Genomic DNA, 41023 nt, shown 5'->3' with positions numbered 1-41023 from the left:
TAGACCCACACGTATTTGATCCGGCTTCTGAATATATTCCGGCCTTTAGTCCTAAGGAATGAATATAGTCTGCCACAACCTTCATACCATTCGGGAAACGCTCAGGATGCGCATGCAGCATTCCAACGTCATCACGATAACCGAAAAAACCGTCATCAATATTTATATATGAATAACCTGCATCCTTAAAACCGAGTGACACCATGGCATCGGCCTGTTTTTTTATCAGAGTCTCGTTTATATTTACCCTATATGTATTCCATGAACTCCAACCCATAATAGGCGGATCAAAATTAGCAGACTGAGATGATGCTGCCATTGGTATAATAACCACAATACTTAATAAAAGAAATCGTTTAACTAAATAATAATTATTCATAAACTAAAGTTCGTTATTTAAAAGAAACTCAAAAACTAATATTATCCAACAATAACAAAAAGATAACACAGGAGATTCTATTTAATCTTAAACAGTACTGGAGAAGCTGGCAAGTTATTTTTATCATAAATATTTAAAACTGGGGTATTAGTCCATGCATATCGAATATATTTACAATCAATTCCTTCAGTATATACAATGACATGACCATTAGAAATTTGTGCCTTTACAGGTTTAAAGTTGAACCCCGAAGCACTAACCTCAAAACCATTCACTAAAGATTTGTCTTGTACACAAGAAGTACTCAAGATGGGAATAACGATATTTCCATTTTTTAATTTTGGATTTCCCAATCTTGGACTTATAGGTAATTCTTTTTTCCCATAAAATGCATTAAGAATTTCATAACATAACCTTTTAGAGACTTCATTTTTTTTCTTTGGGTGAATATTATTATTTTCACCTAAATCTGCGCTGACAGCCATTACAGTATTACGCATTGAATCACAAACGTCTTTTTGTTGTTGCCTTAGAACTGCCCAGGAGTGTTCAGTAGATGACATAGACTCTTTATAATTATAATTTGGTAATTGAACAACACCAAAAATCATTCTTTCATCACTCCACGTTTCCCTCCAATTTTCAATAAGAGAAGACAGTAGACATCCATAATCTTTGGCTATTCCACTTTTTGCATTTGCTTCTCCTTGATACCATATAATTCCTTTAATTGTATACCCAGACACCTTTGATAACATAGAATCATAAAGCCTATGAGCATTTTTATAATTAGACTGGATATTAACATCTTCTAGATCTTTCTGAAAATGACTTTTTATTTTATCAATTTTAGAATAATTTCTTCCTATCCATGATTCTATATTGGAACTACCTTGAGCTACACAAATTATTCCTATAGGCACCTTTAATTGTTTACGCATTTCCAAAGCAAAATTTACTGCAACAGCAGACCAATCAATACAATTACCGTTATACAATGAAGTCCAAGATATATCAGAAGATTTATTTATTTTTCCACCGCTTACAACATGTGCTACTTGATAATATCTTAATAAATTATCATTAGTAGATATAATTTTCTTCTTCTCTAAACTGTCAATATTAGCTATTTTCATCTGCATATTTGACTGACCGCTTGCCAACCATACATCTCCAATTAAAATATTGTTTAATATTATTTTCTCATTATTACACTCAATAATAAGATTACGAGGATTATCATCAGCTTCCTCTGGATTCAAATAAGCTACCCACCTACCATTTACATCAACATTAGCTATTGACTTATTAGTTCCCAAAGAAACATAAACAATCTCTCCCGAAGTAGCATTACCAAATATCCTTATATATTTTCCTCTTTGGAGTACCATATTATCAGTAAAAATACTTGCTATCTTCAGTGCTCCAGCATTTAATGATAAAAAGCATGTCATTATAGACAATAGGCTAATCAATAATCTATAGTTCAGAAAAAAATTACGCATACTAACTTAATATAATTATTTTTTATAAAAATATGGGGTTATCGCTTTAAACCAATTACAAGCCATTACATGTGCTCCCAATAAATTAGGATGTACTTTATCTGAAACAGTATGGATATGCCAGTCAAAACCATCACTAAGATCAACAAAAGCCACATTCTCATACCCTAAATCATCAATCATACTTTTGATTTCCTTATTTAAATCATCAATATAACTATACTTCGGAAGTTTTCCACTATTAATTACCCCTGCAACAAAGATTTGTACTTTAGGATTTATTTTTGATATTTTCATAATAATTGATTTATTGGCGGCAACAATCGTTTTAACAGGATGTTTTTCACTAAAATAATTATGTCCTGAATGTATCAATACAATATCGGCTTTATTATTCCGATATATCTCAGAAACATGTTCATCAATAAATTCTGCTGTTTTTCCACTATATCCTGAATGTCTATATTTATAATGACCGATACACACCTGTTTTTCTCCAATAAGTTCAAAATCCAAACCTGCCAAATGTAATAAATCAGAGAGAGGCCCCAAATATGAATAAAATTTTGATCCACCCTCAGTTATTGAGTCTCCAATTCCCATTATTGTTATACTTTTAGCTCTTAAATCAGCCAAGAAAAAGAAACTAGTTAAAAAAGATAATACTAAACAATATTTTCTCATATAACATTAATATTTATTACATCATTTTAGAATATTAATATCCATAAAATAATTCTAATCAAAAGATGACACGTTCCAATCATCAACCCACTCTATTTTTAACCTTCCATTTTCAATTTTTAATGGTAACCATATATATAAACTTTCAAAGGGGTGTTCAGGTTTATTTATATCAAACATCGCCACAAAACCTTCTTCTTTATCGGGTAACTTAAAAATAAAATTCGACTGTCCTCCATAACTTAATTCCGGTCCTAAATTATTATGAGGGTTTATACCTGATAGTGGATTACCAAGATTCTTCCACGGCCCAGACAATGTTTTTGAAGAATACGATCGTGCTGCGTTAGGCTTCCAGCCTGTTGATCCGGATGCTAACATATAATACATTCCTTGATGCTTGATTATGGCAGGAGCTTCAGTAGCCCTTACTATACCTTCACACTCAATGTAATTTCCTTCTGGCATTAAGTAATCGTCAGTCATTTTACAGAAAACCATTTTTTTTGTTGGTTTGTGTACAGCAAAATGATACAACTCTCCATCATCATCCTTATATATGGCAAAATCTCCTGTTCCATTTGCCGAATTTCCACCAAGAAACTTATGACTATAAACAAATGGACCAACAGGACTACGTGATGTCGCCACACCAACATAACCTACATCCGACCCCATTCCTCTCAAATATAATTTAAAAAACATAATAAACATATTGGTTTTCTCGTTATATACAACTTTAGGGCGATCAGAATTACATTCATGAGTCAAATCCTGATTTTCTGGTCTGTCCAATGAAATCATCATTCCTTGATCATACCATTTATTAAAATCATTTGACGCATAACAATGAACACCTCCATCAGCATGTGTCTTCTCTGATAAACCTTCTATTTTATGTTCACCATACCAATAATATACCCCTCCATAATAAAGAATATTTCCTCCATGAGCGTTTATGATGTTGTTTCTTGCATCAAACCACTTTACTCCAGATTTAATTTGTGACGAAGATATTATTGGGCACAAAACAGCTATAACTAAACTTATAAATAATCTCATAACAGAATTTTATTTTACAGGTAGTTCACCTAATGTTTTACCTTCATTATACTTTTGGTTGTTTTTTAAATTCTTTCTTCCGATCCCCTCTTTCATTAAAGTCTTCAATTCATCAAGATATTGCCAATATATACCACGGGGTAAGACATTATTTTTTTTACACAAATATGCAGCCATACCAACAACTTCCCCCAACATACCGGTAGTTCTCATTACACGTGTTGTTCCTAACGCCACATGGGTAACACTAATATTACGACCAGCCATAAATAAATTTTCGATATTACGAGAATATAAGCAACGGTATGGAACTGGATAATAATGAATTGCAATATGTTTAGCTATTGATTTAAACTCAGTATTTGGAAAATTCTTACTGTTAGCAGGATCTGGATAATGTAAATCAATAGACCAAGTGGTAGAAGCTGTTGCATCTTCATGAATTACACTTTTCCTTAAATCGCTTTCCTTAAGAATATAATCTCCTAGCAAACGTCTAGACTCACGTTTACCTGAAATATATGCAACCCAACCTAATTTTCTTTTCAAATATTTATCATTATCTTTTAATTCATTCTTTAAAAAACTCCAATTAGAAAAAACTACCATTAATCCATAATCTCTTATTCTCTCAAAATCATTAATCTGATTGTAATTCATTCCTGTCTCCCATGTCCACTCGCCCATAGTTACTTTTTCACAATTTTCATTATTGAAATTTATTCCATATTTAAACAATGGGAATTTCGTTCTTTTATCTGAAAGTTGTGAATACCATTGCACTGATGCCCCCATAGTCAAACTATCCGGTAACTCAGGAGCAGATTCTTCAAAATATTCATTATAGCCTTCTCTTCCCATGGCATAGTGAGCACCTGAAAGGTAACCAACAGTTCCATCTCCCGTACAATCAGAGAATAAAGGTGCGTAAAATTCTGTCTTTACTCCAGTTCTAATATGTTCCCCTATGACACTTACAATATGATTGCCTTGCTTTTTAACTTCTACAACACGAATATTAGCAAACATTGTTATATTTTTTTCATTATTTATTATAGAATCTTTCTTTTCATCCTCATAATAAAATCCAGGTTTAGCATTACCAAATCTTGTTGGTCCAAATTCTTTGATTAAGTTTCCTAAATTATTATAAGGACCGACCTCTATTCTACCTCCTAAATGCACTCTTACTTCAGAGCTATTGTTACCACCTAACACTGGACGATCATTGATCAGCGCTACTTTACAACCGAGTCTGGCGGCAGAGACTGCAGCACAAATCCCTGCAACGCCACCTCCTACAACCACAAAATCAAAATTATACTTTGCTGATTCTGAATTATTTGGTTGAACATTTTCTTTGAAAGCCTTCAATTCCTGCACATCTTCAGGCGGAACATCATTTTCATCTTTTGTAAAATAAATAGCATCACAACGCCCATTAAACCCCAATATATCTTCTAATGACAACTTAGTACGAATATTATTAATCTTTACTTTCCCAGCATATTGCCACTCCCATTTTTCTCCAATATTTCCTACAACTGAAAGCCTTTTATCAGCTACTTTTAAACGATATCCACCTGGCCCCTTTCCTGAGAACCATGGAGATGTCCAATTGAACGTACGGATAAAAACATGATATAATCCTGTAGACGGGAAATCTACTATCGTATTGGCATCATTTACCTTTTCCCCCATTCCATGAGCCATCAAATAAGGAGATCCCATTATATCCATAAATTGTTGATCAACAACCCAACCACCATTATCATTAAAACTTTCTGCTTCTACGTATAATTTGTCCGCATAAATTATATTAGAAAAAACAAATAATGACACGATAAATATATAAAATCTTCTTTTCATAATTCAAATAGTAAATTTTATTTTTCTAGTTGTACATTTTCCCTTTCCACCTTTCCATTTTTTCTATGAATAACCATCTCAAAATCAATTTTATCCATTGATTGTTCTATCGGAAATGAAAATTCGTATGGAAAGTTATTATCTATTTCATTTAATTCTATATTATCTTTTTTCATATTCAGACATACCTTTTCAATCGTAGAATCATCATCTTGTAAATATATATACAGATTTTTAAGGTTCTTCCCAAAATCTAAAACCATTGCTCTGAGTCCACCTATTTTGCCTTCATAGTAGGTATTCCATTTCTTCTCGGATTTCTCAGAAAACACATTTTGAAACTCTAAATTCTTCTTAACGTTTTTAATTACATATGCTGTAAGTCCATGAGGTTCAACATTAATGTCAAGAAATCCATCTCTCAATATACCTGTACGGATATATTTACCATTTTTATATTCTTCGTATGTATAAGAGTTATTATTAAATATCTCAACTCTATTAGTATCAAAACTAATGCGAGATCCTATATTCTCATTGCTTTGGTTCGAAAAGGCAATATAAAAATTATTTTCATCCATTGCTGACAAATAATTCAGTTCTTTATCAGCTCCTTTAACCAATCCATTTGGAATCCAAAGAGAAACATTGTCATATTTATAAAAACTTCCCTTCTTTACACCATATATCTTTGTTTGCAAATAGGCATAACCTTCTGCATAAACACTAGGAAAAAAAATCTTTTCGTCTGATTTATGCCAAAAATCCGTAATTAAGAAATCATATAGCATAGAAACCATAGGCATTGGATGATTATAATGGAAAGAACTTACACTTAATTCATCCCATGGTCTCAATGGAAAATCCACTTTCTCATAGGCTGTTGTTCTTTTAGTGTTTATATGATAACCTGGGAAATTACAGTATCGTCCAACGACTGCAGACCTAGCTATATCCTTCAAAAAAGTATCACCGGTATAATGTGCTATACGATACATGTATGGAGCATGATGAGCCATAAAAACAGCACGATGCCCGATACTAGTTGTAGAGCTTTCAGCCAACAATCCAATTTCCGACAGACGCCAAGCATCAACATATTCTTCTTTAGCTTCTTGCTGTGGAATTCCTTTGGATTTTAGATACCAATAATGTGGTGCCTTACCATTTTCATTTACAAATACTTTAGACTTAGGTATTGCAGGACACATCCATATATACATTGCATATTCGCATGCTCCTTTATAAGCTGCATCAAGAAATATTTTATTCTTTGTTTCCTCATACAACTCCAATAAATTTATATATTTAGGTGTATATGAAGTCCAAAAAAATTGTTTATCAAGTTTTTTATTTTCTAAAGGGAGTTCCTCATTGATATACTTTATCGCCCCACTAACAGCTGATTCCAAATATTTCTTATCATTTGTATATCTAAATAAATCAAGGTCATCACTCCAAGATTTTGTTTGCATTTTTTCTCTCTTTTTTTTACATAAATCCAATAAAAAAGAATTCGTGTTTCCTGTCATATAACCAACCATAGACATTTCATTTATTGTAGCGCAAGGTCCTGTCATCTTTCTGGAAGGGTTCTGTATCTTTTGCTTTTTATCTAAACAGAACAAAGAATTTTCACGTGACAACATAAATTCAGTTATAGGTAAAGCTCTTGATTCATACATTTTTTTATCGTCAGATATTATAGCTATTTCAAAAGGATGTAAAGCACTCACATTTTTCACTGAACCAGGTACATCTGTCGAATACGAACAACCTCTAAGGCTATCAATAAAACAACTATAATCACTAAGGATGTATTTTGATATATTATCAATAGTATAATTTAAGTTACAAATTTCATTTCTCCTATAATCCTTAAAACCGTAAATCTTTTGAGCCACATTCTTATATGTTTTAGTTATACCTTCATTCTGCACATAAGTATAAAAACAAAATTTGTAAGTTTCTCCTTTTTCTCTAAAAGATTCAACACCGCCTAACACAGGAGCAGCTATCATAGGAGATAGTGTATTCTCCTTTAGACCTCTGAGCAGAACTCCAAAACGACTATTATATCTAGTCGGTAACGGTTCAAAAGGAAATTCATCAGGGCTAGCAACAACCCCCCATGTAGTACCGTCAGATTCTATAAAAGTTGCAGGTAAAGAACAGCTAAAAGCCAATGACAGATAAGAATCCTTCGGAAACCGCTGCTTTTGCCAAACCAACGGTTGATAAATATTAGCTATATCTTGGGTACCTTTTCCCGGTGCACCTGTATAAATCAAAGAATAATATCCTTCTTTTAGTGGAGTAAATTTTATATCAAAGCTAATTATTCCATTATCAATCGGATACGACTTTACTTTCAGGACTCCAATTGACTTCTGTGGATACTCCCAATATACAGTATCATTTATGCAATAAGATACTTTTGAAACATATTCAAACCTTTCCCCTGCAGAAAAATAATTAAATGTTTTTCCTTCCATCGAAGCAGACATAGATTCATCTATTCCATCTCCACCTTGACTCTTGTTTTGCTTTATTTTTACATTTTTTGTCTTAACTATAGATTTCCAAATTGGGGCATAATATCTGCACTCAGGTAAATTTCTCAATTCCAACTGTGGATTATCATGCCTGTATAATACTACAAAATCACCAGAAAAACTAAAATCGGACTTGTTAGCAAAAACAGTAGTTAGACACAAATTAAATAATATAAATATTTTCAAACATAAAGTATTCTTCATAAAATATATTTTTAATGTTACAAAGATTTTGTTTAGCAAATATTACTTTCAAAGTTCAAACAACTATAGAAATCTATCAATGTAGAAACAAATATCACCTTATTAATCATTTTAGAACAAACACAGCACCACCTTCGGGCGCCAATGTTAATGTAATTATAGATTTTAATTTGTTTATTCTTTTAAAAGGGACTGACGGTAAACGTGACATCTTAGATTTTCTATGACCGTTCATAGGTAATAACACCTTTTCAGCAGCTACATCATCAATAAGTGCATAACTTTCTGACAGATTTGTTATAAAATCATTTAAGTTCAGATTAATACATTTTGTTGTCTTTTCGCCATTCAAAATTCCAATATACCATTCTTTACCTTTCCGTTTTGCAATTATTGCTATTTTCTGAATTTCACTTGGCGGTAAAACCCTAACCTCATCCCAAACAGTAGGTACAGTACGAATAAAGTCAAGTGCCGGTGTCAAGTATTTATTTGTAAGCAATAATTCCGGATCCTCCGCTATTACCTGTAATGGTGAATCAAAACAAATAAGTGTAGCTAATTGATGGGCGAATGTTGTACTTCCAGGAACAGTAAAAGATAAAGGTGTATAATCACCATGACCAACAATAAATCTGGTAAAAGGTAATGCTGCATTATGATATGCAGGAATAAAACCTTCTTTCATTTTATTCAATTCCATTCCCCGAATTCCTTCTCTAGTTATTTCATTAGGATAAGTATAGGATTCCCCCGTCGGTTTATGACAACCGTGGAAGTTTACTAGTAAAGAACGTTTTGCACACTCTTCCAATAAACGAATTTCAAAATCAATAACAGATTTTGCCTCACTGTCCATAAAATCAACTTTAATACCTGCCGCACCAACATTTTTTACAGAATCTAAAAATAATCTCATATTTTTATAATCTTCTTTAGGATTCAACAATTGTTTTGAATGTTGCCACAGGAACAGTCTGACTCCTTTATTTTGAGCATAAGAGACCAAATCATGAATAGTTGCCCAATTATCATTCCATAATCTCCAGCCTTCATCTATTGTAGAATAATTGAAATTAAGTAAAGCTGCATCATCAATCATTTTTTTCTCCTCATCGGGTGTACCTACCCCTTTACTGAACCAACTCCAAACACTCTTACCTGGAATTATATAAGACTTTTCCGAAAATAAACGGTTATCTGGTTTCGGAGCTAAAGAACATGTCATGTTCTGATTAACTAATTCATTTAAATCTTTAGCAAAACCAATAACTCTCCATGGAGAATTATATTTTCCTTTAATTATAAAGCCAGAACCAGCCTCAGTAAAGTCAGCTTTTAAGATGTTATCAGAAGTAACTTTCAGGCGCATTCCACTATAATTAAACAAACCAACTTCTGTTATAAATCCGTATTCACCACGAGGCAAACGAAATACAATAGGAAGCCCGTGCGTATCTGAAAATGATTTGTCTATAAGATTCGATATATCACAACTCTCCCATACCCCTGCATAAGACTTCAATTTCCAAGCATTTTTACGTTCAAAATACCACACTGAAGTTGTTTTTGGTAACTTCCAAGAAGAAAATTCTCCTAATATTAATTTTTCACTGTCAGAAGCGTCTTCATATCTAAAAGCAAATGAATTATTAAAAAATCTTAATCTGATTTTTGTTGACAAATCTTTTTTATGTAATAAATATTCATTATACTCATTATTTAAATCAACAGTTGTAATACACAAATCATCATTAGAATTTATAGAAAAACAGAATCCTTTGCCAAAAGTTCCCATTTCAATTTGAACGGTATCTTTGAGACTAGTAAAAACTTTTATGTTCCATTCTCCATTAATTTTACTAAAAATTACATTTGAACTTTTCTTAGGTGATGATAACTCTATTGTCTCTTGGGAAAATACCCAAGAGACAATAAAAGTAAAGAAAAAAGATAAAATCAATTTCATATACCAATTTTATTTCTTTAACTGCAATTCTTTACTAGTAACTGCTGTACCATCATTTTTAATTTGTTTTACTTTAAAAGTAATATCATTATCTCCGTCATTAATTGGTACAGTAAATTCAAACGGATAATTGTTCTTAATCATTGTTTTCCATTCTTGACCATTAATACTATACTGCAAGTGTACCTTATCAACCCCTTTATCATCAGAATTAAGATATATAAATGCTGAATTTATATCTTTGGAAATACGTAAAGCAACTCCTGTGAGTCCTGAAACATTATCTTTAACATAGTCTTTACTCCATGGTTGGGATTTATACTGCATCTTTTCACGGAAACTTGATTTTACCTTAAGATTCTTAAAATATAATACTGTTATACCTCGTGGCAAAACTTCTACTTCTGTTATTCCATTATTCATTTTTATTGATGAAGATTTCCTATTCTGTTTCCATACTTCAACATCATAAGTTTTATCAAAAGAAGAGACAAACAAAGATTTATCAAAAGCCAATTTCTTATTCTGTTTCACTGCACTCTGATTCAACAGGACTAAAAAGAAACCTTCATTATTATATCCTGAAATATAGTTTAATTCACCTGTATCTTCTTTAAATAAGCGTTGAGGAATAAATAAGTTTACATCATCATTTTCATATACCTTTCCTGGTAAATAGCCATAAAAACGACTTTGTAAATACGCAAATCCTTCAATAAATTCAGCAGGAAAATCTATCTTACCTTCAGATTTGACAAAAGCATCCGTAACCAAATAATCTGATAGAATATTCATGTGAGGCCAAATATGATTAAAATGGAAAGAATTAACACTTAATTCATTATATTTATGATAAGGATAATCTTTCTTCTCATAAACTGTAGTTCTAGCTGTATTAATATGATAACCAGGGAAATTGGAATAACGTCCTATCACCGCAGAACGAGCTATATCCTGCAAAAACCCATCTCCAGTAAGATAACCTATACGTAACATCCACGGAGCGTAATTAGTCATAAAAATACCACGATGTCCAGTTGATGTTGTAGAACTTTCTGGAGTCAGTCCAATTTCAGAAAGACGCCATGCATCAACCTCTTCACAAGGAGCATCCATTCTTTTATACCCTTTTCCTTTTAAATAAGCATAATGAGGAGCCTTTCCCTCTGGATTTACAATAACTTTTTCATTTGGTATTTGAGGGCAAAGCCAAACAAACATAGCATACTGTCTAAGAGACTTATGAGCCGCCTCCAAATATTTTTTATTTCCTGTATGCTCATACAATAAAAACAAGCTTGACCAATCTGGAGTAAATCCTGTCCAAAAAAAACATTCTTCATCACCATACTTAAATTTAGTTTGAGGAGTATTTACACGTTCTTCTAAATACTTATCCGCACCAACACATGCTTTATCAAGCCATTCTTTTTCGTTTGTTGCTCTATAAATAGCCAAAGCATTTTGCCATCTATCTCCAAAATCGACCTTATCCAAATTACGAACTCTATCTCTACTGTATTCTTCTTTTGCAAGATCTATTAAAAACTTATTTGTTCTTCCAGTAATATTATACAAAGCGGTCAATTCACTAATTGGAGCACAAGGTCCATTCAAACGACGAGAAGGATATTGTATACGTTGCTTAGGATTTAAACAAAACAAAAATTTTTCACGCGACAATCCATACTCTATCATTGGATAAGCACGTTTCTTGAAAACATCCTCTTTTCCGGCCAAATAAGAAATCTGCAAAGGATTTAAAGCTGATACATTTTTTACAGCTCCAGGAGCGTCAGTTGAATAATTGCACCCTTTTAGACTATCTTCAAACAAACTAAATGCGCTCATGCCATAATCTATCATATTGTCTAATGTTTGATTCAATGAACCTAATACATTATGACGATAATCTTTAAAACCATATAAATTTCTTGCTATTTCCTCATAAGCATTTGAACAATCTCCCTCTTTAGCATAAAGACGTACTTTAAAAGTAAAAATATCACCACTATGCATTTTTGACTCAGCTCCACCTAAAACAGGTGCAAATATTTGAGGCTGCATTTCGCCATTTAAATTACATAGAGCTATTCCAAAGCGACTATTAGAAGCCGTAGGAAGTGGATTGAATGGAAATTCTTTACTATCTGCTACAACACCCAATGTTACACTATCATTAGTAACTAAAGTTGTTGGTAAAGGACATCTATATGCCAAGGTCATATATGGCTTTTCCGGGAATCTACGTTCTTGCCAAATAAGTGGTTGCCAGATTTCTTGTACACTATTTTTATTAAATGAAGGGCTACCTACATAACCAATCGAAAAATATCCTGAAACTTTAGGATTAAATGTGTATGATAAAATAGGATATTCTTGGTTTAACAATATATAGGCTGACAAATCCCCATATTCATTTGGAACAAAACTTATTTTAACAGTATCGTTATTTGATTTTACTTCCTTGACCTTAAAATCTTTTTGGATAGCAACAGAATAAAGATTTGCCGTTACAACATTTCCCTTTTTATTCAATATTGCATCATCAAAACCATCTCCATATTGTTCATCAGTACGCTCTGTATAATCTAAAATATCTTTATTTGAGGTTTTCCAAACCGGAATATTATAAGCAACATTTTCAATTCCGGAAGGATGTGCACTTAGTTCAGGGTCAGCAGAACTATAAAGTAACTTAAAATCAAGTTTATAGTTGTAAGCTTTTCCTTTTATATTACATATAATATTTGAATCATGCATCTGAAAATTACTTCCTTCATTACGTGCACATCCAACAACTCCCAAAAGAGAAAATAAAAAATATACTTTTAAAACATTTTTTATCATAACACATTTCTTTTAATTATTCAGACATGAAGATGATTCAACTATCTCCATGTCTGAATGTATAACAACATTTTATTTTAATAATTAGGATTCTGTACCAACTTATTATTAACATCCATTTCTTTTTGTGGTATTGGCCATAAATAATCACGATCCTTATTAAACAATCTAGTTTGTAATGGCTGAAATACCGTTTCTTGATTTGTATATCTACCTATACCATATTCATCGAACACTGGAATTCCAGGATTAAACCAATATTCTTTCTTTTTTCTTCCAGGTATTTTTCCAGGTAATACATACTCTGCTATTTTCCATCTACGAATATCGAAAAGTCTTAGACCTTCACCAGCCAATTCAATCTTTCTCTCATTACGGATCAATTCACGCAGTTTATCAACAGATGTCTCTGTTATTTCAGGCATACCAGCACGCAATCTTACTGCATTTAACGCATCGTATAAACTCTGATCAATCTCACCTTTTTCAAGCTTGGCTTCAGCATAAGTTAATAAAACTTCAGCGTAACGGAGTAATATAAAATTAAGAGTTGATTTTTTCACATCGTCAACTGTATAATCACAATATTTACGGAACAAAAAACCAGTATGGGAAGCATAAGCATTAGTTACTTCCTGATTCTGAATTCTTTCTTCTTTATCACCCACAATTTTTGAAGCTAACAAACTGTCTGGATGAGTTTCATATCTAACCCCCTTATGCCATGTCCCATCACAAATAATAGAAGCCTTTAAACGAGGATCTCTATTTTCGTATGGTTTAGCCTGATTGTAAAGAGGTGACTGATCTATTCTCAAACCATCAATACAATAGTATGAATCCAACAATGAGACTGTAGGCTGAATTAACGCCCAACCATTGTGATTTCTCGGACCTAATATTAATGGGTTAGAATTATATTGAATTGACGGATGAAAAGGAATATCTAGTATAACCTCGTTACATCTTATTCCATTTACATTAAACAAATCCTCATAATTAGGATATAAATCTATTCCACTTTCATTTTTATTAATTATTACTGATTGTGAAGCTGCTATGGCCTCATCATACAATCCGAAACGTAATGCCAAACGAGCGTGTAAGGCATAAGCTGCCCATCTTGTGGCACGTCCTTCGTTATCACTATCCCATTTTACAGGTAATTTTTTTTCAGCAAATTTCAAATCTTCCAATATATTACTCAATATTTCAGACTTATCAGTTCTAGGTAACATTCCATCATTTACAGAAGTTATTTCATTAACGACCCAAGGAACGTCTCCAAAAAGACTTATAAGTTCACCATAAGCATAAGCTCTTAAAAACAGAGCTTGACTTAATGCTACATCTCTTTCTGTATCAGTAGCACCTTGAACTTTTGTTATATTATTAACTATTCTATTGCATCTAGCAATATAAGTATAAAAATGATTCCAAGTACTACCAAATATACCTGTTGAAGGAGTGTGGTTTCCTATAGAGATGCTCTCAATATCCCCTCCATAATTTCCTCTTATGCGCACAGCATCTGTTGCTCCATCCAAAAATAAATATTCAGATACATTGTTACCTAAATAATACAAAACACGATATGCATTATTTATTGCCAAATCCAGTTCTGTCTTAGTCTGTAAAAAACTCTCACTTGAAGGTTTATCTGTAGGAAAACGATCCAAATAATCTGCACATGAAGTAAAAGTACAAATTATAAATAATAAAAAATATATCTTTTTCATATTCTCTTAATTAAAATGTTAAATTTACTCCAACAGCATAAGTTGTTGTCAATGGATAATTATTTATATCTCCAGTAGGTGACTCCGGATCTATACCTTTAGGCATTTTATGAAAAGTAAACAAATTATTACCAGTTACATAAATCCTTAAATTTTGAATATTAATCTTACTAATTATGTTTTTAGGTATAGTATAACCAATAGTAGCATTTTTCAAACGTAAATAAGAGGCATTATACATCCAAAAATCAGAAGTTTGGAAATTATTATGACTCGTATTTGCAATTAATCTTGGATAACTGGCATTAGGATTATCTTCTGTCCAACGATCCAACTGCCATGTTTGAATTTTTCCTCCACTATAAAATGCCCAAACAGAATTTTTATTCAAAAAGACATCTCTTTTTCCTACTCCCTGTAAGAAACAAGAAAAATCAAAGCCCTTATATTCCAAACCAAAATTTATACTATAATTATATCTTGGTATATTCGAACCCATAACGACACGATCATCAGCATTTATTACACCATCTGCTTTATCTGGGACACCATCTCCATCTGTATCTATTGTCAATTGGTCTTTATACTTGATATCACCTAATCCATAATTACCAATTTGTTTTGCATGATTCTCCAATTCTTCCTCAGTTCTAAACAATCCCTCTGATTCATAACCATAGTAAGCATCAATAGGATATCCTTCTTTCCTAATAGTATATGTACTAATAAATGGACCAGCATCTTTTAATGAAGTTATCTCATTCTTAACATCAGACAAAATAAAACCTATACTATAAGATACCGCACCAATCTTATCACGATAACTTAAGTTTAAGTCCCAACCTTGATTTCGTACAGTTCCCGCATTCTGATAATTGGCACTTAAACCTATATTTCCCGGTATTGGCAACTGTAAGAGGATGTCCTTCGTATTTCTAATATAATATTCAAAAGAGCCTGACAATCTATTATTGAAAAATCCAAAATCCAAGCCAAAATTCAATGATTCACTAGTTTCCCAAGTAATTGTAGAATTTGGCATAGTAGTAATAGCCGCTCCACTTACTATATTACCTCCAAAGACATAACCCATATTAGACAAATTTACGGTAGACAAATAAGGATAATTTCCACCAATATTTTGGTTTCCTAATTGTCCCCAAGATGCACGTAGTTTCAAATTTGACAAAAAGTCAAGTTTTTTCATAAAATTTTCCTCCGAAAGACGCCAACCCAAAGAAAATGATGGGAAAGCTCCCCAACGATTATTCCTCGCGAAACGGGAAGAGCCGTCATATCGTAAATTAGCTTCGAACAAATATTTTGAAGCAAAAGCATAATTGAAACGGCCAAAATAAGAACGTAATGCCCATGACCCGGAATTTCCATCATTTTTCATATTTTCTAATGAACCGGATGTCATCTCAGAATAATCAGGGAATGTGAAATTCTCTCTATAGGCACTCAACCAATTATTTGTATAATCTATTTGTTCAAAACCTAATAACAGACTCAAATCGTGTTTCTTTATAGTCTTTGAATATGAAGATGTTATTGTCAAGAAATTTTTCTTTGTTTTACTTTCTTTTTGGTCTAAAGTACTAGTAGGATTAACTACGTAAGTAGGTTCATCAAAACCTGGTGAATAATAATTAACTGGCTTAGTAAAATTTTTCGATGATGTTTGTGTAAACTCTGGTGAATAAGATAAATTAATATTCCAATCTTCAACAGGTGTAATAATAGCCGAAAAATTCCCAATAAAATGATTAGTTTCACTTTCACTATATCCTCTAAATAATGCTCCGTATGGAGAACTTGCCCCCAATGAATTTGCAGCAACTCTTCCATCAGATAATTTAGCAGCATATATAGGGGCAAGTCTGTTTACACCAATGAATATTCCACTTGCTGCATCTTCGCCCAAAGCAGGAGTATCACTTGTAGATCTTCTTAAACCCAAGTCAAAACGGAAACGTATATATTTATTTAATTTATAGTCATTATTAATTCTAAAATTATATTGCTTATAATTAAATCCATTAACAATACCATTCTGATCATTATACATAAACATGGCTCTAGACATCAGCTTTTCTGTTCCTCCACTGATACTTATAGAATGTTTTTGCTGAAAGCCTGATTCTGTATACATAAACTTTTGCCAATCAACATCTGGATATTTATCCGGATCAGAATTCTTATTCTGCAAATATTCTTTTAAATATTCTGGTGAATACAACTCCTGTTTATCTTCATTTCTCATAGCTTCATTGTGCATCTCCATATACGTGTAACCATCTGTAAACTCTGGTAGTTCAGTAAAAGACTGCCAACCGGTGTATAAACTATAATCTACCTGAAACTTCTGATTACTTTTACTTCTTTTGGTTGTTACAAGAATTACACCATTAGCCGCACGAGAACCATATATTGCTGATGAAGATGCATCCTTCAAAACAGATATATTTTCTATCATCGCAGGATCTATTGCATCTATATTACCTTCAACACCATCTATTAAAACCAATGGAGATGAATCTCCCAAAGTCCCTATACCTCTAATTCTTAATGTAGAACCGGCACCTGGTCTACCTGTTGAATTAGTGACTGTTAACCCAGAACTAACTCCTTGTAATGCTTGAGAAGTCATGCCAACAGGTTTATTCAATAAATCAGAAACATTTACACTCTCAACAGCTCCAGTAAGATTAACCTTTTTCTGCACAGCATACCCTACAGCTACAACTTCATCCAACATTTGTGTACTAGGTTTCATTTTGATAGAAAGAGATGAAAAACTCTTAATCTTAATTTCTTGAGTTTCATAGCCCATGAAACTAATCATGATAACCTCTCCTTGACTTACTTCAAGTTCAAAAGAACCTGTTAAATCAGTAATTGTACCTCTTGATGTTCCTTTTAAAGTTACATTTGCTCCTATTACAGGTTCACCATACTCATCATAGACAATACCTGTAATCTTTCCACTAGTTTGTTGAACTACAGTATTAGTACTCATATCAGTACCTACAGAATAAGATACCAACGGAGACAAGCTAAAGAAAACGACTCCCAAAGTCTTATAAACTTTAGCAAAGCGATTGGCTTTAATAAAACATTTTTTTTCTGTTTCCATAATATCAATATAAATTAACAACAATATATTCCTAACAATGAAATCAAATTATCTTCATCAGAAATGAATTCTATTCTCAAATAATCAGTTATGCAAACTCTTTTCAATATTACAGAACAAATGCCCTGATGATTATTATCATTCTGAAAAAGTAAATTATTGTATTTATCATATATCCTAAATCTTTTGACGCAATATGGCATTATATTGTCATAGTGGCCATATTGAACTGTTTCCATTGGATGATCATAATCTACATCAAAAAATAAATTTATCTTATTTATCTTTTGAGGAGTATTCCATTTCAAAATTACTGTTGGCGTTTTATCATTAAAATCAGCAACCCATGCATTTGTTCCTAAGAAAGGACGATAATATGAAGTTTTCAACTGTTCTATTCCATAAAGATAAATAGGTGAATAAAATTCCAAGGCTAAGTTCTTACCTTCAGGTCTTCGTTTTGGACACCAGAATTCAAAAGATTCTACACCAATACCTTCTGGAGGCATTTGTTTTCCATAATTTGAAACAGCAATATTAACTTGATTGAAAACAGTTAAAATACCAGTTAGAACAGTATTACTCTCAGCAAGTTTTACCAATGGATTTTTCATGAAACATAAAAAAACATAAGTTTCATCATTAAATTCAGTACTAAAATCCAATTTAATCTTCTGTTCACCTTTTTTTAATGATATTTCAATATTTTCTAATATCACTTCTGGGGTATAATTACCTTCTTTAATACTTTTCCTTAATTGAATCTGAAGTCGTGTTTCTTCATCTGCGAAAACTTTTAATGATACAGTTGGAAGCTTACCTCTAATAGGAAATAATTGAGCCATAGATTCCTTTAGAGTGATATAATTCCCATTAAAATCCAACTTCTTCAAATTGAATGTACTACTAACTTCAATATGTGCAATATTTATAAGATTATTTTTATCCTCAATTTTCAGCCAAGGAATATGCTGACCTATAGCTATAAGTTTTGTTTGTAAGGTTTTAATTAATTCAACATCCGTATAATCTATGGGATTGCGATGTTCTTTTACACATAATGCAGCAGCCATACCTATTGCTTGTCCCCCATGAGCAGAGGTACACATTACTCTAGTAGAACCATTGGCAACATGTGAAACACTTATTATTCTACCACCAAACATAAGATTCTCAACATCTGCAGTCACATAACATCTAAATGGAATCTGATAAATACCTTTCGAATGCCATTGGTTACAAGCCCTACCTGAAGCATAAACACCATCTGAAGGATGCAAATCAATAGACCACCCTCCATATGCAACAGCATCATAATGTTCATGTTGTTCGATTATATCTTGCTGAGTTAATGTATACAAACCTTTAAAACGTCGACTTTCACGCTTACCAGGAATCAATCCTACCCACTCTAAAGTATAATTTTTCATTTCTGGGAATTTCCCTGAATTTTTTATATATCCCCATATACCATAAACTACCTTCCATAGTTCATATTTTATTTTTTCAGTATCATGAATCGTATCAAGTCGTCCACCATATTCAATCCACCAATACTTACATCCATGATGATTGATGTTAAAATATTCTGGATTATATATTTTTGAAATACATTGTTCTACATTTTTAATTGCAAAATCAGGTGTTACATATTCTACCGGACTACCAGTATCTTTCATATAAAAGAAAATGGTATGCCCTAGAAGTTCTCCATATACTTCTTTATCAGGAGAGAATCCCTCATTATACACTTCTTTATCTTCTGCCCCCATACGATAAGAGGCACCTGACAAATAAGAGACTATTCCATCTCCTGAACAATCAGCAAATATTTCTCCTTTTATTTCATATTTGGTTTCCACCGATGGATTATATGCCAAGATTTCACTGATTCTGTTAGGAGAAGACTTCTTAATATCATATACTATTGTATTCAAGTATAAAGTTATATTAGGCTCTGATAAAACTTTATCCATTAAAACCATATCAAATAATACCGGATTTCCCTCTTTATTACGATATGTGTTTTCAACTAATATTTCATTTATTACTCCTCCTTCACGGGCCCAACGGTTATTATTTCCCATGTGAGAGGTTGCTCCCAATGCCCACAAACGGACTTCACTGGAAGCATTTCCTCCCAATACAGGACGATCCTGAATTAGTCCAACCTTTATACCTGAACGTGCTGCTGTAATAGCACAACAAACACCAGTCAATCCTCCGCCTACCACTACCAAATCGTAGTTCCTTTGAACTTTTTTAACGGTTCTATTATCTAAAAATCCTTGAAATTCCATAGTCTATAATTTAACAAATACAAAAACAATCTAATTATTTCTTACAAGACTTACTCAACAATAAAATACCGAATACTGCTATACATACACCGACAGAAACGGGAACAATAACCAAGTTTTCCGCTAATAACCCTAATAATAAAATAACAACTCCTGATACTAAAATACCAATACCTAGAATTTTACGTGTAAATCGATTTTCTTGTTCTTCATCATCGTTTACATTAATAGATGATTTATGTTCCTCAGATAAAATATATTCTTGAGTTGTCGTTTTCACATTTATCAACAACAATTCAGATATTAAAAGCAGAAGGACAGGAGTAATAGTTCCTAATAACATTTCCATCTCACGGTTTAATGATAAATTAAACAATACCGGCGAAATAAACTTAAAGAACAAATTAATACCCAAACTTATGAATGTTACACTTAAAATAGATTTTGCGGTTTGACGTTTTGAAAACAATGACCAAATAATAGGTAAATAAATAGGAACCCCTGTCAATGCTGCCACGCTAAGAACAACATTTACAATACCTCCCATTGACTGAATCAATAAAGCTATTATTACAGCTAATACTCCAAAACATAAAGTTGAAATACGGGCAACTTTCATAAGTGTCTTTTCTCCAGTTTTGGGATATATACGTTTAAAAATATCATTTGTGAAAACTCCAGCAGATATATTTAATGTAGCATTTAATGAACTTGCTGTAGCAAAAATCATTCCACCTAACATAAGTCCCAATAATCCATCAGGCATAGCTTCCTTACACATCAACAGATAGGCATTCTCATTTTGAAGACCCTCTAAACCTGGATTATATATACGATAAATCATAGGAGGCAGCATCCATAAGATAGGACTTATTAAATATAAAGAGCCAAATAACCAACCTACTTTTTTAGCTGATTTTTCAGTACTAACAGAAGTATAACGCTGAACATAAGCCCAATTACCTCCTAAGAAAAACATGTTGTAAATACAAAAGGCAAAGATAAACCCAGGTGTGTATTCACCTCTAAACACATCGAAAAAACCTTCAGGAGCTTTCTGAAACAAAGTATCTATACCACCAATCTTATCAAATGATAATGGAACAACTATAATAACAGCAGCTGTTAATATAACAAATTGTAATACATCTGTTACAACCACACCTCGTAAACCACCGATTGCAACATAAATCATACTAAACACACCTAATGCCAGAATTGAAGTCGTTAAAGGTATACCTGCAGATACTTCAACAATCTTTGCAACTGGATATAAAAATGAACCTGTAGTAAAAATAGATACAGCTAAAAATACATAAGTATAAAGCTTCTGAATATTAGCACCATATCGATTAGTTATATATTCCGCTGCTGTCAAACAATGAGTACGATGCCATCTTGGTGCAATCCAAGTACCTACAACAAACCCTGCTATTGCCATAGTTAATTGTATTACTATTGACACTAATCCCAATGAATAAGCAATTGAACCCCATACAACAAAAGTACCAGCAGAAAAAAATCCCATAAATAATGATAAGCCACTCATACCCCACGGAACATTACCGCCACCGGCAAAAAAACTTTTCATATCTTTTCCTGTTTTGGAAAAAGAAACACCTGTTATTAAAACTCCTATAGAAAATAGTAAAATGGTAATAAAATCTAAAGTATTCATATATGTTTTTTTAGTATTAAATCTATTATTTGCATTATTCTGTAATGCAATATTATTTTTTTAGTCACTGTAAAACAAGCATTTATAGAAATAAATCATCGGGAACGTTACCGGTAACGTTCCCGATGATTTACATATTCATCCAATCAATGAATATCACCTAGAAGATGAAGCTCTAATATTTAATGTGGCATCTAATCTAACTAAAGAGAGATTTGATTTTAAAGGCGATTTGATTTGTTCAATCAAAAGCTTTGCGGCAACTTTTCCCATTTCATAATTAGGTTGCACCACAGATGTCAATGGAGGATCAACAACTGATGCCAATTGATCTTCACTAAACCCGACCAAAGCAATATCATCAGGAATTCGTAAATTATTTTTTTTGATAACATTCATTGCACCTATAGCAACAGGATCATTAAAAGCAAAAATTGCATCTGGTATATTATATCCTGACGACAAAAACTTTTCCATTGCCATAACACCTTTTTCCATTAAAACTCCTGCCTCTACAATATAATTTTCATCAATTTTATATTCATACTTCTTAAGAGCATCAAGATATCCAGCCTTACGTTCTTCTGTCAACGGAAGATTCCTTGGTCCAGTCAAATGCATAATTCGTTTACATCCTGACTTGATTAAATGCTCTACAGCTTGGAAAGCCATTTTTCTATCATCTACAATAACTTTGGAAGCCTTTGTATGTGGACAAACCCTATTAAAAAAAACAATTGGTATGCCAGAATCTATGATACGACGATATTCTTCAGCATTACTTCCCTCTCTAGTAATTGACAATAATATTCCTTCAACCATATTACCTTCTAACAAACACAAGTTTTGTAATTCATTCTCTAATGATTCGTTTGACTGAGTAATCAACAACTGATAATTCTCTTCATACAAAACATCTTGTATTCCTAATATTATACGAGGAAAAAAACCGCTAGTAAATTCAGGTATAACCAATCCAATAACACCAGAACTTTTATGTTGAAGATTTTGAGCTATTAAATTAGGGCGATAATTTAATAATTTAGCAGTTTCAAGAACTTTGGCCTTTGTCTCGCTATTAATTTCCCAACTATCATTCAAGGCTCTAGAAACTGTTGATGTAGATAAACCTAAATATTTAGCAATATCTTTTATTGTAGTATATTTCTTCATTTTATGGTAAATATTTTATAAGTGACTATCAATAAAACAATCTATTAGTTTATATATAATCATGTATATATATAAGGCCAAATATTGTTGCAATTTAGTATATATTTAAAAGCTAATTATTTTATCATCTATAAAAATACAAAAAATAATAATTGGCAATTTATAAAAAAAATGTAATATACAAACAAATAATTTATATAAAAAAACAACATTAAATATTACCTATTAGTGGAATACGTAGGGATGAAGCTATTTTACGTCAGTCATTTTGTTTTCTACGAGAGATAAGATTAAAAAATTCTTTTCTATACTTCTGCAATTTAGCAAACAGTAAGGAATCACTCTTAATTCCTGCTGATTGTGAAATCATATTCAACACAATTACTTAAGAAAAGATAGTAGTATCACGAAATAACTCCTATTTTAAGAATATTCCCTAATTAATTTACCTAATTATCTACCACTCACTTGCATATATTCAGATATTTTGCGAATATTGCATATAAGTTGTAAATAGCTTAATTGTTTAAATGCGTATAATTTGCTAATAATCAATAATATATAAAACCTTTATACACATATTTGTTTTATCATTTTAATTCCACATAGATATTATTGTAATAAATATTTTCAACTTAAACTAAATTATCATGCAAAAAGTTAGTTTACTTATCAATGGAGCCTTATTGTTGTATCCTTTAATTGGGATTAAAGCAGAAAAAGCAATTGAAAATGAAGATAGGAAAAATGTATTGTTCATCGTTTGTGATGATTTAAGGCCTGAATTGAATTGCTATGGTCAGACACATATAAAATCACCATATATAGATTCATTAGCAAATGTAGGTACAGTTTTTGACAGGGCATATTGTAATATTGCCGTGTCTGGAGCATCACGTGCAAGCCTTTTAACTGGACTTCGACCTACTAAAAGATGTTTTGCTGCTTGGAATGCTCGTGTTGACGTTGATGCTCCAAATACGGTAACCCTGAACAGGTATTTTAAGGAAGCAGGATATATTACCATAGCCAATGGTAAAATTTATCACCATCAGGACGATTCTGAAATGAAATATTGGGACAATGTAATGACACCTGAACATGATACCCCAATGGGTTACCATACGGACGTAAACCTGAAACAAATGGAACTAAAGGAAGCAAACCCAAAACAAAAGAGAGGTTATTACTATGAATATTCCAATACCGACGAAAGCAATTTCCTTGATTGGAAAATTGCAGAAAAAAGTATCAATGACTTGTATGAACTAAGTAAAAGCAAAAAACCTTTCCTGTTGGCTGTTGGTTTTATAAGACCGCATCTTCCGTTCATTGTACCTCGCAAGTATTGGGATATGTATGAACATGATAAAATCAAGATACCTGAAAACTATGTGTTGACTAGCGACAGTAACATTCCGAGATTGGCACTGAACAATTGGTCAGAATTAAGACAGTATTCCGGTATCCCATCTTCAGGTCCAATGGATGAAGAAACCGCAAAAATGATGATTCATGGATATTACGCTTCTGTATCGTTCGTTGACCGTCAGATAGGCAGAGTTCTCGAAGCTTTGAAAAAGACCGGATTAGACAAAAATACTACTATAGTATTGATTGGTGATCATGGTTGGAGTCTTGGGGAACATGGCTTGTGGTGTAAGCATAGTATATTCAATACATGCCTTAACGCAACTATGATAATAAAATCACCTTCACAAGAAAAAAGCAGGAGATGTGGTGAGATTGTAGAATTCGTTGATCTATATCCAACTATGTGTGATGCAGCAGGACTGAAAAAGCCTGAACACCTTGAAGGTAAAAGTTTGTTACCTTTTGTAGAAAATGGAAAATCTTGTAGTAAAGGATATGCCGTATGTAGATGGGCGAACGGTTTTACACTCATAAAAGACAACTATTTCTATACTGAATGGAGAGACAAGAATGATAAAATCCTGGATAGAATGCTGTTTGACCATTCTATTGACAAATCTGAAAATCATAACATTTCAAATGTTGGATCAAATAAAATACTTATTGATAAATTAAGTAAATTCTTGGTAAAACATAGAGGAGAACATTATTTTGAGTAGAAAGCTTACAAAAATGGTGTATTGACTTACATGGCTCTTTCCCATACTTCGTGCTAAATTTAAAACTCGAAGAAGTATCATGATAACGATAAGTTAAATATCATGGAACAGGAAGAACTTATAGAAAATACACTCAGATGCAAGACACTGTAACCTTTAATAATAATGATTTTGGCAAATATCGTAGCTTTTGCTCATTTCTATTCATTTTGTGCATATTTTGTTGTATTTCGTTTTGTAGTATAAATGCTTTCATTAAATTTGCCGTCAGAAAATTACTAATACCAAAATATTTTATCTAATGAGTTTAAAAATTGTAGTATTGGCAAAACAAGTTCCTGATACTCGTTGTGTTGGGAAAGATGCCATGAATGCAGACGGAACAATTAACCGCTCTGCTCTTCCGGCAATTTTCAACCCGGAAGACTTGAATGCCTTGGAGCAGGCTCTCAGACTGAAAGACGCTCATCCTGGTTCTACTGTGACTATGCTTACTATGGGTCCGGGTCGTGCTGCAGAAATCATTCGTGAAGGTTTATATAGAGGTGCTGACAATGGATATCTGCTTACAGACCGTGCTTTTGCTGGTGCAGATACACTGGCTACTTCTTATGCTCTTGCAACTGCCATTCGTAAAATTGGCGAATATGACATCATAGTTGGTGGCCGTCAGGCTATCGATGGTGATACAGCTCAGGTTGGCCCTCAGGTAGCTGAAAAACTGGGATTGCCTCAGATTACATACGTAGAGGAAATTCAGGATGTGAAAGACGGACGTATCCGTGTGAAACGCCATATCGACGGTGGTGTGGAAACTGTAGAAGGTCCATTGCCTATAGTATTGACAGTAAACGGTAGTGCTGCTCCTTGCCGTCCGCGCAATGCGAAACTGGTTCAGAAATATAAACGTGCTCTTGGCGCACAGGAAAAGGCTGCCATTACAAAAGAAGGCGCTGAACTTCCATACGCTTCGCTTTACGAAAGCCGCCCGTATCTGAATATCACTGAATGGAGTGTAGCTGACGTAAACGGTGATACAAAGCAGTGCGGTCTGTCAGGCTCTCCTACAAAAGTTAAGAAGATTGAAAACATTATCTTCCAGGCTAAGGAAAGCAAGACTATCACAGGAAGTGATGCTGATGTAGAAAACCTTATTGTTGAACTTTTGGCTAACCACACTATAGGATAAGACTATGAATAATGTATTTGTATATTGTGAGATGGAAGGCAGCCATGTTGCCGATGTAAGTCTCGAACTTTTGACTAAAGGTCGTAAGTTAGCCAATGAGTTGGGATGCCAGCTTGAAGCTATTTGTGCCGGAAGCGACCTTACTGATTTAGAAAAACAAGTTTTGCCGTATGGAGTTGACCGTGTTCACGTGTTCGATGCTCCGGGGCTGTTCCCTTATACTTCTCTTCCTCATTCATCTATTCTCGTAAATCTTTTCAAGCAGGAAAAACCACAGATCTGCCTTATGGGTGCTACCGTTATCGGTCGTGACCTTGGTCCTCGTGTCTCTTCTGCATTGACAAGTGGTTTGACTGCCGATTGTACTCAGTTGGAAATAGGTAGTCATGAGGATAAGAAGGCAGGTATTACATACGAAAATCTGCTTTATCAGATTCGTCCTGCTTTCGGTGGTAACATTGTTGCTACTATCATTAATCCTGAACACCGTCCTCAGATGGCTACAGTACGTGAGGGTGTGATGAAGAAAGAAATTCTTGATGAAAACTATCAGGGTGAAGTGATTCGTCATGACGTGGCTAAGTTTGTTCCTGAAACAGACTATGTAGTGAAAGTTATCGACCGCCACGTAGAAAAAGCCAAACATAATCTGAAAGGTGCTCCTATCGTTATCGCCGGTGGTTACGGTATGGGCTCTAAGGAAGGTTTCGACATGTTGTTCGAACTTGCAAAGGAACTTCATGCAGAAGTTGGTGCGAGCCGTGCCGCTGTAGATGCTGGTTTCTGCGATCATGACCGTCAGATTGGACAGACAGGTGTGACTGTTCATCCTAAATTGTATATCGCATGTGGTATCTCTGGTCAGATTCAGCACATTGCAGGTATGCAGGATGCAGGTATCATCATATCTGTAAACAATGATGAGAATGCTCCTATCAATGCGATTGCAGACTATGTGATTAACGGAACAGTGGAAGAAGTGATTCCGAAAATGATTAAGTATTATAAGAAAAACAGTAAATAATGGCAAACTTTTATACAGAACATCCGGAACTCAAGTTTCACTTGAACAATCCGTTGATGGAGCGTATCTGTCAGTTGAAAGAACGCGATTATAGAGATAAAGAAGAATACGATTATGCACCACAGGACTATGCTGATGCAATCGATTCATATGATAAAGTGCTTGAAATAACAGGCGAAATTACAGGTGAGGTGATTGCTGCCAATGCTGAAGGCGTTGACGAGGAAGGTCCTCACTGTGCAAACGGACGTGTGGAATATGCATCTGGTACAAAAGCTAACCTTGATGCTATGGTTAAAGCCGGACTTAACGGTATGACTATGCCTCGCCGTTACGGTGGTCTTAATTTCCCTATCACTCCATATACTATGTGTGCGGAAATCGTTGCACAGGCTGATGCCGGTTTCGGTAATATCTGGTCTCTTCAGGACTGTATCGAGACTCTTTATGAGTTCGGTAATGAAGACCAGCACAGCCGCTTCATCCCTCGTATCTGTGCAGGTGAAACAATGTCTATGGACTTGACAGAGCCGGATGCAGGTTCCGACCTTCAGAGCGTTATGCTTAAGGCAACATACGATGAGGCTAACAACTGCTGGCGTCTGAATGGTGTTAAGCGTTTCATCACTAATGGTGACGCAAACTTGCACCTTGTACTTGCACGTTCGGAAGAAGGTACACACGACGGTCGTGGTCTTTCTATGTTTATTTATGACAAGAACGACGGTGGGGTAGATGTACGCCGTATAGAAAACAAACTTGGTATCCACGGTTCTCCTACATGCGAGCTTGTTTACAAGAATGCAAAAGCTGAACTTTGCGGTGAACGCAAGTTGGGACTTATCAAGTACGTTATGGCTCTTATGAACGGTGCCCGTCTTGGTATTGCTGCTCAGTCAGTAGGTCTGAGCCAGGCAGCGTACAATGAAGCTTTGGCTTATGCTAAGGATCGTAAGCAGTTCGGTAAGGCTATCATCGAATTCCCTGCTGTATATGATATGCTGGCTACTATCAAAGCTAAACTTGATGCAGGTCGTGCTCTTTTGTATCAGACAGCACGTTATGTGGATATCTATAAGGCTCTTGATGATATTGCACGAGAACGTAAACTTACTCCGGAAGAACGTCAGGAACAGAAGAAGTATGCTAAATTGGCCGACAGCTTCACTCCTCTTGCCAAGGGTATGAACTCTGAATATGCCAATCAGAATGCATACGACTGTATTCAGGTACATGGTGGTTCTGGTTTCATGATGGAATATGCTTGCCAGCGTATTTATCGTGATGCACGTATCACAAGTATCTACGAAGGAACTACTCAGTTACAGACTGTTGCTGCTATCCGTTATGTAACAAACGGCGCTTATGCGGCTACTCTTCATGAGTATGAACTGATTCCTTGCGCTCCTGAATTCGAAGGCTATATGAACAGAATTAAAGACATGACTCGCAAACTTGAGGCTTGTACTAATGCAGTGAAAGAAGCTATGAACCAGGAATTGCTTGATTTCGTTTCACGTCGTCTTTACGAAATGTCTGCAGTGTGCGTAATGAGTCATCTGTTGCTGCAGGATGCTACTAAGGCTCCTGAACTGTTCGCTCAGTCACTTAACGTATATGTTAACTATGCTGAGTCGGAAGTTGAAAAGCATTTCAACTTTATCCGTAAGTTCAGTGCTGAAGAACTTCTGAATTACAGAAAATAATATCTGAAGAATAAATAGTTTTCGGAGGACTTGGTATTGTAAATATCTTGTCCTCCGATTTTTTTTGTTTTTACTTCTCTGTTTATATCTTTGTACAGAATAAAAAACGTATTTATGGCAAAAAAAGAAGAGTACAAGATAAAGAATCAGGAATTTCTGAAGGAAATATCTGCTGAGGAAGGTGTGGTGCAACATCCTTCGGGCATACTTTATAGAGTTATCAACAGTGGAGACGGCAAGGTATCGCCGGTTGATAGAAGTATAGTAACTGTACATTATCGTGGTACGCTTATAAACGGTAGAGAGTTTGATAATTCATGGAAACGTAATTGCCCTGAGGCGTTGAGACTGACTGATGTGATTGACGGTTGGCGTATAGCTTTAAAACAGATGCATGTGGGCGACAGGTGGATGGTGTATATTCCATACAATCTTGGGTATGGAACACGCACTTCAGGGCCTATTCCAGGTTTCTCAACACTTATCTTTGAGATAGAACTACTTGGAATAGCTTAATAATTGGCTATATTGGCTTTTTGTAAATGTGGAAAACTTTATGGCTTAATGTTATTGTGAATTCAAAAATGCTTGTATCTTTGTGAATTATAATTGATAAATATTTCTATCTATGAAAACATTAATTAGAATTTATTGTGCGGCTGTTTGTATGTCCGCAGGAGTATTGACTGCTTATTCATTTAATGACATGAATGGTATTGATTTAACCCAGATATCTGAAACAAAAGGGGAGAAAGTATGGAGTAGGCAGGTTGTTGAAGAATTGGGTAAGAAAGTGGCAGACTGGCAGATAAAGGAATTTCCTAATACCAGACATGGAGCGAAAGATCAGAGAGGATGGGTTGCCGGTGCTTGGTATATGGGATTGTGTGATTGGGCTGAACTCTCCGGAGATTCCACTTATTACAACTGGATGAAGAAGACTTTTTCTGGACAGCGTTGGCAATTGGGGAACCGTATGTATCATGCTGATGATTTTTGTGTAGCGCAGACATACATAGATCTATACAATAAGTTCAAAGATAAAAATATGCTGGAGCCTACGCTGGCCCGTACGGAGTGGTTAGTAGGACATCCTTCTAATGGAAGTGTTGATTTTAGAATTCCTAAATTACGTCAAGAACGCTGGACATGGTGCGATGCTCTGTTTATGGCTCCAGCTGTGTATACTCGTCTTTATAGCTTGACGGAAAACCGAAAATATATGCATTTTATGGATGCTGAGTTTAAGGCTACCTACAATCATCTTTATGATAAAGAGGAGAAAATGTTTTATCGTGATAGCCGTTATTTCGACAAACGTGAAGAAAATGGTAAGAAAGTATTTTGGGGACGTGGTAATGGTTGGGTAATTGCAGGTCTTGCTGAAATATTGAAAACCTTACCTGATGCTGATACTGAATTCAAACCTTTTTATGAAGCATTATTTGTAGAGTTTGCTACACGTTTGGCTGAGCTGCAAGGTAAAGATGGATATTGGCATGCTAGTTTGTTGGATCCGGACAGCTATCCTTCACCAGAAACAAGTTCGACTGGTTTTATTGTTTACGGTTTGGCTTTTGGTATTAACAGTGGTTATTTGTCTGCAAGTAAATTCTTACCTGTTGTTAAAAAAGGCTGGCAGGCATTGACTGATGCTGTAGGCTCTGATGGAAAATTATGTTGGGTACAGCCTATTGGGGCTGATCCTAAGAAAGTGACACGAGAAATGACGGAACTTTATGGACCGGGTGCTTTCCTTATGGCTGCCTGTGAAATTTACAAATTGTGCGATTAGAATTAAAAGCCGTGTCTTTTATAACAAAAATTATTTATAAATGGAGCGTATGCAGATTTGCATGCGCTCTTATATGTGTATAAATGGTGAGTTTATTCATTGTGATAAAATAATAGCGAACGTTATAGTTAAAAATGATTTTTTCTTTTAATATCTAGATTATGAAAAATATATTGTTTCAGGTTAGTATAATATTTTTAGTCCCATTTGTACAGGTAATGGCGGAAAATCATCCGCATATTTTGATTCGTAATGATGAAAAGTCTATTGTCATTGATAAAATAGAGAAAGAAGAATGGGCTAATTCGATTTTTAAGAATCTTAAAGGACACTTGGATGTATATGTAAAACGACATAAGACAGATCCAAATTGGATTCTCGATCGTTATTTGATGAATAGAGTGCCTGGAAAACGTTATACTCATTTTGTAGCTGATCGTGAGGGAACACGTCTTGTTGAATATAAAGGGGATGCACCGGTGCCTACTATTCGTGTATCGTCACATAAACGTGTCCCTATCACTCCAGAAGGTAAACCTTATGTGGCTCCTGAAATTGAGGATATTGTTCCGCAAGATACTTCTATGATAATGAATTTGTTGAATCCATCAACCAAACAGTTTGAGATGGTTGATCCCCAGCAATATGTATCTAAGATAAATGGTGAAATAAATGAATTAGCATACGAGTCAGCTGTTCTCTATTGGATTACTGGCGATAAAGATTATGCCAAATTCGCAGCAGATATCCTAAATCAATGGGTTAATGCAGCCGTTTGGCAATATCCTATTGAAGGACCTGGAAGGGTAGGGTTTCTTAATATTCAGACATTAGGTGATGAGAATTCTAAACCGTTAATCCTGGCGTATGATTTCTTGTTTCCATATTTGAAAGAAAATGGATATTCTTTGGAAAATTATGAGAAGGTGTTCGAACGTATCGCATGGACTTTATCTTTTAGAGGATACGCTACTAATAACTGGTTTGCAGCTGAGAGTTCGACATTGGTAGCTGCCGCTTTATCTTTATCTGATAAATCCAAACGTGATTATTATTTGGATTTTTATTTGAAAAATGATACTGTCTCAAATGGATGCGGACAGTTGTCTTTACCTTCTGCTACTAAAATCTGGTTTACTCCTGATGGACATTGGAAGGAACCGGGCGGATATCATAATTATCCTGTATCTAAATTGATGGAGGCTGCTTTGATGCTGGAAAATAATGGTTATGAAGTGTTTAAAGAATATCCGGTATTATTGAAGGCTGCTTATGTAATGCTGAAATATTCTTTTCCTGATATGACTGTTTCTGCTTTTGGTGATACCGGGCGTCCGATGCAAAGTATGGAATGCCTTGAAATAGCCATTAAAATGGCGCGGAAATATGCTTTGCCTGTTTTGCCTGAACTTGAGAATGCTGCTTGTCTGTTTAAATCTCGTGTCGGATATGATCGTTCTAAAACAGGAATAACAGGATTACTTTGTTATCTACCTCAACTGCCTGAAGGTGAATCTTCTTCAAATAATTTATGGAAACGTGCAGAGAAACTGGATTTTGCTTCTTGTTATTTGCAAAGAAATGGTATGGATGTTAAAAATGGTCTTATGTTTGTAGTACAAGGGGCATCATATAATCATAATCATTCTAATGGGATGAGTATGGAATTGTATGGAAATGGTACTGTTATGGGTATTGATCCAGGTAATGGGCCTACATACGAACATCCATTGCATGTAAATTATTATACTCAGTGGGGAGCACATAATACTGTTGTTGCAGGAGGAAATTCTTATTCTCTTAAACCTTTTTTAGGTTCTGGAGGGAAAAAGGAAATTGGAGCAATAGAATTATTGTCTATGGAGCCAAAGGTTGGACAGGATGCTTTATCGGATCATATTTCGTATACTTATACAAAGTATTTTGAAGGATTTACAAAAACTAATCAGGAACGTTTGATGTCTATCTTCCGTATAGATGAAAAACATGGTTTTTATGTGGATCTTTATCGCTCAAGCAATTTAGCCTGCAATGATTATTTATATCATAATATCGGTGATAGGGTTGAACTGTATGACTTTTCGGGTAGTGAAATAAAAATGTCTTCTGAAGTGTCATATCCCACAATTGGAAAGGATTATCCTGGTTTTCGCTATTTTAGTTCTGTTCGTACAACAGGTGCGTATAATAAAGGTGTACATGCTGTTTTTTCTGTAGAAAATTTACCGGCAGGTCCTGGCTATATGAATATGTGGATGCCTTCCACATCTGGAGTCAGTTATTATACTGCTTTGGGTCTTGATGCTAAAACAGCCATATCTTCTTATCGTATGAAAAAAGTTCCACTTGTTTCTATTCGTATGGAGGGACCAGCGGATAAGTTCCCATTCATTGCGGTGTATGAACCATCTTCAAAAAAGGATGGTGGTGTAATCACTTCTGTTGAACGTCTGTCTGTTTCTTCTGTTTCAACATCAGCAGCGGTAAGAGTAACAGATAATGATGGAGGAACTTATATTTTTGGAAATTCAACTAAAGGTAAAGCTGAAATAAAAGAAGGTATGGCTTTTATTGGAGATTTGGCTGTATTTGCGGATACTAAAATGAAGAAAGTATTATATGTTGGAAATGGAGAGTTGGTAGAGAATGATGATTTTATTGTAATGTGTAATGAGGGTATGAAAGGTGATATAACATTGGAGTATTCTGATGAAATATTATTGATACGTTCCAATGTTCCGTTTATGATTAAAACTAAGAACAGACGAATTAGAGAAAAATTTAAGCTGGAAGAAGAGATTAGTTTTGATAAACCTGTAAATGAAACTTTTAAACTGAATTTTTGATAAACCTGTATACCATGAAAGTTAAAGTTTTTATTATTCTTTTGTTGATTTCTTTTTTTCGAGTAGCTCAATTGTCTGCAGACGATAGTATAGAGATTTTACGTCGTTTATTTGTAGAGCAGGCGTTGGCTCCTAAGATAGATGTAGAAAAGGTTAATAAAGTTGTTAATTCTTTGAGCTCTGAAGGTGTTTGGCCGGGAATTGATTATAATGATGTTTCCCGTACAGGGTTTCGCCATACCATTCATTTGGATAATTTGTTGCTTATGGCTCGTGCGTATAGGCAGGATAATTCTTCTTTTAAGGGAGACCGATTATTGCGGGAGAAATTTGATTTGGCATTGAAGTATTGGTTGTCACACGATTTCCGTTGTGATAACTGGTGGCATAATGAGATTGGTACTCCTAATTCTTTTATTTCATTATTATTGGTTATGGATGAAAGTCTGACGGAATCACAGAAGGACAGTATGCTTATAATTGCCAGGAGGGCTAACCTCAAAGCATGGGGTGCAAGACCGAGCGGTGACCGTATTAAAATAGCCGGGATGCAAGCAAAAACGGCATTGTTCTGTAGGGATGAATCGGAATTGAAAATGGTGTTGAAAGTTATTGAAGAAGAAATCAAGCAGGTTTCACCTACAGAAAGGGGGATACAGGCTGATTACAGTTTTCATCATCGTACAGATCGTGTTAATAACACATTGTCTTATGGATTGGGATACGTAGATGCTTTTGCTGAGTGGGCTTCAAATGTAAGTGGAACCAGGTTTGCTTTTTCTGATAAGTCTGTAAAAATGGCTATCGATTATTATTTGGACGGAATCTGCAAGCAAATGGTATATGGACGGATAGAGGATCCTGGAATTCAAAACAGGGATGTTACTAGAAAACATGGAAAGTTGGTATTTTCATCTGTCACTCCTGTGAGGCTGATGAAGGTTACAGACTATAGGCGTGAAGAATTGGAGAATGTGGTTCGTGCCAGAGATGGAAAGGATTTTGTTCCTTATTCGTTTGCTAAGTTTTTCTGGCAGAGTGAGCATTTTGTGTTTCAGCGACCAAACTTCTATACGTCTGTTCGTATGTATTCTTCACGAAATAGAAACATGGAAGAACCTTATAATGGAGAAGGACTGAAAAATCATTTTAGGGGTGATGGTACTAATTATTTGTCTTTGACTGGAAATGAATATTTCAATTTAGCTCCTGTATATGATTGGTCTTGTATTCCAGGTGCAACAACTGTCAGATTGCCAGATATGCCTTCTGAAAAGGAGATACAGAAAAAAGGAGAAATGGATTTTGTGGGTGGTGTGACGGATGGAATGTATGGTGCATCGGCATTCGATTTTTCCAGTCCTCATTATCCTTTTTGTGCTAAAAAAAGTTGGTTCTTTTTTGATGATATGTACGTATGCTTGGGTGCCGGTGTTGATTCTGAAACGGACTTTTCAATTGTGACAACTGTAAATCAATGTCGTTTGTCTGGCAAGGTAGTAGCTGGTACATCTGTTGATAAAAAAGTATTGTCTTCTGGAATCTGTTCTTCCGATAATTTTAGCTGGGTTTGGCACAATAGTGTTGGGTATGTTTTCCCTTTTACTCAGAAACTGGAGGTGCAGAATGATTTAGTGAAAGGAAGCTGGAGTAGTGTTAATCGTCAGACCAGTTCCTCCAAGGCTCTTGTTACGGATTCTATTTTTAAGTTGTTAATAGAACATGGAAAACGTCCTAATGGAGGGAAATATGCTTATTATGTGATTCCAGGTATTGATATAAATGGAATTTCTAGATATATGAAAAATTCTCCTGTGCGTATTATGTCAAATACTATACATCTACAGGCTGTAGAGCATCTGGAGAGCGGTATTATATATGCTGTATGTTATGAAGCCTGCAAACTTAATTTGGGTAATGGCTGTAAAATTGATATAGATACTCCAGGCATGTATATGTTCCGTTTTAATCCGAAAAGAAAAATGTTGTCATTCTCTGTGTCAGATCCAACAAGAAAATTGTCTGCTATGAATTTTTCCATAAAAGGGAATTATATTCCTGCAGATAAATTTATGCTATCTTCTTGTAAGTACGATGCATTGTCTGATTTAACCAAGTTTTCTGTACAACTGCCTGAAGCAGAAAATGCCGGGAAAAGTGTAGTGGTTAAGATGAAAGGAATGTAATATTTTCTTATTCAGGATGTTATATTATTATGGGCTATTTTTATTATTAATATTTATAATTAAATAAGTAATTTGTGTTTATGAAAATCAAGACAAACTTTTTAATAGCATATTTGTTTTTGGGAGCATCGTTTAATCTGTATTCTCAATCAAATTATAGTGAGATTGAAACAATTAAACGGAACTTTAAAGATATTTATATTGATTCAGATTCAGATTCACCTTTAATGAAGGAACTGTCTCTGTATCAGCCAGGCTTTGTAATTTCAGATAGAGTGGTTATGGAATTGCAGCAGCGTGTACCATTCGATAAGGAGCGTATAGATGGATATATAAAGAATATTCGTATGGATGGTTCGTGGTCTGATATAAATTATAAGGATAAGAAGCGCTCTGGGTGGGAACCACGTTTACATCCTGAAAGGATCCTTGAGATGGTGAAGGCTTTTGTTAATCCTGATGTGGAATATTTCAAATCGTCTGTGCTTGAGAAGACTATACATAGTGCAATGGATTATTGGTTCAAAGCCGGATTGAAATGTTCCAACTGGTATTATAATCAGATCGGTGTTCCACGTACAATGGGAACGGCGTTTATCCTTTTTGATGATTATCTTACAACTGCCGAACGCAAAAATGCCGTAAAAGTGATGGAAAATTCCAAGTTCGGTATGACAGGACAGAACAAAGTATGGCTGGCAGGTAATGTAATGATGAAGGCGGTGCTTAGCGATGACATCAGTTTAGTGAAACAGGCACGCGACACGATAGTGTCCGAGATTGTGAAAGGTGGAGCTGAAGGAATAAAAGAGGATTGGAGTTTCCATCAGCATGGACCTCAGCAGCAGTTCGGCAATTACGGATTAGCTTATATTTATACCATGAGCCTGCTCTCAGGTATATTTGCCGATACGTCAATGGCATTTGATGAGGAACAGTTTGACATCCTTTCAAATCTTATTTCTGAAGGTTATCAGTGGATTATATGGAATGGAAAGATGGATATCAGTGCCATGGGAAGGCAGTTGTTCGATTCAGCTCCTATACATAAGGCTCTAAGCACCGCATTCGCTGCAAATAGTCTTGGCGGTGAGACGGCATCACAGTTTTTAAGCAATTGCTTTTCTTCGAAAAACAATTTCGTCGGACACAAGCATTTTTGGCAGTCGGATTATACCATAACACGTCGTCATGACTGGATGGCTTCACTGAAAATGGCTTCACAGCGTGTGATAGGTGTGGAAGCACTTAATGGTGATAATATGCGTGGATATTATATGGCTGATGGCGCTCTATATATTTATAAAGATGGAACAGAGTATTTGGATATTTTCCCTTTGTGGGATTGGCGTCGATTACCTGGTATTACTGCGTATATGGATGATACACTTGTTCCAATGCCAAGTGGTAAAGAGAAATTTTCCAACAGAAGTAATTTTGTAGGAGGGCTTTCTGATGGCAAGAATGGTATAAGTGCTATGCAGTTGCGCCGTGATAATCTGAAAACTGATAAGTTTTGGCTTTTTGCTGATTCTGCAATAGTTTGTCTTGGTGCCGGAATAACTTCCGACTCTACACTTCAGGTCTGTACATCAGTGGAGCAGTCCTGGCATAAAGATGATATTCTTGTAATGCAGGATGGTAAAAAACTTGATTTTAATTCCAAGACCTCGGTTATTTCGTCCGATTTGCGCGTTTTGCATAACGGGATTGCCTATATATTCCCGAAAGATGGTACAGAATGTTCTATAGAGATAGCAAAAAAGACTGGAAACTGGCACAACATAATGCAGACATATTCCGACAAAAAATCTTCAGGTAGTGTATTTTCAATCTATATAAGTCATGGTGCGGCTCCTGACAATGCTTCATATCAGTATATAATTTTGCCCGAAGCGACAGTTGGAGAGCTGAAGCATTTCAATCCTGAGTCGTACAAAATAATGCGTAATGACAAGGATATACAGGCGGTAATGCACAATGATGTGTGTTGGGTGTCAGTAAAATCACCGTCTGAAATGAAAGTATCGCCTGATACTGAAGTCAACTTCCTGACTCCTGGGCTTTACAGTCTTTCTTTAAAGGATGGAAAGGTGGTTGATGTCATGTTCTCCGACCCTACTTGCCAACTTGACACGGTGTCTTTTCTGATAAATAATGCTAAGAAGTCAATGTCTCTTCCCGAAGGTTTTATGAAGGGCACAAAAGTTAGTATTCAATTATAAACCGATAATAAAAATGATAATGAAGAAAATTTTATTTACAGCCATGATGATAGTGGCTACAGCTGCAGCCGGAACCGTTTATGCAGGTACGGAAAATGTAGAAAAGATGAAAAAAACAAGAAGCGAAACATTCGTTAAAGAGAATGAAACACAGTGGGAAACTATAGGCGATGGTATAGCACGCCAGATTCTTGGTTATGATGGTCATATCATGATGGTCAAGATTAAGACCGAGAAGGCAGGACCTGTAGGAGTGGAGCATGCGCATTATCATCCTCAAGTTACATTTGTTTCAAGTGGTAAGTTTGAGTTTACTATTGGAAATGAGAAGAAAGTTGTTACAGCTGGTGATGGTATGTATATGGAACCTGATGTTCGCCACAGCTGTATATGTATTGAGCCGGGGGTTATCGTAGACTGTTTCTCTCCTATGCGTGAAGACTTTTTGAAGAAATAAACATTGTTTTAAATAAGATGTTTTATAATTTTTGGGGTACACTTCATCTCTTGCAGTGTACCCCAAATTCAAAAACATGATGAAATAAAAATTCAAAGAGTTTATTCCTTTTGCAGAATAAATACTAACAATGCATCTCGATGGTAAAAAAAGAGTGTAAAATAAAGAATCAGGAATTTCTTGAAGAAATATCTGCAGAAGAGGGGGAGTAGCCATTACTTCCGGAATTCTTTATAAAGTTATCAACAGTGGAGGCCGTAAGGTATTGCCTGTTGACAGAAGTATAGTTTTCGTACATTATCGGGGAACGCTTATAAATGGAGGAAGTATTATAACTAATGGAAACGTAACTACCATGAGGCTTGTTTGTAAAAACTATCTTTTTAGTAGGTACCCAAACTTCTTGCGAAGCCAGTAATTAAACCATAATAATAATGGTAAAGTAATTAACATTGGCAGATAGAACAATGTCTCTGATGGTATAGAAATATTTGATAATTTATTTGTTATGTCTGTCAATTTTATGTTTGTATAGTTGAGGATGATTAATATGCATGTTGAAACCATCAATAGTGATGTTATGATGATAGCAATGAGTGTCCGTTTTTCGCGTCTTTTCTCCTGGAGTATGACTTTTTCGTTTATTTTTTCCATCATTTTATAACTAAAGTTGCTCGCCAGACGGAATTGTGGCTGCATACTGATGGCTTTTCTGATACATCTGTCTGTATTCTCGGCCTTGATATTATCTGTATTCATGACTTTTCCCATTATAGTTCCTCCTCTTTCTTCATTAGAATGTATAGTTTTTTTCTTATTCTGTGTAGTTTTACTTTTATAGAACTTTCTTTGGCATTCAGTATTTGCCCTATTTCCTGAATCGTTTTCTCCTGTTCGTAGAATAATGTAATCAATCCTCTTTCGTCAGGTGGAAGCATAGAAAGTGTTTTCTGTAGTCTGTTGATGTTTTCTTCCGATTCGTCGTTCATCGTATCGTCAATTTCTGTATCAGATATTGTGTTCCATATTTTTTCATCGTATACGTTTACTTCGGTTTCTTTTTTTCTGGTAAATGATATGGCTGTATTGTAGGCTATCCTGTAAAGCCATGTAGAGAAACTGCTTTTTGCGTTAAATGATGAAAGATTTTCAAAGCATTTCATGAATGTGTCTTGTGTCAGCTCCTCGGCATCATACTCACACCGAACTATACGGACAATAAGATTGAAAACTTGTTGCCCGTATGTGTCAAGAAAATATGCGAAATCATCTGTCTTTCCTGACAATATTCTTTTTATTATATCTTGCTCGTCATTTTTCATTTGTCTATTTAGACGTAAGAACTACTGTTAGGTTACATCTGATATAATTTTTTATTTTTTAGTGTAACCTTTTTGTTTATCTTTCGTCTAACCTAGCAAAGGAACAAATTTTCAATATTAAAATATCGTATTTATGGAAGAATTAATGATTGTGGCTAATGTAGCCATTGTTTTCGGTACCGTTTATAAATTATTTGAACTTTTTGTTAGAGGAAAAGAACGACAGATGTTGATAGACAAACTTTCTGAAAATTCATTGTCTGAAGGGAAATTTAAAGGATTTATTTCTTCATCTCCGTATTCTGCGCTTCGTATAGGATGTCTTTTATTTGGTTTGGGATTCGGAATGTTGATGGGATATTTTATTATTTATAACTATTTTTCTCAATATTGGATGGATGATGCTAATAGACAAGTTAGAGAAACAGTCTCGATTATATATGGTGCAAGTACTCTGTTTGGAGGTGGTTTAGGAGTTTTAGTGGCATTTGTGATAGAAGTGTTTTGTACCAGAAACTCTAAGTGAATATTTTATTCACATTATCGTAACCTCCTGTTATTCTGATTGTAATATTACTAGATTAACTTTGCAGTGTCTTAAAAAACAGGAGGACTGAATATGAATGAAGTTAATTATGTAATAGAAAGTTTGCCTAATGGTGAGTTTTATGCTTACTTGCTTGATTATAATCAATGCTGTGCGTATGGCGAAACTGAAAATGAAGCAATAGAAAATCTTCGAGATATATCAAATGATTTCTTTAATGAAATAAGTTCTGTTTTTGCTCTTGAAGATATGGCGTAATGATATTATGCTAAATTATTAAATTAATAAAAACACTCTCTTTCTTTCCTGAGGTCGTGTCTGTGTGATACAGGTATGGCCTTTTTGCATATATAGTGTTTTGTATATTAATCAGATTAATGTGTTGGAAGTCAATTATCAAGACATTGTTAGCGTTACACGTTCGTGTTACGCTCGTAACACGTCCGTGTTACACTCGTTACACGCTAGTGTTACGCGCGTTGCACGTCCGTGTCACGCCAAGTTTGTTTTGTCGTTATAAATAATTA

At 34.6% G+C, this 41023-nt stretch carries 27 protein-coding genes; 12 read left to right on the top strand and 15 right to left on the bottom strand.

Annotation, left to right across the window (positions count from 1 at the left end; translation table 11 throughout):
• The 13 genes from Q0486_RS04790 to Q0486_RS04730 form a co-directional block, all read right to left on the bottom strand.
• Positions 1–319, bottom strand: a 319-nt coding sequence (locus tag Q0486_RS04790) for an alpha-galactosidase (protein WP_299230736.1), incomplete at its 3' end; no start/stop codon positions are given.
• Between the two features lie 137 nt (positions 320–456).
• Complete coding sequence (locus tag Q0486_RS04785) at positions 457–1884, bottom strand: sialate O-acetylesterase (RefSeq protein WP_299230733.1); 1428 nt, start codon at positions 1882–1884, stop codon at positions 457–459.
• A 15-nt stretch (positions 1885–1899) separates the two neighbouring features.
• A complete protein-coding gene (locus Q0486_RS04780) occupies positions 1900–2568 on the bottom strand; it encodes a GDSL-type esterase/lipase family protein (RefSeq protein ID WP_299230731.1) in 669 nt (222 codons plus the stop codon).
• 54 nt (positions 2569–2622) lie between these two features.
• Positions 2623–3597: a family 43 glycosylhydrolase gene (locus Q0486_RS04775; RefSeq protein ID WP_299230729.1), complete on the bottom strand. Its 975-nt coding sequence runs from the start codon at positions 3595–3597 to the stop codon at positions 2623–2625.
• A 42-nt stretch (positions 3598–3639) separates the two neighbouring features.
• Entirely contained in the window at positions 3640–5499 is a 1860-nt protein-coding gene (locus Q0486_RS04770; RefSeq protein WP_299230726.1) for an FAD-dependent oxidoreductase, read from the bottom strand.
• Between the two features lie 17 nt (positions 5500–5516).
• Positions 5517–8258 (bottom strand): hypothetical protein, encoded by a 2742-nt coding sequence (locus tag Q0486_RS04765; RefSeq protein ID WP_299230724.1) that lies wholly within the window; start codon positions 8256–8258, stop codon positions 5517–5519.
• Between the two features lie 106 nt (positions 8259–8364).
• Positions 8365–10227, bottom strand: coding sequence for a glycoside hydrolase family 97 catalytic domain-containing protein (locus Q0486_RS04760; protein ID WP_299230721.1), 1863 nt, complete (start codon positions 10225–10227; stop codon positions 8365–8367).
• 9 nt (positions 10228–10236) lie between these two features.
• The gene (locus tag Q0486_RS04755; protein ID WP_299230719.1) at positions 10237–13077 is read right to left on the bottom strand and encodes a hypothetical protein; all 2841 of its coding nucleotides are present in this window, start codon (positions 13075–13077) and stop codon (positions 10237–10239) included.
• A gap of 77 nt (positions 13078–13154) precedes the next feature.
• Complete coding sequence (locus Q0486_RS04750) at positions 13155–14816, bottom strand: RagB/SusD family nutrient uptake outer membrane protein (RefSeq protein ID WP_299230717.1); 1662 nt, start codon at positions 14814–14816, stop codon at positions 13155–13157.
• A gap of 10 nt (positions 14817–14826) precedes the next feature.
• Positions 14827–17955, bottom strand: a complete 3129-nt coding sequence (locus Q0486_RS04745; protein WP_299230715.1) for a TonB-dependent receptor — start codon at positions 17953–17955, stop codon at positions 14827–14829.
• Positions 17956–17969: 14 nt separating this feature from the next.
• On the bottom strand, positions 17970–20255 hold the full coding sequence (locus Q0486_RS04740) for an FAD-dependent oxidoreductase (RefSeq protein WP_299230713.1): 2286 nt from the start codon (positions 20253–20255) through the stop codon (positions 17970–17972).
• A 34-nt stretch (positions 20256–20289) separates the two neighbouring features.
• Positions 20290–21933, bottom strand: coding sequence for a sodium:solute symporter family protein (locus tag Q0486_RS04735; RefSeq protein ID WP_299230711.1), 1644 nt, complete (start codon positions 21931–21933; stop codon positions 20290–20292).
• Between the two features lie 156 nt (positions 21934–22089).
• Positions 22090–23106 (bottom strand): LacI family DNA-binding transcriptional regulator, encoded by a 1017-nt coding sequence (locus tag Q0486_RS04730; protein ID WP_299230709.1) that lies wholly within the window; start codon positions 23104–23106, stop codon positions 22090–22092.
• A 650-nt stretch (positions 23107–23756) separates the two neighbouring features.
• Between Q0486_RS04730 and Q0486_RS04725 the strand changes: the two genes are divergently transcribed.
• The 10 genes from Q0486_RS04725 to Q0486_RS04680 all read left to right on the top strand — a co-directional run bounded on the left by Q0486_RS04725 (position 23757) and on the right by Q0486_RS04680 (position 38627).
• Positions 23757–25199 (top strand): sulfatase, encoded by a 1443-nt coding sequence (locus tag Q0486_RS04725; protein ID WP_299230707.1) that lies wholly within the window; start codon positions 23757–23759, stop codon positions 25197–25199.
• A 301-nt stretch (positions 25200–25500) separates the two neighbouring features.
• Positions 25501–26388, top strand: a complete 888-nt coding sequence (locus Q0486_RS04720; RefSeq protein WP_299230705.1) for an electron transfer flavoprotein subunit beta/FixA family protein — start codon at positions 25501–25503, stop codon at positions 26386–26388.
• Positions 26389–26392: 4 nt separating this feature from the next.
• The gene (locus Q0486_RS04715; RefSeq protein ID WP_299230703.1) at positions 26393–27412 is read left to right on the top strand and encodes an electron transfer flavoprotein subunit alpha/FixB family protein; all 1020 of its coding nucleotides are present in this window, start codon (positions 26393–26395) and stop codon (positions 27410–27412) included.
• Positions 27412–29118: an acyl-CoA dehydrogenase family protein gene (locus Q0486_RS04710; RefSeq protein ID WP_204394268.1), complete on the top strand. Its 1707-nt coding sequence runs from the start codon at positions 27412–27414 to the stop codon at positions 29116–29118. Before Q0486_RS04715 ends, Q0486_RS04710 begins: the two co-directional genes overlap by 1 nt.
• A gap of 114 nt (positions 29119–29232) precedes the next feature.
• A complete protein-coding gene (locus Q0486_RS04705; RefSeq protein ID WP_299230700.1) occupies positions 29233–29634 on the top strand; it encodes an FKBP-type peptidyl-prolyl cis-trans isomerase in 402 nt (133 codons plus the stop codon).
• A gap of 190 nt (positions 29635–29824) precedes the next feature.
• Entirely contained in the window at positions 29825–30913 is a 1089-nt protein-coding gene (locus Q0486_RS04700; RefSeq protein ID WP_299230735.1) for a glycoside hydrolase family 88 protein, read from the top strand.
• 161 nt (positions 30914–31074) lie between these two features.
• The gene (locus tag Q0486_RS04695; RefSeq protein ID WP_299230698.1) at positions 31075–33759 is read left to right on the top strand and encodes a heparinase II/III family protein; all 2685 of its coding nucleotides are present in this window, start codon (positions 31075–31077) and stop codon (positions 33757–33759) included.
• Between the two features lie 14 nt (positions 33760–33773).
• The gene (locus tag Q0486_RS04690) at positions 33774–35945 is read left to right on the top strand and encodes a polysaccharide lyase family 8 super-sandwich domain-containing protein (RefSeq protein WP_299230695.1); all 2172 of its coding nucleotides are present in this window, start codon (positions 33774–33776) and stop codon (positions 35943–35945) included.
• An 80-nt stretch (positions 35946–36025) separates the two neighbouring features.
• Complete coding sequence (locus Q0486_RS04685) at positions 36026–38170, top strand: polysaccharide lyase family 8 super-sandwich domain-containing protein (RefSeq protein ID WP_299230693.1); 2145 nt, start codon at positions 36026–36028, stop codon at positions 38168–38170.
• Between the two features lie 46 nt (positions 38171–38216).
• Complete coding sequence (locus Q0486_RS04680) at positions 38217–38627, top strand: cupin domain-containing protein (RefSeq protein WP_363317981.1); 411 nt, start codon at positions 38217–38219, stop codon at positions 38625–38627.
• A gap of 375 nt (positions 38628–39002) precedes the next feature.
• On the opposite strand, the gene Q0486_RS04675 is transcribed toward Q0486_RS04680, so the two are convergent.
• Both Q0486_RS04675 and Q0486_RS04670 read right to left on the bottom strand, forming a co-directional pair.
• The gene (locus tag Q0486_RS04675; protein ID WP_299230691.1) at positions 39003–39386 is read right to left on the bottom strand and encodes a hypothetical protein; all 384 of its coding nucleotides are present in this window, start codon (positions 39384–39386) and stop codon (positions 39003–39005) included.
• Positions 39387–39397: 11 nt separating this feature from the next.
• Positions 39398–39949, bottom strand: coding sequence for an RNA polymerase sigma factor (locus tag Q0486_RS04670; protein WP_299230689.1), 552 nt, complete (start codon positions 39947–39949; stop codon positions 39398–39400).
• Positions 39950–40082: 133 nt separating this feature from the next.
• On the opposite strand from Q0486_RS04670, the gene Q0486_RS04665 reads away from it, so the two are divergent.
• A complete protein-coding gene (locus tag Q0486_RS04665) occupies positions 40083–40475 on the top strand; it encodes a DUF6249 domain-containing protein (RefSeq protein ID WP_299230687.1) in 393 nt (130 codons plus the stop codon).
• 93 nt (positions 40476–40568) lie between these two features.
• Positions 40569–40754 (top strand): type II toxin-antitoxin system HicB family antitoxin, encoded by a 186-nt coding sequence (locus Q0486_RS04660; RefSeq protein ID WP_299230685.1) that lies wholly within the window; start codon positions 40569–40571, stop codon positions 40752–40754.
• The last annotated feature ends 269 nt before the right edge of the window (positions 40755–41023 follow it).

Origin of the sequence: uncultured Bacteroides sp. (genome assembly GCF_937912035.1) — a bacterium.
GTDB lineage: Bacteria > Bacteroidota > Bacteroidia > Bacteroidales > Bacteroidaceae > Phocaeicola.
Note: the sequence above shows the minus strand (reverse complement) of the source record. Positions and strands in the feature narration are given on the sequence as shown.

Excerpts from the sequence above, each read along its gene's own strand:
- Q0486_RS04785 (WP_299230733.1), bottom strand. The coding sequence starts at position 1,884 with ATGCGTAATTTTTTTCTGAACTATAGATTATTGATTAGCCTATTGTCT.
- Q0486_RS04780 (WP_299230731.1), bottom strand. The coding sequence starts at position 2,568 with ATGAGAAAATATTGTTTAGTATTATCTTTTTTAACTAGTTTCTTTTTC.
- Q0486_RS04770 (WP_299230726.1), bottom strand. The coding sequence starts at position 5,499 with ATGAAAAGAAGATTTTATATATTTATCGTGTCATTATTTGTTTTTTCT.
- Q0486_RS04765 (WP_299230724.1), bottom strand. The coding sequence starts at position 8,258 with ATGAAGAATACTTTATGTTTGAAAATATTTATATTATTTAATTTGTGT.
- Q0486_RS04760 (WP_299230721.1), bottom strand. The coding sequence starts at position 10,227 with ATGAAATTGATTTTATCTTTTTTCTTTACTTTTATTGTCTCTTGGGTA.
- Q0486_RS04755 (WP_299230719.1), bottom strand. The coding sequence starts at position 13,077 with ATGATAAAAAATGTTTTAAAAGTATATTTTTTATTTTCTCTTTTGGGA.
- Q0486_RS04750 (WP_299230717.1), bottom strand. The coding sequence starts at position 14,816 with ATGAAAAAGATATATTTTTTATTATTTATAATTTGTACTTTTACTTCA.
- Q0486_RS04745 (WP_299230715.1), bottom strand. The coding sequence starts at position 17,955 with ATGGAAACAGAAAAAAAATGTTTTATTAAAGCCAATCGCTTTGCTAAA.
- Q0486_RS04740 (WP_299230713.1), bottom strand. The coding sequence starts at position 20,255 with ATGGAATTTCAAGGATTTTTAGATAATAGAACCGTTAAAAAAGTTCAA.
- Q0486_RS04735 (WP_299230711.1), bottom strand. The coding sequence starts at position 21,933 with ATGAATACTTTAGATTTTATTACCATTTTACTATTTTCTATAGGAGTT.
- Q0486_RS04730 (WP_299230709.1), bottom strand. The coding sequence starts at position 23,106 with ATGAAGAAATATACTACAATAAAAGATATTGCTAAATATTTAGGTTTA.
- Q0486_RS04725 (WP_299230707.1), top strand. The coding sequence starts at position 23,757 with ATGCAAAAAGTTAGTTTACTTATCAATGGAGCCTTATTGTTGTATCCT.
- Q0486_RS04720 (WP_299230705.1), top strand. The coding sequence starts at position 25,501 with ATGAGTTTAAAAATTGTAGTATTGGCAAAACAAGTTCCTGATACTCGT.
- Q0486_RS04715 (WP_299230703.1), top strand. The coding sequence starts at position 26,393 with ATGAATAATGTATTTGTATATTGTGAGATGGAAGGCAGCCATGTTGCC.
- Q0486_RS04710 (WP_204394268.1), top strand. The coding sequence starts at position 27,412 with ATGGCAAACTTTTATACAGAACATCCGGAACTCAAGTTTCACTTGAAC.
- Q0486_RS04705 (WP_299230700.1), top strand. The coding sequence starts at position 29,233 with ATGGCAAAAAAAGAAGAGTACAAGATAAAGAATCAGGAATTTCTGAAG.
- Q0486_RS04700 (WP_299230735.1), top strand. The coding sequence starts at position 29,825 with ATGAATGGTATTGATTTAACCCAGATATCTGAAACAAAAGGGGAGAAA.
- Q0486_RS04695 (WP_299230698.1), top strand. The coding sequence starts at position 31,075 with ATGAAAAATATATTGTTTCAGGTTAGTATAATATTTTTAGTCCCATTT.
- Q0486_RS04690 (WP_299230695.1), top strand. The coding sequence starts at position 33,774 with ATGAAAGTTAAAGTTTTTATTATTCTTTTGTTGATTTCTTTTTTTCGA.
- Q0486_RS04685 (WP_299230693.1), top strand. The coding sequence starts at position 36,026 with ATGAAAATCAAGACAAACTTTTTAATAGCATATTTGTTTTTGGGAGCA.
- Q0486_RS04680 (WP_363317981.1), top strand. The coding sequence starts at position 38,217 with ATGATAGTGGCTACAGCTGCAGCCGGAACCGTTTATGCAGGTACGGAA.
- Q0486_RS04675 (WP_299230691.1), bottom strand. The coding sequence starts at position 39,386 with ATGAATACAGATAATATCAAGGCCGAGAATACAGACAGATGTATCAGA.
- Q0486_RS04670 (WP_299230689.1), bottom strand. The coding sequence starts at position 39,949 with ATGAAAAATGACGAGCAAGATATAATAAAAAGAATATTGTCAGGAAAG.
- Q0486_RS04665 (WP_299230687.1), top strand. The coding sequence starts at position 40,083 with ATGGAAGAATTAATGATTGTGGCTAATGTAGCCATTGTTTTCGGTACC.
- Q0486_RS04660 (WP_299230685.1), top strand. The coding sequence starts at position 40,569 with ATGAATGAAGTTAATTATGTAATAGAAAGTTTGCCTAATGGTGAGTTT.